Consider the following 47,312-nt stretch of genomic DNA (forward strand, 5'->3'; position numbering starts at 1 on the left):
TACGCGAAACTCAGCACAAGTCGAGCGTCCCTGTACACCTGCTGGAGATTCTGGTAAGGCAACACAGGGAAGGCGAGCGATTGAAGCAATCAATGATCCGGTTTTTTACGGTCTTTAAGCTGGATTCAGCGATCACCCGTTATCGCTTCGAGTCCCTCGATGCCTTTCAAAACAGCTACACTCGCCTGGCAAGAAAAGAGCGCCCGGATTTTCTGAACCTGGTGGAGGCAGCCGCTTTCGAAGAGATGTTAAACAGGCACCAAGGGGGCTGGCAGAGCTTTTTCAGGCATTTGCATTCGATTGAAGACACCTGCTTCATCGAGCATCAGCTGTTCAGCCTGATGACAAAAACTCCGCAGGAAATGGCCTGGTTTATGAACGTTTACAAGGACTCGCCTCTGATTACAAAGCTCTTTTTTGGACATGATATCAGGTTCAAGAGAAATTTAGAGAGGAATGGCGGTGTAGCGGAATTTCTGCGCCATTTCGAGGGCGATTTCCTGGGCCTGTTAAAGAGGACGCAAACCCCGCTTGGCTGGTTAAATCTAAGCGTTGGCAACGTATTTGAGGTGCACCAGCAGTTAAAAACGAACGTCGATGCCAACATCGTCTTGACGCGGTGGATTTTGAGAAACCCGGAATACCTGCACAGATATTATAATGCGGATGCTCTGTTCGACGTTCTGCGTCGCCTGCCTGAGGCCGTCCTGTTGGGCTATTTAACAACTTACCAATCCATTATCGTCAACCGGGAAACCCCTGAGCGCTCTTACGAGGGCATGCTTCACCACCTGCTGCTGATACGTGGATGCTCTCCATCCATCTCGCGCTGCCTGTATGACTGCTATTATCCCGATTTGCGTCATCCCTTCTGGAAACAAGACAATACCCGTCTGGCGTTGTTTGCTTTTCTGGAAACCCCAGAAATTATGAACCACTTCATTGCCCGGGTGGGCGACACAAGTAACCTGCTTGCTCTGGAAACGCTGATTAAGTCAACGCTGGCTCCCATCTGGCCTGCGCTGCAGGAGTATGATGAGCATGTGAAGGACGCTGAAAAAATGATTTTTTTCATGCAGTTACTCTTTGCACATGGAATGGGCATCAATGAAAAAGACTCCCGCGTCAGTCTCACTTTTTTGCTTTACCTCTTCCTTCTGATTCCTGCTGTCATGGGGAAGATCACGGCCGTTGGTCACGATTATCTTGTGCTGCTCCCACGTCGAACCAGTATCCGCACCCTGTTGCCAGCATACTTTCCTGACATCGCTCCCGATCAATTGCTGAGACAGGCGAGCCTGTTATTTGAGACCTGTCAGAAAATTCGTATGGCGCAGCAGCAGGTTCGGTTTTTTTCTACGCAGTCAGAGGCGGCCTCATCGGTTGAACCAGACATGGTTGCCCGCCCCTGAGCCTCCACGTACCGCGGTTTGTCAGCGGTACGTGAACATCAAAACCCCGGCTCCTAGGGATCCGTCGATAAATTACCAGTCAGCCCGCCTGGGCAGAATACAACCTCAAAATCCATTGAGACAGGTATGGATTGAGCCGCATCGCTGTAATTGCAATTGAATGAAGACGCTGGGTCGTCATATTGATAGGAGTAACAGGTTGGGCAGGCCAGCTTCAGCCATAAAATTGAGTCATAGGGTGTTATCGGCAGAGACGTGGTGCTCAGCCAGTCTGGGTTTTGCGCCGTAGAGTTTGAGCTTTGCGCGGTCAAATAAGGACTGAAGCCGTTAGTGGCATTCCAGTCATGCGCACCACAACACAGGCTTGCAGGGCTTGCCGTGCTTGGATAGCAGGTGTTCAGCGCCGTACCCTGAGGCGTACATGAATACAGATCAAACGCCGTAGTACCGCTGGGATAGCCTGCCTGAAAAGCGGGCGGCGTGAGCAGAGTATTGAACTGAAATACCGTAGCAGGATTATATGCCGGATTGCTGCCGGTGTAGTTAACGGTACCTAATTGAGTCAGGGACCAGTAACCCAGCAGTTTACCACAGGCCAGCACCGTATTATTGGCCTCAGCCGTTGTAGCATAGGCCAGTCCACACACATTAGGAGAGGCACAGCTGCTGCAATCACTGACGGTTGTATCATTCGAAACGAAATTATACAACGGTGAAGAGCCGGCAGGCGTGTTGGGTACCGTAAACGACCAGCCGGCGTTCCCTAAACTAATACCACTCAAATAGGGAGGATTATTAAAGGGAAGCGGAATGGGTGCGCCGGCCCCACTGCATACGAAAGAAGCGGCGGGAGACGCAACCTGATTACTGCTTGGCCCCAGGCCTTTAAATTCCGTGGGTACTGTTGGTCCGTTTTCCAGAGAAATGTCATAGATTCCCTGAGTCGTTGAACTGGGAAAGACTTCCTCAACCCGGGTAAAGGGTTCATATGCCGAACCGGAGCACTGCCCATTTACCCCGGAAACGCAGTCACCCGTCGCACAGGTGAAAGAAGAGCCGCTTAAAACACAGCCTGTTCTAGGCAGAAAGGTACCGAAATAGCTATTGGAACCAAATGAAATGGTTTTGCTTATTGGAGCCTGTCCCGGAGTCTGTGCAGCCAGAAGGTAGGCACTGGGTGAGGGTGAAGGTGTAGGATCAGGCGAGCCGCTTGGCGTCGTCACACCATACCAGACAGGAAATGGGCACTGGTTTACAAAGGTTACGTTGTGGGTATAGGCAGGCGCATTAACGGTTGTTGTAGAAGTTGCGTTCACGCCATCGACCGAAGCCGTTACGGTCAGGGTTCCTGGATTCTGCGGAACCACCGAGACAAGCACCGTGCAGCTGCTATGACCACTGATAGACCGGCCTGAGCAGTTATCGTAGTTAACATTATTTGGGCTGCCTAAAATTACAGGACCCGATGAGGTGCCAGTTGGGGTAAACGATACGGTTCCCAGCACAGGCGTAGGCGTTGCGCATGAATTTTTATAGGTAAACTGGAGAACATTATCTGCGTACTGAATGGTCGGGTTCTGAAAGGGTAAGGTAGCCTCACCGGACAGGCAGTCACCTGGAGGTGGCGGTGGCGAGTTGGTCACCAGACTGTTCTTCGACGGGTTTGATGTACTGGCGCCGTTATTATAGGTGAACAGACCGGACACGGTCACTGTTCCAGCGCTGACTGGCGTAATCTCGCCCTGAACGCTGCAGGATTTTCCGGGTTTTACCACAACCGGATCGCTTGAGGTTCCGCAGGAGTTGGTATTTGGAACAACCGTTACGGTCGCAACGCTCGAAGGCGATGTCGACAGTAGATTACTGCCGGCAGCATTGCCTGCAAAACCGGTTATATCAGCGGAGCTGGTATTGGTGTAGGTCACGGTAAAAACCGGCGTCTGCAGTGGGCTGATTGAAATGGTCGCGGGCAGGCCGGACAAAGTACCGACAATACCCTCGTTTACGCCTCCCCCCGACACACCCAGGGCAGGCAATGGAATCACATTGTTATCATACTGATAACTCATCTGAATACTTGCCCGGGGAGTACCTGACGCCGTATAGGAAATATGGACTGTGCAGGATGAGCCAGGCTTGACTGAATGATTATTGCATCCATCTGTTATGGCAAAATTGTTGCTGGATTTGACAAATTTTGTATGAAGAATAACCGATCCGGGAAATTTCGGATGCACGGTCAAGGTATAATCAACAGATGAAGACTCCCCCGGAATGACCTGGGGAAACCCGGTAGAGGGGCTTAGTGACCAGCTTACGGGGTCAACCGCCGCACAGGCGTTCATCAGCACTAACGATCCAAGAACTGCGAGACCACATCGGAAAGCAAACATATTCATTAATCCTTTCAATACGTTATTACAGTAAAAAGGTCAAACCAAGCAGCGCGGAATTTGCTGCTGAATGATTTAACTTCAAGCGGGATGAAGACCATGTGGATTGTCCGGGTCCTGATGCGAACTGACCAAAGGACTGGTAATCATATCCCAGCGACATAATGAACTTCGGGGTAAATTGAAAATCCAGCCCGGCGCCAACAGAATAAGTAAAGGCTGATTCTGTTCTGGAACCGAAGGCAGGATTAATACGGCTTGTTACCGGGGGCGTTATCGATGTTTCGGAGTATTGTCCTGCGCGATTGAACGCTACCCCAATACTGGCATCGATATAAGGCATCACCTGTCTGTATCGGGTTAAATCCATTTTGGAGTACAGTGAAAGCACATCCCGGCTGACGTCCCAGCTGTAGGTATAATTATTAAACTCAGGTATTGCGTATTGCGTGATATTCCCATTAATCGATCGGGAAAACATATGCTGGTAGCGGACAGCCAGTTCAGTGGCAGCCAGCCATTGCTGGTCACGCTGCCAGCGGTATCCAGCCAGCAGGTCAAGTCGGGGCTGATTTTTCATTGAGGTTGAGTAGTAATCAACATTGTTAGGTGGAGCATAGGCAGAACCATTCGCCACCGTCACATGATTGCTGAGACTGCTCCATGATAAGGCGGCTCCCGCACCAACAATCCAGTTGCCGGTGGATGCCTCAAGCGGCTCGTCTTTTAGTCTGGCAGGCTGGGATCCCGTTGTTTTTGGGTAAGGCGCTGGCAGGGACTGAACCGTATGCCGCACAGGAGCCGCACTGGTCTTTACCGGGGAGCCTGTCCTGTTAACAACGACACGGTAGTAGCCATTATCATGTACGATGCGCACGGGGTAATGGAACTGTTTTTCTATTCTGGCTTTGAGCTGGCTGGCGTTTTTCAGCGATCGGAAGGCTCCAGCCTGAACAGAGGTCAGGCGCGAATGAGGCTGGCTCAGTGCAGCAATCTTTTCTACACCATAGGCCATGGTCTGTGTATATCCGGGCTCTGAAGCTGTTACCAATACAGTTGGTGCCAGAAAGAGAACAACTGACTTAAAATCCATTTTTTTCATCATAATCCTTTAAATCCAGCTTTGAGTTAATTTTCAAGCGCAATCAATATATGGGTCAGGACAAAATATTGCAAGCCTGTTTTTTGACTGAAAGAAGCCATTGTAAGTTCGGAGCGATAATTCAATGGCTCATTCATCTTGCCCCCTGCCCAGGGCTGTCTCATCTTAATTTGAACTGAAGCTAATCATTTGGCACGATCTGCCCCCTGCCCCGAACCCCTGCCATCTGCCTGAAAACGTAGTATACTGATTATCTTCCCAACTCTATGAACACCATCACCATGAATACACTGCAGACACTGATCAACGACGGTTTTGAACAACGGGCACAAATAACACCTGACAATGCACCCGCAGCACTGCGTCAGGCCGTAGACGAAGTCATGTCCGGTCTGGATCAGGGGCAACTTCGCGTTGCTGAAAAAATCAATGGCGAATGGGTAACGCATCAATGGCTGAAAAAAGCCGTCCTGCTGTCTTTTCGCCTGAACCCTAATCAGCGCATCGACGCTGGATTCTGCGAGTTTTACGACAAGGTACCACTCAAATACCAAGGGTATACCGACAGCGACTGGCAGGCCACGGGCGTCCGCATCGTGCCGCACGCCATGATTCGCCGGGGTGCCTTCATAGGTAAAAACAGCGTGATCATGCCCTCTTATGTCAACGTGGGTGCCTACATCGACGAAGGCGTTATGGTCGACACCTGGGCTACCGTAGGCAGCTGCGCTCAGATTGGTAAAAACGTGCATTTATCCGGTGGCGCCGGCATTGGCGGCGTGCTTGAACCTCTGCAGGCCAACCCCACCATCATCGAAGACAACTGCTTTATTGGCGCGCGCTCCGAAGTGGTCGAAGGCGTGATTGTTGAGCGCGATTCCGTATTGTCCATGGGTGTGTTCCTTGGTCAAAGCACCAAAATCTATAATCGCCTGACCAAAACCGTCAGTTATGGCCGTATTCCAGCCGGCTCGGTCGTTGTTGCCGGAAGCATGCCCAGCGAAGATGGCAGCCACAGCCTGTACTGTGCCGTCATCGTCAAGCAGGTGGATGAAAAAACGCGCGCCAAGGTCAGCATCAACGAATTGCTGCGAGACATTAAATAATGGATATCCAAAACCTGTTGGCCGATTTGACCCGTTTTGAATCGGTCACGCCGGACGATGCCGCCTGCCAGGATTACATGATCAGCTATCTGGAAGCCGCCGGCTTTCAGTGTCAGCGATTCAACAGCCCTCCTGTCGCCAATTTTTTTGCCCGTTACGGCCATCAGGCTCCGTTGCTGGTTTTTGCCGGGCATACCGATGTGGTTCCCGCAGGCGATCGCAGTAAATGGCAGACAGACCCTTTTGAGCTGACCTGCATCGGCGATATGGCCTATGGGCGCGGGGTGGCCGATATGAAAGGCAGCCTCGCCGCCATGATGGACGCCGCCAGACGCTTTGTCAGCCAGCATCCTGACTTTTCCGGCAGCCTCGGCTTTTTGATCACCAGCGGCGAAGAAGGCGACCTCTATGATCTGGGCACGCCACATGTGATGAGCGAGCTGGAAAAACAGGGTATCAGCATTGATTACTGCATCGTTGGCGAACCATCCAGCACGCTCAGGGTTGGTGACCTGGTTAAAATCGGCAGGCGGGGCTCTCTGACCGGGCAACTGACCCTGCATGGCCGACAGGGTCATGTGGCCTATCCACACCTGGCTGAAAATCCCATCCACACGGTCAGTCGCCCCTTGATGGAGCTGACCAGTCGCGAATGGGATAATGGCAACGATTATTTTCCGCCAACCTCGTTTCAGGTTACGCACGTTCATGCGGGTGGCGAAGCGGGCAATATTATTCCCGGTAAGCTGGATTTGCATTTTAATTTCCGCTTCTCTACGGAGCAGACGGAAGATGGTCTGAAGTCAGCGGTTGAACGCTGCTTTGCTGAACACGGCCTGCATCCGGAGATCAGCTGGCGCCTAAGCGGCAATCCTTTTTTGACGGCCAGGGGTCGGCTGCTGAGCAGCTGCATTGAAAGCATTGTGTCCATCACCGGGCAGGAACCGGAATTATCCACCAGTGGCGGCACCTCCGATGGCCGGTTCATTGCGCCCTACGGAGTGGAGGTACTTGAGCTGGGGCCTGTCAACGCCACGATTCACCAGGTTAATGAGTGCGTGTCATTAAGCGAATTGAACACGCTGGGCGATATGTATTTTGAGATTTGCCGGAGTATTTTTCAGACTCGGTGAAATGGACCAACCAGAGAAAGGAAACAAGAGATCATGAAAAATCGAGATCGTTTCAAGCATCAAAAATGGGTTATTTTTGGCATCCTGTTGATAAGCCTGGCTCTGTTTCTGTTTAATTGAACTCTGACTGTTATAGAGAGAAAACACGCTCATCACGTCCCCTGGTCGTGATGATAGATGTTTTTATTATTTTATCGGCTAGAAGCCCAATGGAATCCTGCCAATTAATACGAGAATAAGATACACCACCAGTATAAGCCCGATAATTCCACTAGGCCCATACCCCCACCCCTTGCTATATCCCCAGCGAGGTAGTCCGCCAAGCAGGAAGAGAATCAGCAATACCAATATAATCGTGCCAAGCATAATATTTTCCTTAATCAGTTGGATCGCACTTTGAGTATAGTACATCCAGGGTAGACACCACTGAGACTAAGGGCGGAAACAGGCAGGGCTTCGATAAAACTATATAGTGTCTGGCGAGGAGTATAATCGCTCAATAGTTGGCCATAGATGATAAAAATGATGAACCGGGCCGTGGCCTTTGCCCACGCTGTTGTCTTTGGCCGCACGGATAGCATCCAGCAGGTACGATTTGGCCACACGACAGGACTCCGGCAGCGACAGACCAAGTCCCAGACAGGAAGCGATCGCAGCCGATAAGGTACATCCTGTGCCGTGCGTATTATTTGACTCAATGCGCTCGGCTTCCAGCCAGAACCGCGTGCCTTCCCTATCAACAAAATAATCATTCGACTGCAATCCACCCGAATGACCGCCTTTCAAAAACACAGCCTGTGGTCCAAGCTGCAGCAACGCGTCAGCCAGCGTCGGCATATCGTCTTCCGGCGCCAGCAGCTCAAAGGCTTCGGGCAAATTAGGCGTGATTACCGTGACCAGTGGAATTAAACGGTTTTTCAGACTCTGCACCGCTTCTGCCTGCAACAGCGGATCGCCGCTTTTAGCCACCATGACCGGGTCCAGCACGATGGGAATGCCCACAGCGTGCTGCTCAAGAAAATCAGCCACAAGCTTAATGATATCGCTCGAGAACAACATGCCTATTTTGATGCTGTCTGGCCGAATGTCATCAAAAATCGCCTCAAGCTGCTCCTGAATACAGTTCAGAGGGATGGCATGACAGGAACGTACGCCACAGGTATTCTGCACGGGTAAGGCGGTTAAGATTGTCATGCCATAGCAGCCAAAGGCCGAAAAGGTTTTCAAATCCGCCTGAATACCGGCACCCCCTGATCCGTCAAATCCAGCAATGGATAAACATTTGGCAAAATCACTCACAGGTATTTCCTCATGGCAGCGAAATCGGCTGCGTATAGTTGATCGATAAAGGTCGTGCGAAAACTGCCAGGCCTGTCGGTTATCTGGTGACTTAACTGACCGCACAGGCCAAACCAGGCCGTTGCCAGGCGGGCAGCTTCATAAGAATCGGGCAGCACAGCACGAAAGGCAGCAATGACAGCACTCAGGGTACAGCCCATGCCCGTTACCATGGGCATTAAGGGCGAACCAAAAGACAGCAGGTCCTGCTTCTCCGCGCTGCATACAAAATCATCTGCCCCGCTGACCACCACCGTACAATCCAGCCTGCTGGCAAGCTTAAGCGCAGCTGTCTGGGCATCCGCCACCGATTGCGTCGCATCGACACCGCGCGTCTCTATGTCATTATCGAGCAGCGCCATGATTTCACTGGCGTTACCGCGGATGATATCAGCGCCAGACATCAAATCCCGCGCCGTCTGTGTCCGCAAGACGCTGGCGCCAGCGCCAACCGGATCGAGAATCACGGGTTTGCCATAGCGTTCAGCCAGAGCCATGGCCTGGTGGCAGCGTTCGATAAAGGGCTCATCCAGAGTACCAATATTAAGGCTCAACGCATCACTGATCGACAGCAGCTCGTCCAGTTCGCGCCCATCCACCGACATAATCGGCGCACAGCCAGCGGCCAGCAGACTGTTGGCCATGAAATCCATGGTCACGTAGTTGGTCAGGCACAAGACAAGAGGCCTGGCCTGCCGCAAGCGCGTCAGGGTTGATTCGATAGTCGTCATCATCATGTATCAGTCCGGCACGTTTCGATTATCGCACGCAGATTCCGGGTGCATTGCTCCGGATCTTCGGCCGAATGAAATGCTTCAATTGCAGCGACTCCGCTGGCTCCTGCCAGCATGACCTCACGCGTGTTATTCTCATCAAGACCGCCAATGGCGATGATCGGATGCCGGGACAGGTCAGCCGCCTTCTGCAAACCATCAATCCCCCAGAAGCGGCTTACGTTGCTTTTGCTGTTCGTCGGAAAAATCGCGCCAACTCCCACATAATCCACCGGGAGTTCATTGGCCAGATGCAGATTGTCCATGCTGTCAATCGAGACGCCCAGCCACTTGTCTGGACCAAGCAAGGCGCGTGCTGCCACCGGATCACCATCGCTTTGTCCCAGGTGCAGGCCATCTGCATCCAGTTCGAGCGCCAGCTCCAGGTTGTCGTTTATGATCAGGGCAATGCCCAATGGCCGGGTGATCGCCAGGAGCGCCCGGCCCATCTGCCGTAAATCATCCTGGCTGGCCTGTTTTTCGCGCAATTGAATGGAGGTCAGGCCCGATGCCGCGCAACGGCGGATAAAGGCAAGATAATCGGTCAGAGGAATATCCTGTTTATGGGTGACCAGCATTAATCTGAGAAAGTCGGGGGACATGAGCGCAGCTCCAGTCGTTAGGAATCGCTGCGCAGTATATCATTTAACGCTCAACATCGTAACCGGCATCCAGCCAGCCCTGCAGGCCGTCACTCAGCGAAGAAACCTGTTGATAGCCCATTTTCTGCAGGGTGTCTGCAGCCAGGGCACAGCGAAAACCGCCGCTGCAATACAGGACAATGGCCTGATTCATGTCGGGAATCGCTTTCTCAATATCGCGCTCAAGCACGCCCTTGCCCATGTGAACCGCGGTGGGAATATGCCCTGTACTCTCCCATTCACTGTCTTCCCTCACGTCTATGAGGATCAGGTTTTCGTTTTTGTATAGTTTTTCTCTGAGCGTTTTGGAATTAATTTCGGCGATGCGCTTTTTTGCGTCGGTAACCAGAGATAAAAAACCAGGGGAATGCTGTTTCATGTCACGACTCCTTCGTTTCCAGAAAACAAATTGGATAATACTTGTATGAAATCTTAGCATACTTAAATAATAAAGCCATGGTGCCCCAGGGTGGGAGCATGAACGAGCGCCAGCGAAGCAATGATGTACTCAGGTCAGGATGGCCTCAATGGAACTTCACACAAAGTTCGCTGATTTTCTCTTTGATTTCGCTTTGTGCGCCTATCGACATACGATCACGGCCATGCGCCAGATGCATGCTGGCATCCCCGATTTTAGCGCGGGAACCCGAAGTCCTGCCCTTACTGGAAATCTCGATTCCGCCAGAATCACCCGTCAATATCTGATACGCCTTTTTAGCCTGAATGAAGTCTTTCAGGCTCAGATTTCTTACGGGTTTACTGTTCAGGTCTGTCAGTTTTCTCAGTGCCCGCGCTTTGGCTGCGTCAATCGTTGCTGCTTCTTTTTTGACGGGCTTAAACAGCCTGAAGCTGCTGGTAGAGACAGGCTCTTCTACGGGATCACTATGAGTTTCTGTGCTGCATGCCGCTATCGCTGTGCTGCTGACGTCACTGGCGTCAACAAGGGAAGTTTCATCGCTGTCCTGCTCAACGAAATACGTGGCAGTAAACAATTGTTTTCCGTCCCTTAGGGTCTTGCTCCATTTAATAATGTCCGTGTTCGTAATCCTTTGAAAAATTGTCATTACAATCAGGTTAATTAATAGTTTTTTGGGGACAGGCAGCTTCGCGTCAAAATCCGGCGATTCAAACAGCTGTTTCAGTCTTTCCAAATCCTCAACTGTACCCTGCCCTTTGATAACAAGTATTTTGTATAGATATTGAATGGAGTCTGCACACCTCTGCTGCGACGCCTCAAAGAACAAACGGATTTGCTGTGCCTGTTTTTTATTTTGTAAGGCAAGAATGTTGGCTAAATTAAACTGATGAACCGGATGATGCGGCTCCCTGGTATAAACCTGCCTGTACAGCCGCTCAGCCTGATGGTAGTCACGACGTGCTTCAAGGACTCTGGCCATCTCATTGATCATCATGGTGGAGCTTTCTGGTGGTAATCTACCATTATTCAACTTCCATGTAATACTAAGTATTTCTCCCGTTTTCTGTAACGGCTCCGCCAGATCCGCGAATTGATTGAGAAAAACTGCCTGAGGAAGTATATCGCTTTGCTCATGCAGCCCCAGATTCATTCTGTCCAGTGCATAACACAAAAAGAAAGCCTTGTATTTATTACCACCAATCACAGAATGATAATGAGTGACATACGACCCAATTTGCCTCCAGTATGCATGGAGGTCCTTCTGTGGCGCATGTTTTTCATACCAGTCAAACCACTTGACAGCCTCCGCCAGTCTGTCTCTGTCTGTAATTTTATCATACCATTGAGCTCCGTCTTCGAAGATGTATCTTTCCAGCATGAGTATCGCCAGATCGATCTGGCCATGGATGGCAGACTGAAATAACCATTGAGAAAAATATCGAGAGTTTTTATCTTTTTTATAGCGCGCCATCAATACACCGGGATCACCATTACTTTCGGCTAATAAATGCAGTTCCTCTTCTAATATCGCGTGTTTCTCTGAGCTTGAAGCACGCATACCGTTATTATCAAGAAACCTGACATATTCATACATGGCATACACATCAGGATAAAAGGCACACGCTTCCAGAGTTTCAGCACATAATTTATTCAGCTCAGCGCTAAATTTCCCTTTGCACAGCTGCTGTATAATCTGCACAGCCAAAACCCCACCGAGCGTACTCTCGGATTGCATTAAAGCAAGTGCCATGTCGTATAACTGTAGAATTGTCTTTTGTGATGACATTGGACTCATTTGAACCTTACTGACACTCGCATACAGGCTTAAGAAGGTCTGATAGTTCCTAACAAGGGTCCGGGCTTTGGATTTATGCTCTGGCACACGCGACAAATCAGGCAGCTGGAGTGAATCAACATAGCCCGGAAATGTATCTGCAACATAGTGAAGAAAAAAGGGAGCGATTACATCGCCTTTATCCAAGGCCGCGCAAAAATGAGCAACAACTTTATTGACAGCAAAAAAAGGTGAGCTCATGGCGCCACGGGTTTGCCCGGTTTCAAACTCAATTAACAGTTTAAGGCCTTGATAAAATTCGTTGAGGATATTTTCGCTGACAGGCATGATGCACACATATTACACAAAGATGGAAAGATTATAAAAGGTGAATATTAACGCAACCTTAAATGAGGGCGGGAAGATGCTTAGAAAAATCAGCACTGGACAAAACTCCGGTCTGTCAACTATCCTGGAGCTGGTTCCAATCCTGATTTGACTATAGATAGATCCCTGCCTGTGCGAGGAGGGCAAATGATGCACTGAAAGTAATGCAAAGATTAAAAAATTGTCCAGTACAAAGCCTGGAAAAAAGGAATAACGAGGAAACAGGTTGGCGGAGAGAGAGGGATTCGAACCCTCGATACGTTGCCGTATACACACTTTCCAGGCGTGCGCCTTCAGCCACTCGGCCACCTCTCCACGGGTGCAAAGAATAGCCTTTTGGTCGTATAAAATCAATCCCTATCTGGGCAGGTAGTCCAAAACCAGCAAAAAAAACATCAAAACCAGTCCGGATTTGAAGTACAGCGACCAGTCACCTGCCAGTATCAGGTGCTTTAGGTAGGCAATTGGATGTCGATATATTAGTTGCCTTAATATCTTTTTCGTCACCCGCACAACCGGGCCGCTGGCCGGGCATTCGTGAATGGTGATATCGGGCGAGGTGTTCAGTTCGAGAAGAATGAATTTGCCGGGTGTAAAGGGCTGGTTAATGTCCTCGCACAGTACATCAACGCCAACACAGCCCAGCCCTGTCGCTTCAATCACCTGGCACAGGCGTGTCGCGTTGTCAGGATGAATGCGCGTTCCCAGCGAAACGATGCTTCCTCCTCGTCCCGTATTGGCGGTATAGCACAGGCGGACACATTGTCCTCTGGCCAGCACGGATTGACGGGTCAGCTGCTGTTCTTCCAGACAGGCATCGTATTCCGCATCAAAGACCATGGGAGACATGGTCAATCGGCGCCCCTGACGCTCACGCTCAATGTTTTCTATTGCGACCAGCTCTTCAATGCTGTGTTCACCGTCCCCTGTTACGTGTGCGCCAAATCGCTGCACCACGCCAATGACCTGCTTTTTCAGGATTAAAATCCGATATTCGTTCAGATTAGGATGGAATTCTTCAATCTGAACAAGGGAATATTTATGAAACAAATGCTGTAAGTGAGCGGCCAGCTGCTCCTGGTTTTTGATATTACACAACACGTCAAGCCCACGCCCTGTATCCTGCATGGGTTTGGCGACGAGGGGAAAGTTTAAATCCTGAATCAAGGTGTCGAGCGGATCCTGCAGATACTGCTCTTTGCTCAAACCGATGGCATTGGGAACAGGGCACCCCAGACGTTTCATGATGCCATTCGTATAATGCTTATTGGTAGCAAGAAAAATACTGGCGCCTTCATTAAGATGAACCATGGCACCTGAGTAATAATAATTATGTTTGCCAAGCGCGATCCTGAGACAGCCAATGTCCTCGATAAACTCATGAGGCAGACCCAGCTCAAGAGCACCCTGGTAATAAAGCTGCAGATTTCTGTCATGATCCATGCGACTTATCCTCTGCAAAAGTCGTGAACAAAACCTTCAGTCGATGCCACAGATAATCCAGAGGCTGAGCGTAAATAAGCTGCTTTAAAACAGCCTGACTCACCTTCATTTTTTTGCCTTCATCCGGCAGCTCGTGAATACTGACGCCAGGCCCAAAATTCCCCTCCAGAATAATCCAGCGGGACTGTGAAAAAGGCCGGTTAATATCCTCACACAACAGATCAAAGCCCACCAGATCCGTCCCAAGCAGCCTGGCTGCCTTTATCAGGGTGCGGGCATTTTCAGCGTGAATTTTTTTTCCAAGAGAAATTGATTTCCCGCCCTGGGCGCGATTAGCCAGATGCGTCAGGCGAACAATCTCACCAGGCTCGGGAATACGGCCTTGCGCCTGCGAATCGTCGATGAGAGGTGAGGAGTCAAACGTGGGCCTTTGTTGATAATACTCTGTCATCAACTGTTCGATGCTGTGAACGCCATCCCCTGTTACCTGAGCAGCAATGCGCTCGACCACACCGAGGATTCTGTTTTTCAATACCAGCACACGGTATTCGCGCATCCCCTGATGAAACTCTTCAATGTGTACCTGATCGTATTTTTCGAATAAGGCGTCAACCTGCGTCGCGAGACTGTCAATATCGCGAATGTCACAGAGAACGTCGCGACCACTCCAGGTATCACGCGCCGGTTTGACCACCAAAGGAAAGCTCAAATGCCCCACCCAGTCAGACAGCGGATGTTTCTTAAAATCCTGCGCGCGAATCATGATCGAACTGGGAACCGAAAATCCGTGGCCTTTGAGCAGTCGATGAAATAAATATTTATTTTTTGCCAGATAAATACTGGCAATGTCGTTTAAGGGCGTGATGGTATCTTTGAAAAAAAAACGTTTTTTACCCAGACGAATCAGTAAAAAACCGATATCCGGCAGCCAGGTAACAGGCAGCTTCAGGCGAAGAGCGCTTTGATAATAAAGTTCGATATTTTTGTCCACAAAAACCTCGTCCTCTCGTTTTCTCTATTATACTCATAAACAGGCGGTAGATGTTGCTTTTTCAGATACAGAAACGGTACTCAGCTATAAAAACAGGCCACTCTATGCTAAATTTCAACGTATCATTCTGTCATACTGGTAAGGAATACGTCATGAAAAGCTGGCTTTCGGCCCTTTGCCTGTTATTCGCAAGCCTCGGTTTTGCCAATGCCGTACCCGATTTTTATGGCCCGCTCAGGCATGCCGAGGTGGGTAATGCCAATATCGCCTATTATCGTTTTGGTTTTGGAGCCCCGCTGCTGCTGATCACCGGCCATGGCGATGCCATGACCATGTGGCACCCCACCCTGCTGAAAAAACTGAGCAAAACGCGGGAAGTGATTATGTTTGACTACCCGGGCATCGGCGAGTCGACTATCAAGGGTGAATACCCCAACAGCATGGAAAAGCTTTCCAGCCTCGTTCAGGCTTTTATTGAGAGTCAGAAACTGGAGCGCCCCGATCTGCTTGGTTTTTCCATGGGAGGAAGTCTGGCACTCTATATGAGTACACAGAACGGCAGTAAATATCATCATGTGGTGCTGGTCGGCGCCAAGGCCGGCGGTAAAAAAACCGTGGTGCCCGATGCCCGCAGTTTCAACATGCTTAACGATACGAAGATATCACCTGCGACAGCCATCAAAACCCTGCTGTTTCCAGCCACGGCAGCTCCTCAGGCCGATGCCTACCTTAAAATCCTGAGTCAGATGCCCATACCAAAAATGAACCCGGATGCCCTGAAGGCGCAAAGTGAAGCCGTCAATGCTGAAAATCAGGGCGAAGGGGTCTGGGACAGACTGCCGCTTATTAAAAACCGCGTACTGGTGATAAATGGTACTGAAGATATTCTGACTCCCGTACAAAATGCCCCCATGATAGCAGCCGCTATTCCCGGCGCCTGGCTGGCACAAATCAAAGGTGCCGGTCATGGCGTCCTGTTTCAGGAGCCTGATTTTACCGGTGATTTAATCGAACTTTTTTTAAGTTATTAAGGAGGCCTGCATCATGACCCGCAAACTATTAGCCCTCGGCTGCCTGCTCCTGTCAGGACAGAGTCTGGCTTTTCCCTGCTTTATGACTGCGGTGAAGGACAGCTGCTGGGGAGATTACAATGTCACTGTTAACGTAAGTGATGCCGTCAGCGGCGAAACACTGGCTACGGCCATGATACCCAAAGGCCAGTTCTGGACACGGGTTCCGTTCACCTGCCAGGGTGGTCAGCGCCTTGGTTACAGCGCGAGCTTTGAGCCGGTTATCTGGGCGGGTACGGAAAACAGGATCTATGAGGGAACAAAATACACCCTGCTGCCGCTGGCACCTAAGCCCACGGAAAAAGCATGGGAAATTCCTGTCTGCTTTCCTCAGGCCTTCCCAGGAACCTCTGCCCCTCCCACCGCTACAGGCAACTGCAAGTGCGATATGACATCGATTCCGCCTGTTCCTCCCATGAAATAAACGATTCCAAAGCCCGCCTGGCTTGTGTATCATTTGACAATTTCGTGTGTTTGAAAAGGATTGAAATTGGCAACATTGAGACAACAAATCGGGCAGATGCTCATGATGGGCTTTGATGGCACCGATCTGACAGAAAACAGCCCCGTCCGTCAGTGGTTGTCCACTGATGGTCTGGGCGGCGTTCTGCTGTTTGACTTTGACGTGGCAAAGAATCAGCCCGGAAAAAACATCAGCACGCAGCAGCAGGTCAGTCAGTTAAATCAAAAGCTTCAGGCCTGCAACCAGGCTCATGGCCCAGATGATGATGAGCTGCCTTTGTTTATTGCCATCGATTACGAAGGCGGTGCCGTTGACCGTCTGAAACACGTCAGCGGCTGCCCGCCAACGATGACACCCGCGCAGCTTGCGCAGTTGTCCGATCAGGATTTAAGCAGAGAATGTCAGCAAATGGCGAAGACCCTGCGTTCGCTGGGCTTTAACCTGAATTTTGCGCCGGTGGTCGATTTGAATCTGAACCACGAGGCGGGGATCATCGGCAGACTGCAACGCAGCTTTTCTGATCAGACCGACGAGGTGGTACGGGTAGCTGATCGGTTTGTACAGATTTTCTCGGATTACGGCATCAGCTGCTGTTACAAGCACTTCCCTGGGCATGGCAGCGCTGCCGGCGATACTCATGAAGGTTTTGTCGATGTCACGGACAGCTTTCAGTCGAAAGAGCTGGAGCCATACGCGGCTCTGCTGCACAAAGACGAACACCCTGCCATGGTGATGACCGCGCACGTCATCAACCGCCAGCTCGATCCCAGTGGTCTGCCAGCAACCCTGTCCTCTGTGATTCTGAGCGGTCTGCTGCGGGAAAAGATGGCTTATGACGGGGTTATCATCAGCGACGATCTGCAAATGCATGCTATCAGCCATCACTTTTCGCTGGAAGAATCGCTGCGTCTGACGCTCAACGCCGGCGCCGACATGGTGATCATCGCCAATCAGCTGGGCTTTGCATCGGCCACCCAGGTGATTGATCTGATTGAGGGTCTGGTAAACAAAAAAGCGATTTCAGCCGCCCGCATTAACCAGGCCTGGCAGCGGATTGTACGATTGAAGCAGCTGCTGAAGGTTTGCGCCTGAGCCGAACCGCGACTGTGAAGGAGCGGAGCAGTCTGGTGTATCCCAGAATTTCCGCTCCCTCACAGTCGCGGTTCGGATTATTCACCCGTTCTTCCAGAATGCGTCCATTTCATCATTATCCTTGAATATCCGCCTGTCTTCGCAAAGGGGGCCGGCGAAGTTATCAAGCTGGCCATCAAACAGTCTGCCGTTCAAATGATCGGTTTCATGTTGAAATACGCGCGCTTCCCAGCCCTCAAGAATGCATTCCTTCTTTTCTCCGGCTGGAGTGTACCAGGTTGCAACAATCATCTGATAGCGGCTGACACAGCCCGTGGTTAATGGCACAGAGAAACATCCTTCGTAGGCCTGCGCTGTCTCCGGCTCTGTTCCCTCGGGGTCTGAAAAGGGAACATAGGATGGGTTTATCATGACGGCAAGCGGACTGTCTGCTTCCGATCCGTCCGGGGTAAACAGGAAAACGCGCTTTTTAATGCCCCATTGATTAGCCGCCATGCCAGCGGCACTTTTGTGCGCTCCCTTAGCCGCGGCGAGTTGCTCAGGCAGGATGGAATAGCACATATCTTCAATAAGCGCATGCAGCTCCGGATCGTTAAAATCCGTAACCTCTGGCATCGTTTCACGCAGAATAGGATCGCTTTTTTCTACAAACCGCAGTAACCTGGGCATCTGTTTTCCTCAATCGGTTATTTCCTGGCATAATAAGCCAGCTTTGCTGGAAATGCCAGGTTCATAGTCATCCGCGCAGGCTGGGCCTCGGCCCAACAAAGAATATCTCACCAGATCCATTGTTGGGCCAAGGCCCAACCTACTATGCTTTCAAACGGCTCCCTCATGCTCTCGCCCAGATAATCCTTGACCTGAATGTCATTTGTGATAAAATATAGCCTTATTTGGATATAATTTAATCAAAGAGTGATTATGAACACTGCAAACTACCTCGTTTATCTCCATACCGCCTCTGCCCAGCTCTCTCGTTGTTGTTGCTAATCCCACTTATATTTTACGTCGTCACCTCCTTTATTAATTCGCAGGTACTTTGTTATGTCAGCTCATCTCAGTAAAAAACGCCCTTTCTGGCTCAGCCCTTTTTTTCTGTACGCCCTGATGATCACGCTTGGCGTTGCCAGCGGCTATTCCGATATCAACTGGCTGCATTCACTCGGGCTGCTTATTTCAGACGTATTCATTCGTATTTTTAAATGCATCAGTCTGCCGATCATTGCTCTGTCCATCATCGTAACCTTGTCCAGTTTCAGTGCTGACGGTCTGATGCGTCGCGTGTGGCGGCGCTCGATGACCTACACTCTGGGTACCACGCTCATCGCCGCAACGATCAGCTGCCTGTTGTATATTCTCATTCACCCGGGCATGGCTGGCGTTACCATAGCCGATGGAGCGGGTCTGCGGGCAGAACAGTTCAGTTATTTTCAGCACATCAGCAACCTGATTCCAGCCACGTTTTTCTCCCCGTTCCTTGAACAACAGGTGATGGGCGTGCTGTTGATTGGTATTCTGGTTGGCGTGGGCATGCGTTTTATCCCTGATTACGATTCCCGTCACGCAATCATGGCTTTTTTCAAAGGCGCTCACGGGCTGTTGATGGTGATTACCGGATGGGTGATTACTATCATCCCGCTGGGTCTGTTTGGCTTTATCACGGCCACGGTGGTGCAGATTCGCTCCGGTCAGTCAATTAAAGGAATAGGCGAATACCTGCTGATTGTCGTCCTCGCCAATCTTGTGCAGGGTTTTCTGGTGCTGCCTCTGTGGTTAAAATATCATGGCATTCGCCCCTTCGACAGCATGCGCCGTATGCTTCCTGCCCTGTCGCTTGCCTTTTTCTCCAAATCATCCGTTGGCACGCTGCCCGTCACCATGGACACGGCCGAAAAAAATCTGGCTGTCCGTCCTGAAATCAGCCGCTTCGTGCTGCCCCTGTGCACCAGCCTGAACATGAATGGCTGCGCCGCCTTTATTTTTGCGACGGTGATTTATCTGATGCAAAATCACGGCATCGTTGTGTCCATTCCCATGATGGGCGTGTGGGTTCTGATTGCCACCATCGCCGCGATTGGCAACGCCGGTGTGCCCATGGGCTGCTTCTTTCTCAGTGCCAGTCTGCTGGCCAGCATGAACGTTCCGATTACCCTGATGGGCGTGATTCTACCCTTCTACAGCCTGATTGACATGCTGGAAACGTCGCTGAATGTATGGTCTGACACCTGTGTCGCCAAAGTGGTGAATGACACCCTGCCTGCCGATTCCGACTAGTGCCTTATCAATATTCAATCTTGGGGTAGGGTGGGCAAAGGCCCAGCCTACTGCATATCCGGATCATTCCGCATTAGTAACACATGCATTGTTTTAAATCATTCAGCGCTCCAGGAGCGAATGCATTCTCGAACGTCAGCCTGTCACATCCCTGAAACGCTGTAGAAAAGGTACAAAGGGTGGGATTTCACGATAATCGAGCGTGATGGATAACAGAACCGGCAAAGGGTAATCCGCTGATTGCGCCAGATGCTGGTGTAATTCCTCCAGTGAATGAACATCATGACTGTACAATCCCGGAAACATATGCGCCATCCCGCTTCCATACAAACTTTTTTCAAATACGTTGTCCTTTGTTTTTCCGCTTAGATACAGGCGATCACGGTCGTAGCACATGGCGTGGGCGTTGTTGTTGAATACGATAAACCGGATCGGCAGGCCATACTGTATGGCTGTGTGTATTTCCATGCCATGCATCAGCAAGGCACCGTCACCGAGAATGCACCAGGTTCGCTGATCACGCTTTAGGCATGCTCCGATGCTGGCACCAAGGGCATACCCCATGCCTCCCATGCCAAGCGCTATCCCAAAATATGATGCACCCTTGAGGTAATGAATCGCCGCACCCCCAGTGTTTCCGGCGTCGGCAAACACCAGATCAGCGTCACTTATTGCCTGATTGAGCGTTGTAAAAATCGATTCAAAACACAGCTCAGGCGTTTCTATAGCATCAAAATAACAGGGCTTTTCGAAGATAACAGGGGTGTCGGCTGCTGCCTGTCTGTCGCTGACGTGCAATTGCTGGACGAGCGCGTGCAGATCGGCTTTCAGACATCCTGTCAGGATGTGTACAGGCTCTCGGTTATTAGTAAAATCATAGCATGGGGCACTGGTATTCAGATAAATAATCGGCCGCGAATCAAGATAAGGCTCGAGACCCAGACGGCTCATCAACTGCAAACGGGTTCCTGCAGCGATAATTGTTTTCGAGGCACGCGCCGCATCGATGACTGAGTCGTGACCAGCAATCCCGCTGACACCTGTAAATAGCGCTGACCTGTTATCCCAGGCCGACTTTGCCTCAGGCGTCACCGCTACGCGCGCATTAAGACGCTCAACCAGCTCACGCAGTTCTTCCTCGAGATTCTGTCGGTGTATTTCTTCCCCGATCAGCACCAGAGTTTCTCCCGGATTCATCGGCAATATTGACGTCAGCCTTCCTGGTTTGCGGGCAAGTCCAGGCACGGCAGCCGGCAACAGGTTTTTGGGGGAAACGGTCAGTTCCTGTGTCTGGATGTTTTTCGGTATCAGCAAAACAGAGGTACCAAAAGGCGGCGTCAGCGCCTGCTGGATCGCCTGCTGTAACTGACCAGGAAAATTTTCCGCTGACCGAACCTCAGCAAAATATTTGGATGCCACGCTTGAAAACAACGCAGCTGCCGATAAACTGCCATTCAAACCACTGGCATCCTGAAACGCCCCCTTACCCTCAAGGCTCATGGGCGGCATTCCCACAACGGCCAGAACCGGCTGCTCTGATGCCAGAGACTCCGCAAGAGCCGGTACCAGATTCAACGCGCCACCACCGGAGGTACTCATCACGACCCCAAGCGTTCGCGACACGCGACTGTATGCGTCAGCCATGCAGCCGGCAGAAAATTCATGCCTGGCCAGAATAAAGCGCAGGGGCGACTCAAGCCTTACGATGGCGTCCAGAATGTCTTCGATATTAGCGCCGCTCACGCCGAACACATGGCTAACACCGGATTTATGGAGTGAATGAGCCAGATAATCGGCGAGTGTCATCATGGATGAACCTTATCGTGGCTACGAAAGAGTAAACGCCGTGCCCAGGCCCTGCTTCATGGCGTTCGTATACACCTGCGATGCCACGCTCATGTCCTGAATGGCCAGTCCCACGGACTTAAAGACGCTCAGTTTATTTTTGAAATCATCGTGTTTTTGTAATAAAAACGGCCCCAGCTCCACGATAGCGTTCTTTTTCAGCAGGCCCTGCTCCACTGCGCTGATGATTTCACCCGACTCCGCCAGCACGGCTTCGCGCTGGTCTGCAATCACCACCGCTTCATGCAACAGATCATTGGCGATTTCCCGCATGACACGCGTATGCGAACCAATGGCATTGATGTGGGCGTGCTTCTGTACATCCTGCCGGTGAATCAAGGGTTCTGTGCTGCTGGTTGCGGTGCAGATGACGTCGGCTTCGGCAACAGCCTGAGCAACGGAATCCGACACCTCGATATTGTATTGGTGCTCGAATTTTTTCGCCATTTGCCGGGCATTTTCACTCGTACGCGACCATAACGAAACCCGTTTGATATCCCGTACCGCCGCTACGGCCTGAAGCTGAGTTTCTGCCTGTACACCAGAACCGATGATCGCCACATGCGTGGCAGACTCAGAGGCAAAATACCGGGTTGCCAGTCCGGATATCGCGCCGGTGCGCAGGGCGGTGAGGTATCCCGCGTCCATCAAGGCTTTCGGTTCACCGGTTTCAGCATCCAGCAGCATGATGAATCCGTTGATCACAGGTTTTTGTCTGGCCACATTATCCGGAAAAACGGACACAACCTTCAGACCCAGCACCTTCTCCCCGGCGAGGTAGGCCGGCATGCTCAGAGTCAGAGCGTGGGCCTCATTCACGGGAATACTGGTACGAAGAGGCAGCTGCACCTGATGACGTGCGAGCTGGATAAAGGCTCGCTCCATGGCATCAATAGCCTGATTCATATCAATACTCTGTTTGACATCATTCAGCGAAAACAAGTGCAGACTCATGGCATCCTCCTTAAATTAATGCCGCCAGACGACAGGCCTGATCGATGGCATGCCGCGCGTCCAGCTCCATGGCCTTGAATGCGCCGCCTATCACGTGCACCGACAGCCCAGCCTGTCTGAGCGGCTCAACCAGATCGCGCAGCTCGGTCTGTCCGGCACATACCACGACGGTATTCACCGGCAATACCTGTACCTCACCGTTGATGCGGATATGCAGGCCCTGATCATCAATGCGCAGGTATTCAACACCCGAGAGCATGACCACTTTTTTATGCTTCAGGCTGAGCCTATGTACCCACCCGGTTGTTTTGCCGAGGTTTTTGCCGAGCTTTTCTTTCTTTCTCTGCAACAGATACACCTGGCGCGGACTGGGTTCGGTTACGGCCGGTTTCAGACCGCCGCGGTGTTCGGCGTGCATATCAATGCCCCACTCGTTATAAAATTCTGAACGCTCATTTTCTCCGCGCGAATGAGTCAGCCATTCTGCTACGTCAAAACCTATCCCGCCAGCCCCGATGACAGCTACCTTGTCTCCCGGTGTTTTTATTTTTTCAATAAGCTCAATGTAGCTCATTACCATCGGATGCTGAATGCCTTCAATGTCGGGGGTACGCGGTTTGATGCCGGTAGCCAGAACCACGTCGTCGTAACCCTGCAGCGCGCTGATATCGGCGCTGGTGTTCAGGCGGATATCGACCTGATATTTTTCCAGCTGCCAGGAAAAATAATTAATGGTGTGCTGGAACTCTTCTTTTCCTGGAATATTTTTAGCCAGATTAAACTGCCCGCCCAGGCGTCCGCTTTGTTCAAAAAGGGTAACCTGATGACCCCGTTCGGCCGCAACGGTCGCAAAGGCAAGGCCGGCCGGACCTGCGCCCACCACAGCAATACGCTTGGGGCGATGCACGGTCTGATACACCAGTTCGGTTTCATTGCAGGCACGGGGATTAACCAGACACGAGGCCGATTTATTGACAAAAACCTGATCGAGACAGGCTTGATTACAGGCAATACAGACATTAATCGCTTCGCGTTCGCCAAGGCGCGCTTTTTCTGCAAACTGAGGATCGGCAAGGAAAGGCCTTGCCATCGATACCATGTCGGCCTTCCCTTCTTCCAGCAGACGGTTGGCAAGCTCTGGCGTGTTAATGCGGTTGGAGGTAATCACCGGTATGGACAGCTCCGGTCGCAGTCGTTTGGTGATGTCAGTGAAGGCCGCTTCCGGCACCATGGTCGCAATGGTGGGGATGCGCGCTTCATGCCAGCCAATTCCGGTGTTGATCAGGGTCGCTCCGGCCTGCTCAATAGCCTTGCCCAGCTCAACCACCTCCTCCCAGGAACTGCCATCGGCAATCAGATCGAGCATGGACAGGCGGTAAATAATAATGAAATTCTCACCCACGGCTTCGCGGGTCTGTCGTACGATTTCAATCGGAAAACGGATGCGGTTTTGGAATGAACCACCCCATTCGTCCTGGCGTTTATTGGTATGCGTCACAATAAACTGATTGATGAGATAGCCTTCGCTGCCCATGATTTCCACACCATCATAGCCGGCGGCCTGCGCCAGCCTGGCACAGCGCACAAAATGCTGAATGGTTTTTGCCACGCGGCGGCGACTCATGGCCCAGGGCTTGTAAGGGCTGATGGGCGACTTGATGGCACTGGGTGCCACTACAAAAGGGTGATAACCATAACGACCGGCGTGCAGAATCTGCATGGCAATTTTACCACCGGCATCATGAACGGCCTGGGTAACCAGCTCGTGACGATGCTGCTCGCTGGAGTTAGTCATTTTGGCGGCAAACGGAGCGAGACGACCAGCGCGGTTTGGTGCGATCCCCCCCGTTACAATCAGGCCGGCGCCACCAAGGGCGCGTTCGCGATAAAAGGCAGCCAGACGCTGCAGGCCTTCCTTATCTTCCTCAAGGCCGGTGTGCATCGACCCCATCAGAATACGGTTTTTTAGCTGAGTAAATCCCAAATCAAGCGGCTGAAACAGAGCCTTGAATGGCGTATTATCAATTCTTAATTCCATGAACCGTCCTTATTTGAACAATTATTCAACGTGACCAGGATACTTTTCTGGTTGCTATCATCGCACCAAGCAGCGTTAAAAATCCACCCACCAGAGAGAACAGCGCTGGTTGTTCACTCAACAGAGCATAGCCCATTATGGTCGATAAAACCGGCATGCCATACAGATAAAGAGATGCCTCCGAGGCTGGCATATGATTCAGCACCTGGCTCCAGGCAATATAAGCCAGCGCTCCAGGGAAAACGCCCATATAAATGGCTGCGGCATTTGCGGCCAGACCGGCATGAGTAATTTCCCGACTCAGGCCCGGTAAAAACCACGACAGGAAGAGGGTTCCGCCCCACAAGACCCAGGCAGTAACCACAATGGGATGATACTCACGTAGATAAGGGCGCTGCATCAGGGTATAAAAACTACCCATTAAAGCCGAGATAAAAATCAGCACAACACCTCGACTGAACAGCCCTTCCGTGCTTTCAGCTGACATGAGCATGAAGAGGCCGATGACGCTGATGGTCACCCCCAGCCAGACCAGAATTCCGGGACGTTCTTTTAAAAATATGACAGACAGGAGAATGGTGATCACCGGCATCATCCCGATCACAAAGCTGGCAACGCCGGCCGAAACCGTCATTTCCCCCACGTTCAGGCAGATGTTGTATATGCCAATACCTGCCACGCCAATAAGCAGGAGCTGAATACGGACAGACCAGGGCACATGCGGCCGCGCCGGCAGGCGCACGTACAGGAATAACATGCAGACAGACGCGACCAGAAACCGATAGAGAGCCAGTTCGCCAGGAGAAAACTCAGGCAGGCCTATGCGAATAGCGACAAAGGCTGACGCCCAGACCAGTATGGTAAAAGCCAGTGTTATTTTTACCGTCCATGTGTTCACAATTGTTCCCGTATCCATGCCTGAATGAGAAATAAGGGATTATACCACTCAAAAATGAACTAATCTCGTGACCTGAAGAAAAAACAGAGACGAGAACATGAGCGGGCGATTTTAATGCACATCTTCGTGATTACGAACGGAGTTAAGCAGGCCATGGTTCCGTGCTCCGTACGTGGATTGACTATTTAAAGGTTGATATTAAACCCATTTGATGTTGAAATTCATCATTCTGTATAATTATTTCAGGATATAAACATGACTACTGCAGAAAAAATCAGTCGAATTGTATGTTTTATTACAAATAACAAGAACTTAAAAACCAGCTGCTGCCGCTTTCATTGATGCCCGTCAGTCTGGAACAGATACGAGCCTGGCCCGACAGCGATGTAGCAGATTACTTCTGCCACCATAATCCGGGTTACAGTAAGGCAGAAGCCCAGCAGTTATTCAAGGATCTGCGCGCCTGGATGTGGCTGAGCTTTCGGCGCAGACAGCAACAGAAAGACACCTGGCTGTTTGGCCCTTTGCTTGAGCTTGATAAACTCTGGCATGCCTTTATTCTGCATACCCGTGAATACAGTGCATTTTGTCAGACCCATTTTGGCCAGTATTTCCATCACGATATCGAAACGATTGGTGCGGAACATCAGCAAGACCCGGAAGAGCTCAGCGACTTTCTGCATGATTGCTACGAGTATCTCGGCGAAGACTGGGTCAATCGATATTTTGCCGAGGCACTGGCGTAGACTCATGCTCAGTCTGCGTCTGGTGAGCGTTGTTCAGGGCCCTGCCGGGTATATCGACAAGCTCAGACGGATAACGTATTATCATTACGTTCTTTGCCTTCATGGAAAGCAAACCCTAACCGGATTGAACCAATTTTGGAGTTAATCATGGCTGCCGAGCCCTTGCTGGCTTCGCTGGTCAAACGCCTGCCCTTGCCGGGCAATCAACCAGCACCACAGAGCTATTATCGTTCCAGGCTGTTTATCGTTCCGTTCACAACCAACCCTCTGGTTGCAGCGGCCGGTCCCCTGTTTTCGTTACTTGAACGACTCTGTGTCAGCCCGACTCTTCCGGACATCAACAGCATTCGCGACAACATCGAACACGAACTGCACGCATTTAACAGCCGCCTGTGCGGAAAAACCACCGCCGATGATCTCGATGCCATGGGAACCTATCTTCTCTGCGCCACCATCGACGAACTGCTGGGCAAAAGCTATTTACGATTGTATGGCAGCCCTGCTGAGTTTCGCGCGTTTACTCCCCTGTCTTACGACAACGTAGGCCCGGAAGAGCGCTTTTTTGACATCGTGAATCACATCAAGGAACGCCCTAATCAGTACCTGGATTTAATCGAACTGGCTTATTATTGTCTGATTGCCGGATTTGAAGGCAAGCAGCACCAGCGGGCCGATGGACGCATGAATCTGGACAACCTGATTGAAGAGTTATTTCAGCTCATTCAGCAGTATCGCGTCAACAAATCACATCAGCTGTTCCGCAGCCATAAAAAAATTGAGGTACCATCCAACAGCCACAGGCGTGTTCTGATTCTGGCTGGCCTCTGCGTGGCCTTGCTGGTATCAAGCATCACAGCCAGCTACGTACTGCTTGAAAACAAGGCAAAAGCCGTACAGCTCGGTCATACTGTCATTGCCAGGCTGGACGATTAATGGATATTACGCTGCAGACACTGTGCGATGCGCTGACTAAGGTCATGACGCTGCTTAAGCCCCAGTCAAACCCGCTGTCCTTTGTTTTGCTGACGGGTAAAATCAATCAGGGAAAAACAGCCCTGCTGCGACAAAGCGGCCTGCAGTCCTGGCCTATGGATACTGTCAACGGCGCCCACATCTTTTATAACGATCACGGTATTATCCTGGAGTTGGGTGAGGACTGGCTTAATCAAAGCGACAGCCTGCTCGCCTATACCTGCAAACACCTCAACCGTTGTCACAAAAACGTTAAAATCAGCGGTCTTATCCTCTGCGTTGACAGCCGTGAACTGCTGCAGGTGGAGCCCGCGGAGCTTGACGAATACAGCCAGGCGCACGGCCAATTGCTGCAGCGTTTTGGCGAGGCGCTGGGCTATTACGTTGATCTTGCGCTGATTTTTACCAAACTCGATTCTCTGGCCGGTTTTTGCGAATTTTTTCAATCCGAACACAGCAGCAACCTGGCCGAGCCACTGGGCTTTTCGCTGCATTGCTCCAAACCACGGGAAAAACTGCTGGCCAGCTTTCGCCTGCAATACGATCATATGATAGAGCTGCTGGGGCAAAAAATTATCGCCAGACTGCACCCCGCCCGTTCTGGAGCCAAACGCACGCTGATTCGTGAATTTCCTCTGCAACTGGCGAGTTTCAGTATTCCCGTGCAGACCATATTACTTAAGGTTCCCAGTAATTATTTTCGTATCCAGGCTGTTTATTTCACCAGCAGCGAACAGGGTGGACAAAGTATTGATCGCCTGAATCAAAAAATTCAGCATGAATACGCTCTGACCGTTCAGGATAAAATTCCGCAATCCAATAACTACCGCACCTATTTTATCGAAGGCGCTCTGCGTTCGTTTCAGCTGCAGACACAGCGGCATACGCCACGCATTAATAAAAGCCAGAAATGGTATATCGGCCTGACTGCTTCGGCAGCCGCACTGCTCCTGTCTCTGGTGGGCTACCAGTATGTCACGGCGTCGAGGCTGCTCGACGAAACGAGCAAGGAACTGTTGACCTACGAAACCCTGATCAGTCAGACCAATGACAAAACGGCAGCTCTGTATCATCTGTCTCTGGCCGAGGCCAGACTGGGTGCGATTCCTTCAGGACTGCTCAGTTCGTCGCTCTTGAAACAGCTGAAAGTTCAGCTGCATGAAAACACCGATAAGACCATCAAGCAGCAATACGTTCCTGATCTGCTGGCCACAATTGAAGGCGTGCTCAGCAATCCGGGCACCTCTCAGCCAGAGCGCTATAAAGCGCTGAAGGTGTACCTGATGCTGTCAGATACCCAGCATTTCTCCGAGGCCGAGGTGTTGAACTGGTTCACTGAGTATTGGAAGAAAAACAATCAGGGGCAGTTAAACAGCAGGCAGCGCCTGTTACTGGCTACCGTTCTGAAACAGCCGGTGCAGGCTTTGCCTGTTAACCAACAGGCCATCAGCGATGCACGTAATTACATGAACGCCCTGCCGGCGCCTTATCTGTATTATTCGCTGGTCAAGGAACAGCTACCGCAACAGAGAATCCCCATCAGCGTAGATGGTTTTGATTTAACAACGCGTGAGTTGCCCGGGTATTTCACCAAGGCCGGCTTCAATCAGGTGGTCGCTCAGTTGCCGGACATTTCGTCCAGACTGTTGAAGGAAAACTGGGTGTTACAGCGACAGGATCTGGATAATCTGTACGACAAGTTACTCGAAGCCTATTGTTTTGAATACATCACCTGGTGGAAAAATTTCATCGAACGCACCCGGCCACAGCATTTTCAGGGTTATCAGCAGGCCCGCCTGCTGACTCAGGTTCTGTATCAGAAAAAATCGATTGCTACGCTGATTGACCTCATCCAGCAGGAAACCAGTCCGGATATGAGCGACGAGTCAGAACTGTTCAATCATAAAATCGCCAGCCAGTTCACTACCCTGAGTCTGATGAGTCATTCATCCACCATGGAATTGGCCCGTAATGTAAACGAGCTGGAAAAATACCTGACCACGCTGTCGCTGGTAAACGACGATGGCCGTACAGTGTTTGAACTCACCCGCGCGCGTTTTCAGAGCGATACCCAATCAGATCCCCTGAGTTCCCTGTATAATAAATCGCATCAATTACCAGAGCCGGTAGCGACCTGGGCCAAACAGATTGCTGATGATACCTGGTTTATTTTCATCAATGAGAGCAAGAGTTATCTGAATGCGCAGTGGAAAAAGCACGTGTACAGCAGTTACGAAACCCAGATTGCCAATCGTTTCCCCATGGATGCGACACAGAAAAATGATATTGCCCTGGAAGATTTCGATCGTTTTTTCCAGCCCAACGGCACCTTGAATTCGTTCGTAACACAATATCTGCAACCCTTTATTGATACAAGCAACCCGCAGTGGCAGCCTAAGGATCGTAATGGTTACGTTTTACCGATCTCAGCGGAACTGATAAATGAGCTGATTCGCGCCAACGTGATCAGCAACATGTTTTTCCCGGAAAAAAGTGCGTCCAGCCGCATTGAATTCAGTCTACAGAAAATCAGCCTGGATCCGATTGTAGCCAGCTTTCAGTTAAGTCTCGGTAATACGGCGCTGACGGACAATCAGGAAAGCGAGTCGTTCACCTATTTCAAATGGCCTGAATCGAACGCCAGACTGCGCCTGGATTCCATCGAAGGCAATCATTTTGAGCTGGAAGAATCAGGCACCTGGGCATTTTTCAGAATGCTGCAGAAAGTCAACGTCCTTGTTGACAGCAACGATAGTTCCAGCCTGGAAATTCTGTTCGAAGTAAATGGTAATTCCGGACGGTATATTCTAAAAACCCAGAATCAGATCAATCCGTTCAGCCCGGGCATTTTGACTGGATTCAATCTGCCCCCATCGGTTGCATAAGCCAAAGAATCAAAAGCAGCATCCAGGCACGATCCCAACCTCAGGAAGAATAATGGACAACAAAAAATCAATAATGCGAAACCACGCCCTGAATTTAAGAAAAAACATGACCGATGCGGAAAGCCGGATATGGTATTACCTGAGAAACAGACGTCTGGCTGGGTATAAATTTGTGCGTGAGTATGTCATTGGCAGTTATATCGCTGATTTTGTCTGTAGAGAGAAAAAATTAATTATCGAAATAGACGGGGGTCAGCACATGTCTGCAGTGACGTATGATCTGCAACGGACCCGGGCTTTGGAGACTATTGGCTATCAGGTGCTGCGCGTCTGGAATAATGAAGTTTATGAAAACATTCAGGGCGTGATGGAAGGAATCCTGAACGCTCTTGAAGCAAGATCGTCAGAATAAAAGAACCACTGTGTGCAGGCGGTTATTCTGGTGATATTGCCCCAATAAAATCCAGGCACCCATCTCCCTGGTTAAGGGAGATGGGTGCCTGTTTGTGCCAGACCGTAGCCCTGATGCCCAATGTTATCCGCTCCCTTCTCCCTGGTTAAGGGAGAAGGGTCGGGGATGAGGGTTATTTCATCAGGTAAACCATTACCTGATGCAGAGCCTGTAAAATTTATTCTGGGGTTTCAGGTATATAGCTCCCATCGTTTGACGAACTTACCCTCATCCCCAGCCCTTCTCCCTTAACCAGGGAGAAGGGAGCATGTTTGTGCCAGACCGTAGCCCTGATGCCCAATGTTATCCGCTCCCTTCTCCCTGGTTAAGGGAGAAGGGTCGGGGATGAGGGTTATTTCATCAGGTAAACCATTACCTGATGCAGAGCCTGTAACATTTATTCTGGGGTTTCAGGTATATAGCTCCCATCGTTTGACGAGCTTACCCTCATCCCCAGCCCTTCTCCCTTAACCAGGGAGAAGGGAGCCTGTTTGTGCCAGACCGTAGCCCTGATGCCCAATGTTACCGATGTGACCGGGCATCTTTTTTACCTATGTGCCGGTCACACAGCTTGCGGTTAAATAATCACCGCCGTACCATAACACAACACTTCCGCGCCGATTTGCCCCAGATCCGTCGCGTCGTAGCGCATTCCTACCACCGCGGTTGCTCCTGACTGCAGGGCGTGTTGAACCATCAACTCATACGCCTCACCACGCGCGTGTTCACACATTTCCGTGTATGAACCGATTTTTCCGCCCACGATGGATTTCAATCCACCCATAATACCCTGCGAAATCGTCGGCGAACGAACAACTATGCCGCGTACAACTCCCAGATACTGCTTAATGTCCCTGCCTTCAAATGAATTAGTCGTAGTAACGGGAATAGACATGATAATTTTCCTTAACGGTCAGCCTTGAATATACGCAATAAACACTCTACATTGTAGTTTGACAATCTACATTACTCAAAGGACGAGCATCATGTCAGACAGAAAACTCCTCGTAAGCTCCGCAATGACCGCGTTTCTCACCCTTGCCGCAGCCCAGGCTGTTGCCGCCGATGCGCCAACGGAAAAATGCTATGGCCTGGTCAAGGCCGGTATGAACGACTGCGCCACGGCCACCGCATCCTGCGCCGGCTCAGCCACCAAAGACAATCAGCCTGATGCCTTTGTGTTTATGCCGACCGGCTTATGCGAGAAACTGGTGGGTGGCAGTTTAAAACCCCTTGAAACCAATACCAAATAACATGGAGTAACTCATGATTCACTCAATTACCCGCTTTCTGCTGGCAGCCGTCTTTACTCTGAGTGCCATCCTGCCGGCTCAGGCTGCAGAAAAACTCATCCTTGATGACCAGCACAGCTACGTGTTATGGCACATCAATCACCTGGGTTTTACAACTCAGTCCGGTAAATGGTATGTCAAAGGCTTTGTTCTGCTCGATAAAGATCATCCACAAAACAGCAAGGTAGAAGCCACCATCGACCTCAACAACTTTGTAACCGGCCTGCCGGAACTGGACAAGCACCTGAAAAGCCCCCTGTTCTTCGACACAGCCAAATACCCCACAGCAACCTTTATCAGCAGCAAAGTGGACGTTATCAACGATCACAGCGCAAGGGTAGAAGGCTCGCTGACCCTGCATGGCATCACAAAGCCAGTCACCCTGGATGTTACCCTCAACAAAACAGGAAAAAACCCCATTACCGACAAAATGACCGTCGGTTTCAGCGCCAAAACAGAACTCAAACGCTCAGATTTTGGTATGAAAGCCCTGCTCCCCAACCTGGGCGATGAGGTCACGATTGAAATTGGTGCCGAGGCTTACCAGCCCGCAGCCTAAAAGGAACGCGACATGCGACTGAAAAACAGTGACGATCATTTTGGTCTTGTGGCCATCCTGCTGCACTGGACAATGGCCATTTTAATCATAGGCCTGCTGGCACTGGGCCTGTATATGGTGTCCTTACCCATCAGCCTGCAAAAGCTGAAACTGTATGGCTGGCACAAGGAGTATGGGTTTCTCGCGCTGGCACTGGTCATTATCCGGCTGTTCTGGCGATTGCTCAACACCACACCGCGCCTGACGCTGCCCTGGTTTGAACGGATAGCGGCACGCGCGGTGCACTGGGCTTTTTACCTGATGATGCTGGCCATGCCCATATCCGGCTGGCTGGTCACATCAGCCGCTGGTTTACCGGCCTCCTTTTTCGGCCTGTTTACCCTGCCCAACCTGATAGCACCCAACGAAGCCCTGCGCCCTGTCTTCGAAACAGCCCACGAATGGATTGGCTACCTGCTGATTCTGACCATTATTCTTCATGCTTCGGCAGCGCTGAAACACCATTTTATCAATAAAGACGACATTTTGCGGAGGATGATTTCATGATCAAACGTCAAGCGCTGTATCTGGTACTGGCCTTGCTGCTGCCCATGCTGGTTCATGCGGCTCCAGTAGCCTGGCAGATGATTCCTGAAGAAAGCCAGCTCAGTTTCACGGCCACTCAAAATAACGCTCCGGTTTCAGGGCAGTTCAAATCATTCACTACCGATCTGCTGGTTGATCTTGAGCAGCTGAACAACAGCCACGTTGAGATTGTGGTGGACATCAATTCGCTCAGCGCCTCCTACGCCGATTTAAAAGATACCTTGATGACAGCAGACTGGTTTAATACCAGCCTGTTTCCCAAAGCCGTATTCAAAGCCAGTGAGTTTGAAAAAACCGGTGATCATGCCTGGCTGGCGAAAGGTACTCTGACGATTCGTGATAAATCCGTACCCGTCACCCTGACCTTTACGTCCAGGGATATTACGCCAAATAAATGCATCGTTACCGGCAGCACTGTCATCAAGCGCTCGGCTTTTGGCGTGGGACAGGGAGACTGGGCCAGCACGGATGAAATCAAAGATGATGTGACGGTAAATTTCACCATCACCGCCGTTACCTCAGCCTGAACGCACAACGGGCAAATCCGACCAGCGGGTGGTATAACAGGGCGAGCGCATGTTCGACTGCATGGCCCAGGCCCGGTTATAACCCTCCGCAGCCAGCTTGATGGTATGGCTGCCAAAGCGACGGTTAATCGCATCCAGAACACCCATTAACTGCCCTTGCTTCAGCAACTCGCCGGGCTCCGGCTGGTAAAACAAATTGAGTTGCTGCTGCGATTGATCAATCAAATCCTCCAGCATAACCCCCACTTTTTTATAAAATACCCCGGCTTTAAACAAACGCTTCAGACACTCTTTCGCAGCCCGGGTGATCACCCGGGTGTCATTACTGGCGATCAGCAGGCCGCAGTCCATGCTGTTGGTGTATTGCGCCAAATCCCCGCGATGCGGATTGCTACGCACAAACACATACACGCGCCGTGCAAGCAGCCCGTGCTGGCGTGCCTTTTCACAGGCGCGGGCACAATGACTGCTGACCGCCTCGGCAAGAGACGAAAAATGCGTCTGCATGCTGCCAAAACTTCTGGACGACATAATGCTGTGTCTGGGCGCCGCCTCATCCGAACGGTCACAGTTAATCCCCTGGAGCTCCATGGCGGTGCGCATCAGAACCACATTGAATTTCTTTCTGATCATGGGTGCATTGACTGCCGCCAGATCACCCGCACTGTAAATACCCTCTGCCATCAGTTTTTTCTGCCAGCGGCGTCCCACGCCCCAGACCTCCCCTACCTCAATTCTGTCCAGCCACTGCCGCTGATGATCGATATTAAAGGTGGGTATTTTCAACTCTTTTTTGCAGATATGATTAGCCAGCTTGGCCAGCGTTTTAGTCGGGCCAATGCCAATGGAAGTCGGGATGCCGGTAAATTTCAAAATGCGCTGGCGCAGATCCTGACAAAACTCATCGTGTCGATGAGCTGGCATGGAGCGCAAATCCAGAAAGGCCTCGTCAATCGAATATACCTCAACCTGAGGCCAGGCCGCCTCAATCACGCTCATCACGCGCTGGGACATGTCGCCATATAGAGTATAGTTAGACGAAAACACCTGTATCCCATGCTGTCGACACAGGCTCTTGACCTTGAAAAAAGGCTCTCCCATGGCAATACCCAGCGCCTTTGCTTCGTTGGATCGGGCAATCACACAGCCATCGTTATTGGACAGCACCACTATGGGTTTATCGCGCAGATCCGGACGAAACAGGCGCTCGCAGGAGGCGTAAAAATTATTGCAGTCGACCAGGGCAAACATGATCAGGTCGCCGGGTGAATAACGTGCGTCACCACCCCCCAGATCACCAGGTCTTCATCATCGCCGATTTCAACAGGTGGGTAACGATCATTCTCCGGTAACAGACGTATCCGCCCGCCTTCCCGCGACAGGCGCTTCACTGTTAACTCGCCATTCACCGCAGCAATCACAATTTTTCCGTGCACGGCCTCCAGACTGCGATCCACCACCAGCATATCACCGGACATAATACCGGCGCCGCTCATGGAGTCTCCCGAGGCGGTTACAAAAAACGTAGCCGCCGGATGCCTGACCAGATGATGGTTCAAATCCAGATGTTGCTCGATGTAATCATCCGCCGGAGAAGGGAAACCGGCGCGTACCGAACAGGCATAAAGCGGCAGCTGGTACGTGCTGGTCTCAAGAAAGCCTTTTACGTCTTCTACCCGGGACAGAGGTACACGCAGCAGCTTGGTCGCCTCACCGTATTTGCCCTGTCCTCTGGGTCGCCCGGCGTTCTCTCTTCTACCGCCATGACTCATATTGTTCACCACTTGAATTGTGTTACATAAATCAATAATAGAGAGAAACCCAATGTTTGTAAACCTGATCACGAAACCCTGGCACTCAATACAGACTGATTTAAGGCAGGGGAATGAAAAAAAAGCTGTCACTATCAAACAAATAGATTATAATTTAGACAACAATATATTTTTTCGGACCAAAAATAAATGAATCCAGAACAAATCCAGAAACTCAGCCTTGAGCTCGGATTGTGTTATGAACAAAGTATTCACGAAGAACAGCTGGTTAAGGAATACACTGGAAGGCTCGACATAACGGCTGCCTCGGAGCGTGCAGAGGCCTGCTGGATCATGGAGGACATCGTATCCATTCAGGTCAAAAAAACGCTGCTTTTAAGTACCTGGTATTTTGAATACGTTGACGATACAGAAAGAGAAACGCTTATCCATTTTTTTTATCAGCTGCTTCGCGCCGGCCATCGCCTCAGCATCAACACGGCAAATGGGCTCGAAACCATCGACAACAGTACACAGCTGCACAGCCGCTTATCGCGTTTTGTTCCTTTGCGTGCAACAGAAGCGTTCCAGCGCAGCGATACCGTTATTATCGATGCCCGTATGCTCCAGCGCATCCTCAGCACGCTGCTTCGCAAGTATGATGGAGATACACACATCCCGGTGAAATTATCGCAGCAGCTGGAAGACAATATCGCCGCACAGGACAGCCTGGCTGTGACGTTTAACTCCCCTGCAGACAGGGAGTTCTGGCATTCACCCACACTCTGTGACAAGGTACGGCATATCACCCTGTCTTCCTTCGAGCCGGATAATGAATACCTCGAACATATGGTGCATACATTCCGATACCTGGAACATATCCGTTTCAACCGATTAACGCTCAGCATACCGCTGCTGGCATTGCTGCTGCAGATGCCCGGACTCAGAAAACTGAGCATCGTCCGCTGTCGCCTCATTCATCAACATCCACTGGACATGGAGTCCCTGGAACTGACCGATATCCTCATCAAAAATTCCGACATGAATACCGGAGCCATGTTCAATCTAATCAGGCATAGTCCTCGCCTGGTTCGCCTGAGTATCATAAACTGCCGAGAGCTGGACGACGCGCCGCTGGATCTTGCCCCGGGTTATCTGCCGCATCTCGAACACTTGAATCTCGACGAAACCGCACTGAGCCAGCAGCAACAGGATGCGCTCGTTAGTGCCGCCCCTAATATCCGTACATTAAGCCCTGGCCTTAGAAAATCAGCCCGGCCAGAACTGCACCCTGGCGCGAGGCCGGTCGTGCTTAGACCTGGTGGACTACGCAAAGACATCAGAATGGAATGGGGAAATAACACCACCAACCCAAATGCCGGGAGCGTCCCGTCTTCACTAGACGCTGACTGGCCCTTTGAACGTCTCACCAGCGTATGCGTGGCGGACATGCGCCTGCATGAATCGCGAGTGCGACGAATCCTGTCAAGCCCCGTTCTTACAAGCCTGGATCTGAATAACAGTCAATCTACCAACGAGAGCCTGCTGGCGGTTCAGGATCTGTGTGTGCCGTCATTACAGACTGGCCTGCTGAATAACACCCTTATTGATGGTCAGGGGCTTCAGGCGCTGTTCAACATGGCACCGAAACTGGAGTGCCTGTCAATTCGTCACTGCAGTCAGCTGCATGTTGACGCCGCACCCCTGATTTTAAAAGGCAGGCGCGGACATCTGGACAGACTGTACGCCAGCAACTCCTCACTGACTACCGATCAATTAAGCAGCATTCTGCAGGCGGAGACCAATCTGTCAACGCTTGATTTAAGTCGGTGCAAAAAAGTCGATCTGGATAAGTTAAGACTCAAGCCCGGTCAGTTACCTCATCTGATAAGCCTGGGTCTCAACGATATGAACATCAGCGCCGCCGCATTTGAATCCCTGTGGCAGGCAGCACCTAATCTGCTCAATCTCACCCTAAAAAAAAGCACGATAGCACTGCCAGAAAGATTAAAAACAGGCCGATTGATGAACCTGAGTGCGGCTGGAAGCACGCTCAGTGCCAGGAGTATTGACACCCTGTTCAAGGCTAACCCGTCTCTGGTCACGATGGATATATCAAACAGCCCCCTGGGCTGCCAGCTTCCCAATGCCTCAGAGACCATGCTGAAAGATTTGACCTGCCTTATCATGAATGGTATTCAGATGACGGATCGGCAACTAGACAGCATCATTTGCAGGGCACCCGGCCTGCGCGATCTCGGCATCAATAACCGTTTTGAGAGCACGCTGCCCAGCCTGTCAGCCCAGCAGTTATGTCATTTGAGAATCATGGAAGTCGGAATTCCTGCCCCAGAAGGACAGTCCTATATTTTCAAGCTGCTCGAAGGAGCATCCCATCTCGAAATGCTGGATTTGCACGTTTACAACGACCCTGGCGACAATCCAGTGGAAGGATCATTACCGGGCGTGCACTCGCTTACCATCTGTTTCAAAGAGGATTTCCGCATAGGTTCAAGCCTGGTCTCTCAGATTATCAAGGCCGCGCCCAATGCCCGCTCTATCCGGATTGATATGGCTCATTTTCGGGATAGTCTGCCTTTTTCAGTCCAGCCCCGGCACCTGAAACAACTCCGCCAGCTTTCGATCATGGGCTCCGACATGACCGCAGAGCAACTGCTGTCTCTTATTCAGGCGGCCACGTCCCTGAAGAAGCTCAAGCTTGAGTATTGTTCCCGGTTGTCGCAGTGGGACGTTAATTGCATCCAAAGCATCTATCCCGATATCAGGATATCCAGAAAAAGCACGGCTTCCACGTCTCAGCCCCCTGAACCCGGCCCGCAGGCTCAATCCTCAGCCAGTTCATCACTCATGCACAATGCCAGTTCTTCATTTATGAGCGGGCTCCATTACACAGTGAAGGCAGACAGTGATTTTCAGGCCATACCAGGAATAGAACTCACCACCCGGAAAATTTTTAGCGGGCATAAAGGAGCCCCCATCATCAGTACAAATAAGTATCATCTGTCCACGATGCGCTGGGATCAGCAGCGGCGATGCTTTACTCCTTACCAGCCAGACGAGAAGAATATCGTCCCGATAGCTCCCACTATCCTGCCCCTTGCCGCCATCCCTGAGCATTTCCAGCAGTCTGATCCAAAACATTATCGCGCTCAGAAGGAAATACACGGCCTGGTCGCCAATGTATGGCATCAATTACCGGCCGTCAGCACCAAAGACCGTATCAAGGCATTTTCCTGCAACCTCATCCCACAGGACTACGAACTGATAAAGGACAAAGAAACCGGTTATCATTTTTTCCGGGTCAAAACCACACAAAGCCGGCCTCTGCTTTTTCGCTGCATTATCCAATCCGGTTTCGGGCGGGATACCTTCCGGGCAGAAAAAAGCAGTCGCAGACTGCAGCGCTGCCTGAGCAGACTCCGTTTTGATTCAAACTGTCACCTTATCAAAAGCGAAGCGCTGGATACGCTGATGCACAAAAGTGAGAGAACTCGCCTCGCTGCCCTGGAAAAATTCTGCACGTTCAAAAAAGAATCCGGAAAAAACTGGCGGGGAAAACATACGTATCAGCTTTTTAATCACATGATAAGGCATCGGGAAGGAGCCTGTCGTCATCGTGTCCAGCTGTTTACCGTACTGGCTGCTGAACTCAATCTGAGAGCATACAGGGGAAGCAACGAGTGTCATGGCTTTGTCATAACACGACAGCGCAGCGGCAAGGTTCGTCATATCGATCTGGGAGGTGCTTCCTATGGCACGCTGATCGAGCAGGATGAAAACACCAGCGCTCTGGATGACTACCTCGATCCCATGGCAGACACACCTGCCACGCCTGTTTCGACAGCGCCATCCCGCATATCAGAGCCCGCACCCTCTAACCGTTACCGAACCTGGAATAATCGTCCGCTGCGAGCCCGGGATGCGCAATCGCTGACCATGGAGATTCTGGAGCATAGCCAGAGCATGAGAGAGCAACTGGTGATCTTCGAAGACGAAGACAGCATCGAGGCTGTGCAGCAGGCGTTGCTGCGCCATCATTACCCAATGGGGCGGTGCCTCTACAGCCAGAATCTGGACGCTATCTCCCTGACCAGCGGTCGCATTACCAGCGGAACGTACCACAAGGTCCCAAGTCCCATCGCGCAGTTCATCAGCGAAGCCGAACAGAATCCAGATCAGCAATACAACTGGTTTATTAACTGGTCAGACGCGCGCAGCCGGCATAAAGGCCTGAACAGACTGGTGTCCAGCACACGCCGGCAACTGGGCAACCATAATCTGCCAGATAATCTCCATCTGGTGGTGTTGATGGACAGAGAGTCGCTCACCAACATAGATGATGAATTTAAACGTGATCTGCGTAATCGAAGCTGTGCACCCAGACTGCTGCCCACAGAACGCCCCATACCCGCTGAGAAGGTTATTGATGAGCAGGACGTCGTCATCGTCAACCCCCTTGACTGGAAAAAACAGCTGTTCGGTCATGTGAACGCACAGGGCCGGCAGCTCGTTCTGGAAGCAGGCGCTCTGCTGAAAGCCATTGAACAGAATGCCGATGCCATAGCGATTCAAAATCCTCCCCTGCACCTGGCTGAATTCCGCGAATTCCTAAACGAACTGGAAGAAACCGGGAAATTTTATGTCAATGGTGAATGGCACAGACTGCCCTCAGGCTGTTGTATTAACCTGTACAAACCTGTGATTAGCTACGCTATACAGGCCTTTGACCAGCCCACAGCGTCGTCAGCAGCAGTCAATCTGGTCATTAATCAGTCCAACTACGCAACGTTCTTTGAACGCACCCGGCTCGATGAGCAGGGCATGCATTCCGTACCCGGTTTGCTAGAGGCGTATCAACAGCACCTGATCAGGCTCACGATTACTCAGAGTCTGAATAAACTTCAGTGGGTTCAGCTGATGAAGGAAGCAACCCGGCTGGGAATTCGCCTGATTCCTGAACCCGTGGCAGGCGTCATCATCCCGGACGAGCTTCGCAGGTATGCCCAGCCGTTGGACGAACTGAAGGCCGGGGAGACGGTACGGATTTACACGGGCAACGATATGGATTACAGCCAAAAACAGGCTGGCGATACCCAGCACACCATTCCAATCAGTAAGGATACACGTTTTGAATCCCTGTTTATCGCGGTCCAACCTGATGCCGACAAACATTTCATTGGTCATGACAGCGATTTGCTGGCAGCCCTGAAGCGTGGCGACAGTGTTACCCTGAAGGGGAGATTTTCCGAGCTGCTCGTACGCAAAATGCATTCTCTGTTCACGGGGGAGCCATCGTTATTGATCAACGGTGAACGGGTTGTCATTCGTGGCCGCCTGATTCTCATCACGGAAGATGAGCAGCCCTTCGCAGGAATAAGCTGTCAGCAGCTTGATTACGATCCGGAATACGATCTCGCCCGTCTGCACGAAAGCGCTCAGAAAATACTGCGGGAGTGTTACCATAACCTGTCCATTTCTCCCTGTTACGCGCATTTCAGCTATTGTCCAAAAGGCGCCCACGAGCAAGTGATATGGGCCAGAAATCTGGAAAAATCCCTGTATCTGGCCGCCGGAGTACCGCTGCCGCCGGAGCCGGCGAGCAGCTCCAGTCAGACGTCGGTGATGACTCATCAGGTGAGCACGCCGGAAGCGTTAATCGACTATATGAGCACCCGCCCCTTCGGGTTTCTAATCAGCGAATCCGGCGCTGGAAAAAGTCATCTAATGCAGACGGCCCTGCCTGAACACAGTAAAAAAACGGGTAATCCCATCACTGTTTATAACAACCTGTCAGACCTTAAAAAATGGGCGATGCACCGCGAGGGAAGAACCTGCCTGTTCCTTGATGAGGCCAATATTTCGACTCAGGACTACATGATGTTTGATAACCTGGCCCGAGGTGAGGGTGTTATCTGGATAGATGGGCAGCGTTATGAGCTGTCACCTGATCAAAAAGTGGTGTTTGCCGGCAATCCTTATACCTATGGCGGCCGGGTGCAGGCGGATCTGTTTCGGCGCTTTCCGAATTATCTCGAATTCAGACCACAGCCTCTGCGCCAGATGCTGCAGCCCTTGCTGACAGATCTTGAAAACGAAAACGCCGTTTTTGAACAGATTCAAAACAGCATGAAACTCGCACAGGAAGACGGGCTGACGATGACAGTCCGTAACGCATTCATGATTTGTCAGCGTATCAAAGCCATGAAACTGCATCCTGAGTTACGCCACTTTCCAGAAAATATTCTGTTACACCGGGCGATACTGGATGAATTGAAAGGCCTGCGGGTTGACAGATCGAAAGTCGAGATGCTTCGTCGCAGAATCAAAGACGATAACCTGCAGAACGATCCACTGTGGCAGGCGAACAGCAGCGAATTGAAAACCATCCTGCGCCAACGCCTGCCAAAAACCAGTGATAACACCTGGCACTGGACCAAATCACGCGAAAAAACTGCCATTGCCTTGCTGGGTTTTCTTGCCGTTCGCGAGCAGCGCAGGCTGGCAGAAGAGCCTTGCCAGGGCATCAACGGGTTCATGCTGGAGGGCCGAGGCCTGGGACGTGGCCGTTTGCTGAAACTCATTCTTAAGGAAACCAACACAGATTTTATTACCCTCTCGCTGGACAACCCAGCGGAGGCGAAACGACTGTTAATTCATGCCTTCCATCATGGACCAATGGTCTACATTCCTGCCTTCGATAACCGCGCGGATGAAAAACTGCTGAATGATCTGCTGTCTGGAATTGATCCGGATAAAAAAAACCGGCCGCACCCAGACTTTGCCATCCTTGCCACACACGATGGCAGCGTACTGTCTCCTGCCCTGAGCAACCGTTTTACCTGTCTGAACCTCAAGGAAGACAGTATTGAAGAGTTACAGAGTATCATCAAAAAAGCCCTGAACGCGCCCGACCCACTCATCAGCCAGCATCTGACTGAATATCAGCACGCCAGAGACTGGGCCAGACAGGAAGGCATCCATTTACAACCCAAGGCAGTAAGCGTATTGGAAGAAATAAAAAAGGAACGGGATACCGATGATACCGCGACCAGTTCTGCAGGGCCAGGATAAGCCTGGCCATATCCGGTCAACCAGGTAATAATAGGCGATTCTCAATAGCATGATCAGGACAGGAGCCTCTATGCTGTCGGACATCAAACACTACGAACCATCCAATCCAGACCTCTGGCACGGGCGAAAGGACAGCCTCGCTGGCGAGCGCTTTTTCCAGCAGGTAGACGCCAGGGATATCCGCGATTACCAGTTCGTTTCCTCAACACATCAACGCGCCCTGGTCGGATTCTGCAGCGACGAAGGCATTCGCCGCAACGAAGGCCGCACGGGTGCCAAAAGTGGTCCGCTGGCCCTGCGCGAACAACTGGCGAAGCTGTCCTGCCTCAGCGGTGAGCGCTATCTCGACCTCGGCAATATCGTCTGCGAACTCGATTTGGAATCGGCCCAGGAACAACTGGCCCGCATGATTTCCCACTGCCATGAACATGACCACCGCACCTTTGCTTTTGGCGGCGGCCATGAAATTGCCTGGGGCCATTTTCTGGGCCTGAAAGATCACTACCCCGAGCTCGGAATCATTAACTTTGATGCGCACTTTGACCTGCGGCCGGTACCGAAACCTGGCTACGGTACATCAGGTACGCCCTTCTGGCAGATAGCCAGATACTGTCAGCAGCAAAATCGATCGTTTGACTATTGCTGCCTCGGCATACAGCCACATGCCAACACACAAAGCTTGTTTACTTGTGCCGATACGTTTAAAGTCTCCTATCTGACAACGGAGCAAATCAACGAGCGCAGCCTTGATCAGCAAATCGCGTTTCTTGATGCGTTCCTTTTACACAAACAACATATCTGGTTAAGTATTTGCATGGATGTATTTGCTGAAAGCCACGCGCCAGGTGTCAGCGCCCCGCAGGCACTGGGCCTCACGCCCTGGCAGGCGCTGCCTTTGTTGAAATACCTCATGCAAACTGGCAAAGTAGTGAGTGTCGATATTGCCGAGCTCTCTCCGCCACTGGACCACAACAGTAAAACAGCACGACTGGCCGCCACGCTGGCCGCTGAATTACTGGACATTAATTAATGCAAGGAGTATTGCAGATGAAAAAATCCCTGCTGTTTTGTGGGTTACTGTCTTTATTGAGCGGTTTCGCCTTCGCCGTAACGCCCACGGCGCCGGCCAGCAAAGCCTCTGCTCCCACAACAAACGACACCAAACCGCCCATCTCTGCGGCCGATTTGAAACCCGTCGTTCTGATTGCAAAACCCGAACAACCTATTAACTGCCTGTATAAAATGCCACCGAAAACAGCGCATGTTGATCCTGATCTGGTACAGAAATGGTCTGAAAAAGCAGCTCAGCAGTCTTTTGATTTTGATCCGGCCAAAATGACCGAGCAGTTATCTGCCCTCAAAGCCTGCTACACCGAGCAGGGCTGGCAGAGTTTTTACGATGCCCTGCAAAAATCCGGGAACATCAAAGCCATCCAGAGCCAGCATCTGATGGTAAGCAGTCTGGTCGATGGCCAGATAAAAGTCACCGAAGCCAAAGATAACCAATGGAAGGTCAGTATGCCTCTACAGGTTGTCTACCAGAATGAAAATGAAAAGCTGACGCAGAACCTGACGGTTGACCTGCTGGTTGGACGTAAACCAACAGGCGATCTGGGTATCATGCAGATCATCGCCTCCCCTCGTCAGGAGATTGAAGCAGACATAAAAGCAGATTCTGTACCCGCTGCCAGCAAAAAGCCGTAATTTATAAAACACGTGCGCCCAATGGAAGCGCACTTTTTTCAGGATGAACAATGCATTACCGAATCAGCACTTTATTATGCCTGGCAGCCATTAACGCACACGCCAACGTCATTCAGTACATCGCCGGGATCAGCTACAGCAACCCGGCAGAATTGTTTAAGGTACAGAAAAACGAATTTATCATTGGTGGAACCGGGTTTTACACGAACGGAAAATTCGAAGGCACGGCAATAAACTTTAATACCTTTCAATACGAAGACGGCGTCAGTAACACTAACCGCTTCAGCTTTTTACCCTATGGACGCATCGCCACCCGCTTATCGGACAAGGTGGTATTTGGTGTTGACGTCACCCAGCCGATTCATTCCAACCTGGTCTGGGGAGCCAACTCTTTCTCTCGTTACGCCGCAACCGACACGCTGGCAACCGATGTGGATATCAGCCCCCGTCTGTCGTTCAGCGTGACCCGACAATTGTATATTGGCGCAGGATTAAACTTTAACTTCCTGCAGAACAACGAATCCAACTGGGCCATGCCGATCAGTCAGACAGAATATGCCAAACTGATCAACCGCACCTACGGTTTTAACGTAGGCTATGATCTCGGCATGTATTACGCCTTCAATCAGACGAACTTCTTTGGCGCGGCATTTTTCTCAGCCATCAAACAAAACACACGCGGAACCAGCTGGCTGGCCAATCAGGTAAACAACAATCTGCGCTTTGATTTCAGCATACCGGCTACATCCACCTTTAGCTTCGTACATATTTTCAACCCCAAATGGCTGATAAGTCTGCAGGCTTTACGCACAGACTGGAGTGTTAACCAATACGTACGCTTCAAAAATACGGCTGCCACCCCAAAGAACTTCAGCTTTGAAATGAAATTTAAAAACTCCTGGGCCTACATAGGTGCCCTGCGCCGGCAACTCAATGAAAAGATGGGGTTAACCCTGGTAGGCGTTATAGATAATGGTCCAGAGCAGGATCATCTGCGCACCATTAACTTCCCATCTGACACGCAGTATTTCCTGGCTCTGTCAGCAGATTATCATTTCAACAAGAGTAACAGCATTGAACTGTTATATGGGCACGGTTACTCCAAAACTCTGATTGCGAAGCAGTTCAATTTCAATGGCCAACTCATGCCATTAACGACAGGCCGTGTACGCATAAACGCTGATGTGGTAGATTTGAAATACAAAATTCAGATGTAGGTTAAACCCGTTATGACTCATTGCCCCTGTGGATCAGCGCTAACCTATCAGAACTGCTGCGGGCGCTTTATTGATCAGCTGCAGGCGGCCGGCTCACCGGAACAATTAATGCGATCGCGCTACACGGCCTACAGCCTTACCCGCATGGACTACATCAAAAAAACCATGCGCGGCAGGCCACTCGAAGGCTTTGATGAGGACGAGGCCGCGCGTTGGGCGAACAGGATAATCTGGCTGTCACTGACCATTCTGAGCACATCAATGGCCACAGGTGACAAGGGATATGTCGAATTTAAAGCCCGCTACCTCGAAAACGACCGTGTACATTATTTACAGGAAGTCAGTGAGTTTCATCGTGAACAGGATAAGTGGTTTTATATTGACGGCGAATTAAAACCACAGGAAGCGGAAAAGAAAGCCATCTCACGCAACAGCCCCTGCCCCTGTGGCAGCCAGAAAAAATTCAAAAACTGTCACGGAAAAACGCCCATGTGATGTACCCATGCTGGGCCTTGGCCCTACATGGGTTGCATCATACGAGCACTGTTGGATACATATCAAAGCGCACGGTCTTCCCCTCAATACTGCTGCCGGGCTTTAATACCGCGGCGCTGTGCTGCGGCCATTTCACCACGACTTTTTTTAACACGCGCTGCCTGGCCAGCTGAATCAGCTCCAGAACCTGCTCATCCGCCCCAATCATTTGCTGCAAGGCCTGCAGGTCTTTTTTAACAAGCGCGGCTTTTTGTCGCGTGGGGTGCATGGGATCAAGATAAATAATGTCGGGGTAAGACGACGCAGGCAAGGCCTGTAGCCAGGATATGGCATCCGCATGCACCAGAGACAGACGCAGCGCCTGTTTCGACGCTTCATCCTGACGCGCCAGCGCATCTTCTAAAAGAGCGGCCATCACAGGATGCCGTTCCAGCATCAAAACGTCCGCACCAAAACTGGCCAGAACTGCCGCATCCCGACCCCAGCCGGCGGTTGCATCAACGATGCGCATACCTGGCACGGGCCTGCAGGCGCGAACCAGCCCCTGTTTTTTTCCTTCAGCACGCCGTTTTTGCCAGTAATCGAGTTGAAAATCGGCCTGCATGGGTAAAAAAGGCGAAAGACACAGTTGCAGACCATGTTCCGTCAGCAGCAGGCGATCGGGCACCTGATTATCAAAAGGCAGGCCATAACGCTGCGCCAGAACTCTGGCCTTATTCTCCAGCTCTGGGCTGGCACAGGCGACAGCAAGCGCTCTCACAGGAACGAATCCACCCAGGCAGACAGTGAGCGAAACACAGGCACATCAGGATAGGCCAACAGGGCGGGCTGTTCTGTCATGGGCGATAAAATCATGTAAGGTTTCGCACCTGCGGAACGGGCAGCCAGGATATCTGAAACCCGGTCGCCAACAAAGGGTACATCGTCCAGAGCACAGCCCAGGCGCTCAGCCAGGCGCAGCAGCATGCCAGGCGCTGGTTTTCGGCATTCACAACGCCAGTCAGGAAGATGCGGGCAATACTCCACCGCGTCAATCCGCCCTCCTGCAGCGCGAACCAGGTTCTGCATTTTTTCGTGGATAGCATGCAACTGCTCTTCCGTGTAATAACCACGGCCGACGCCAGACTGGTTGGTTGCCACACCAATCAGATAACCCGCCGCTGTGAGGCGGGCAATGGCTTCCATGCTGCCGGGAATAGGCTGAAAATCATCGACTGAGCGAATGTAATGCTGTGAGTCCTGATTGATCACGCCATCTCGATCAAGGAGAACCAGTTTTTTCATGATGACACTCCATACAGTGTTACAGACATACACCCTTCTCTCTGGTTAAGGGCTTTGTTTAATAAATATCAGCCGAACATAAAGCCTGCGCACAGAGTGGCACTCTGATGCCCAATTTTCTCACCGAACCGCTCCCTTCTCCCTGGTTTAGGGAGAAGGGAGTCTGTTTCGTGCCAGACCGTAACCCTGATGCTCAATTTTTTCAGT

At 51.1% G+C, this 47,312-nt stretch carries 40 protein-coding genes and 1 tRNA gene (1 of these 41 cut by a window edge); 20 read left to right on the forward strand and 21 right to left on the reverse strand.

Annotation, left to right across the window (positions count from 1 at the left end):
• Nucleotides 1-1,412 carry the 3' portion of a hypothetical protein gene (locus ACQUTA_RS04985; protein ID WP_444987106.1) on the forward strand. The gene continues 829 nt to the left of window position 1, outside the view, so 1,412 of the gene's 2,241 nt are visible here — the last part of the coding sequence; its start codon lies off the left edge, out of view; it ends in the stop codon at nt 1,410-1,412.
• Nucleotides 1,413-1,465: 53 nt separating this feature from the next.
• On the opposite strand, the gene ACQUTA_RS04990 is transcribed toward ACQUTA_RS04985, so the two are convergent.
• Together ACQUTA_RS04990 and ACQUTA_RS04995 are read right to left on the reverse strand one after the other, a co-directional pair.
• Nucleotides 1,466-3,805 (reverse strand): thaumatin family protein, encoded by a 2,340-nt coding sequence (locus tag ACQUTA_RS04990; protein ID WP_444987107.1) that lies wholly within the window; start codon nt 3,803-3,805, stop codon nt 1,466-1,468.
• A 25-nt stretch (nt 3,806-3,830) separates the two neighbouring features.
• Nucleotides 3,831-4,910: an SPOR domain-containing protein gene (locus ACQUTA_RS04995; RefSeq protein WP_444987108.1), complete on the reverse strand. Its 1,080-nt coding sequence runs from the start codon at nt 4,908-4,910 to the stop codon at nt 3,831-3,833.
• 278 nt (nt 4,911-5,188) lie between these two features.
• Here ACQUTA_RS04995 and dapD point away from each other — a divergent pair, with 278 nt between their 5' ends.
• Together dapD and dapE are read left to right on the forward strand one after the other, a co-directional pair.
• Entirely contained in the window at nt 5,189-6,013 is an 825-nt protein-coding gene (gene dapD / locus ACQUTA_RS05000; RefSeq protein ID WP_444987109.1) for a 2,3,4,5-tetrahydropyridine-2,6-dicarboxylate N-succinyltransferase, read from the forward strand.
• Complete coding sequence (gene dapE, locus ACQUTA_RS05005) at nt 6,013-7,146, forward strand: succinyl-diaminopimelate desuccinylase (protein WP_444987111.1); 1,134 nt, start codon at nt 6,013-6,015, stop codon at nt 7,144-7,146. The genes dapD and dapE overlap by 1 nt, the downstream gene beginning before the upstream one ends.
• Nucleotides 7,147-7,344: 198 nt before the next feature.
• Here dapE and ACQUTA_RS05010 read toward each other — a convergent pair whose 3' ends face one another.
• The 9 genes from ACQUTA_RS05010 to ACQUTA_RS05050 form a co-directional block, all read right to left on the reverse strand.
• Nucleotides 7,345-7,557, reverse strand: coding sequence for a DUF3309 domain-containing protein (locus ACQUTA_RS05010; protein ID WP_444987112.1), 213 nt, complete (start codon nt 7,555-7,557; stop codon nt 7,345-7,347).
• 54 nt (nt 7,558-7,611) lie between these two features.
• Nucleotides 7,612-8,445, reverse strand: a complete 834-nt coding sequence (gene thiD / locus ACQUTA_RS05015; RefSeq protein ID WP_444987113.1) for a bifunctional hydroxymethylpyrimidine kinase/phosphomethylpyrimidine kinase — start codon at nt 8,443-8,445, stop codon at nt 7,612-7,614.
• Complete coding sequence (thiM, locus tag ACQUTA_RS05020) at nt 8,442-9,221, reverse strand: hydroxyethylthiazole kinase (RefSeq protein WP_444987114.1); 780 nt, start codon at nt 9,219-9,221, stop codon at nt 8,442-8,444. The genes thiD and thiM overlap by 4 nt, the downstream gene beginning before the upstream one ends.
• A complete protein-coding gene (gene thiE / locus ACQUTA_RS05025) occupies nt 9,218-9,859 on the reverse strand; it encodes a thiamine phosphate synthase (RefSeq protein WP_444987115.1) in 642 nt (213 codons plus the stop codon). The genes thiM and thiE overlap by 4 nt, the downstream gene beginning before the upstream one ends.
• A 43-nt stretch (nt 9,860-9,902) precedes the next feature.
• Nucleotides 9,903-10,277, reverse strand: coding sequence for a rhodanese-like domain-containing protein (locus ACQUTA_RS05030; RefSeq protein WP_444987116.1), 375 nt, complete (start codon nt 10,275-10,277; stop codon nt 9,903-9,905).
• 145 nt (nt 10,278-10,422) lie between these two features.
• On the reverse strand, nt 10,423-12,438 hold the full coding sequence (locus tag ACQUTA_RS05035; RefSeq protein WP_444987117.1) for a hypothetical protein: 2,016 nt from the start codon (nt 12,436-12,438) through the stop codon (nt 10,423-10,425).
• Between the two features lie 266 nt (nt 12,439-12,704).
• Nucleotides 12,705-12,792 (reverse strand) — tRNA-Ser (locus ACQUTA_RS05040).
• A gap of 42 nt (nt 12,793-12,834) precedes the next feature.
• Nucleotides 12,835-13,920, reverse strand: a complete 1,086-nt coding sequence (locus ACQUTA_RS05045) for a UDP-N-acetylmuramyl peptide synthase (protein WP_444987118.1) — start codon at nt 13,918-13,920, stop codon at nt 12,835-12,837.
• Nucleotides 13,910-14,911, reverse strand: coding sequence for a hypothetical protein (locus ACQUTA_RS05050; RefSeq protein ID WP_444987119.1), 1,002 nt, complete (start codon nt 14,909-14,911; stop codon nt 13,910-13,912). The genes ACQUTA_RS05045 and ACQUTA_RS05050 overlap by 11 nt, the downstream gene beginning before the upstream one ends.
• A gap of 152 nt (nt 14,912-15,063) precedes the next feature.
• On the opposite strand from ACQUTA_RS05050, the gene ACQUTA_RS05055 reads away from it, so the two are divergent.
• From ACQUTA_RS05055 to ACQUTA_RS05065, 3 genes are all read left to right on the forward strand, one after another.
• Nucleotides 15,064-15,942: an alpha/beta fold hydrolase gene (locus ACQUTA_RS05055; RefSeq protein WP_444987120.1), complete on the forward strand. Its 879-nt coding sequence runs from the start codon at nt 15,064-15,066 to the stop codon at nt 15,940-15,942.
• A 13-nt stretch (nt 15,943-15,955) separates the two neighbouring features.
• The gene (locus ACQUTA_RS05060) at nt 15,956-16,405 is read left to right on the forward strand and encodes a hypothetical protein (protein WP_444987121.1); all 450 of its coding nucleotides are present in this window, start codon (nt 15,956-15,958) and stop codon (nt 16,403-16,405) included.
• Nucleotides 16,406-16,471: 66 nt separating this feature from the next.
• Complete coding sequence (locus ACQUTA_RS05065; RefSeq protein WP_444987122.1) at nt 16,472-17,536, forward strand: glycoside hydrolase family 3 protein; 1,065 nt, start codon at nt 16,472-16,474, stop codon at nt 17,534-17,536.
• Between the two features lie 81 nt (nt 17,537-17,617).
• Here the strand turns inward: ACQUTA_RS05065 and ACQUTA_RS05070 are convergent, their stop codons facing one another.
• Nucleotides 17,618-18,205, reverse strand: coding sequence for a peptide deformylase (locus ACQUTA_RS05070; protein WP_444987123.1), 588 nt, complete (start codon nt 18,203-18,205; stop codon nt 17,618-17,620).
• Nucleotides 18,206-18,580: 375 nt separating this feature from the next.
• Here ACQUTA_RS05070 and ACQUTA_RS05075 point away from each other — a divergent pair, with 375 nt between their 5' ends.
• Nucleotides 18,581-19,810 (forward strand): dicarboxylate/amino acid:cation symporter, encoded by a 1,230-nt coding sequence (locus ACQUTA_RS05075; RefSeq protein ID WP_444987124.1) that lies wholly within the window; start codon nt 18,581-18,583, stop codon nt 19,808-19,810.
• A gap of 135 nt (nt 19,811-19,945) precedes the next feature.
• Here ACQUTA_RS05075 and ACQUTA_RS05080 read toward each other — a convergent pair whose 3' ends face one another.
• Genes ACQUTA_RS05080 through ACQUTA_RS05095 form a run of 4 tightly spaced genes read right to left on the reverse strand, consistent with a single transcriptional unit; the run spans nt 19,946 to nt 25,545 of the window.
• Nucleotides 19,946-21,619, reverse strand: a complete 1,674-nt coding sequence (locus tag ACQUTA_RS05080) for a thiamine pyrophosphate-binding protein (RefSeq protein WP_444987125.1) — start codon at nt 21,617-21,619, stop codon at nt 19,946-19,948.
• 18 nt (nt 21,620-21,637) lie between these two features.
• Entirely contained in the window at nt 21,638-22,609 is a 972-nt protein-coding gene (locus tag ACQUTA_RS05085; RefSeq protein ID WP_444987126.1) for an ornithine cyclodeaminase family protein, read from the reverse strand.
• A gap of 10 nt (nt 22,610-22,619) precedes the next feature.
• Nucleotides 22,620-24,647, reverse strand: coding sequence for an NADPH-dependent 2,4-dienoyl-CoA reductase (locus tag ACQUTA_RS05090; protein WP_444987127.1), 2,028 nt, complete (start codon nt 24,645-24,647; stop codon nt 22,620-22,622).
• A 25-nt stretch (nt 24,648-24,672) separates the two neighbouring features.
• The gene (locus ACQUTA_RS05095; RefSeq protein WP_444987128.1) at nt 24,673-25,545 is read right to left on the reverse strand and encodes a DMT family transporter; all 873 of its coding nucleotides are present in this window, start codon (nt 25,543-25,545) and stop codon (nt 24,673-24,675) included.
• 341 nt (nt 25,546-25,886) lie between these two features.
• On the opposite strand from ACQUTA_RS05095, the gene ACQUTA_RS05100 reads away from it, so the two are divergent.
• The 4 genes from ACQUTA_RS05100 to ACQUTA_RS05115 all read left to right on the forward strand — a co-directional run bounded on the left by ACQUTA_RS05100 (nt 25,887) and on the right by ACQUTA_RS05115 (nt 30,560).
• The gene (locus ACQUTA_RS05100; protein WP_444987129.1) at nt 25,887-26,291 is read left to right on the forward strand and encodes a UCP032817 domain-containing protein; all 405 of its coding nucleotides are present in this window, start codon (nt 25,887-25,889) and stop codon (nt 26,289-26,291) included.
• Between the two features lie 147 nt (nt 26,292-26,438).
• Entirely contained in the window at nt 26,439-27,224 is a 786-nt protein-coding gene (gene icmH / locus ACQUTA_RS05105) for a type IVB secretion system protein IcmH/DotU (RefSeq protein WP_444987130.1), read from the forward strand.
• Nucleotides 27,224-30,148: a type IVB secretion system protein IcmF gene (icmF, locus tag ACQUTA_RS05110; protein ID WP_444987131.1), complete on the forward strand. Its 2,925-nt coding sequence runs from the start codon at nt 27,224-27,226 to the stop codon at nt 30,146-30,148. Before icmH ends, icmF begins: the two co-directional genes overlap by 1 nt.
• Before the next feature lie 52 nt (nt 30,149-30,200).
• On the forward strand, nt 30,201-30,560 hold the full coding sequence (locus ACQUTA_RS05115) for an endonuclease domain-containing protein (RefSeq protein ID WP_444987132.1): 360 nt from the start codon (nt 30,201-30,203) through the stop codon (nt 30,558-30,560).
• 616 nt (nt 30,561-31,176) lie between these two features.
• Here ACQUTA_RS05115 and ACQUTA_RS05120 read toward each other — a convergent pair.
• Nucleotides 31,177-31,494 carry a YbjQ family protein gene (locus ACQUTA_RS05120; RefSeq protein ID WP_444987133.1) on the reverse strand — a complete coding sequence of 106 codons (318 nt, stop codon included), beginning with the start codon at nt 31,492-31,494 and terminating at the stop codon, nt 31,177-31,179.
• 91 nt (nt 31,495-31,585) lie between these two features.
• Here ACQUTA_RS05120 and ACQUTA_RS05125 point away from each other — a divergent pair, with 91 nt between their 5' ends.
• From ACQUTA_RS05125 to ACQUTA_RS05140, 4 genes are read left to right on the forward strand one after another with little or no spacing between them, the layout of a single operon-like run.
• Nucleotides 31,586-31,852 carry a BufA1 family periplasmic bufferin-type metallophore gene (locus ACQUTA_RS05125; RefSeq protein WP_444987134.1) on the forward strand — a complete coding sequence of 89 codons (267 nt, stop codon included), beginning with the start codon at nt 31,586-31,588 and terminating at the stop codon, nt 31,850-31,852.
• 13 nt (nt 31,853-31,865) lie between these two features.
• A complete protein-coding gene (locus tag ACQUTA_RS05130; RefSeq protein ID WP_444987135.1) occupies nt 31,866-32,450 on the forward strand; it encodes a YceI family protein in 585 nt (194 codons plus the stop codon).
• A 12-nt stretch (nt 32,451-32,462) separates the two neighbouring features.
• Nucleotides 32,463-32,996, forward strand: a complete 534-nt coding sequence (locus ACQUTA_RS05135) for a cytochrome b (RefSeq protein ID WP_444987136.1) — start codon at nt 32,463-32,465, stop codon at nt 32,994-32,996.
• On the forward strand, nt 32,993-33,562 hold the full coding sequence (locus tag ACQUTA_RS05140) for a YceI family protein (protein ID WP_444987137.1): 570 nt from the start codon (nt 32,993-32,995) through the stop codon (nt 33,560-33,562). The genes ACQUTA_RS05135 and ACQUTA_RS05140 overlap by 4 nt, the downstream gene beginning before the upstream one ends.
• Here the strand turns inward: ACQUTA_RS05140 and ACQUTA_RS05145 are convergent.
• Together ACQUTA_RS05145 and ACQUTA_RS05150 are read right to left on the reverse strand one after the other, a co-directional pair.
• Nucleotides 33,554-34,813 (reverse strand): Y-family DNA polymerase, encoded by a 1,260-nt coding sequence (locus ACQUTA_RS05145; RefSeq protein WP_444987138.1) that lies wholly within the window; start codon nt 34,811-34,813, stop codon nt 33,554-33,556. The genes ACQUTA_RS05140 and ACQUTA_RS05145 overlap by 9 nt on opposite strands.
• Before the next feature lie 2 nt (nt 34,814-34,815).
• The gene (locus ACQUTA_RS05150; RefSeq protein WP_444987139.1) at nt 34,816-35,334 is read right to left on the reverse strand and encodes a LexA family protein; all 519 of its coding nucleotides are present in this window, start codon (nt 35,332-35,334) and stop codon (nt 34,816-34,818) included.
• Between the two features lie 189 nt (nt 35,335-35,523).
• On the opposite strand from ACQUTA_RS05150, the gene ACQUTA_RS05155 reads away from it, so the two are divergent.
• The 5 genes from ACQUTA_RS05155 (at nt 35,524) to ACQUTA_RS05175 (ending at nt 45,821) form a co-directional block, all read left to right on the forward strand.
• On the forward strand, nt 35,524-42,405 hold the full coding sequence (locus tag ACQUTA_RS05155) for a leucine-rich repeat domain-containing protein (protein WP_444987140.1): 6,882 nt from the start codon (nt 35,524-35,526) through the stop codon (nt 42,403-42,405).
• Nucleotides 42,406-42,475: 70 nt separating this feature from the next.
• Nucleotides 42,476-43,435 (forward strand): formimidoylglutamase, encoded by a 960-nt coding sequence (hutG, locus tag ACQUTA_RS05160; protein ID WP_444987141.1) that lies wholly within the window; start codon nt 42,476-42,478, stop codon nt 43,433-43,435.
• A gap of 17 nt (nt 43,436-43,452) precedes the next feature.
• Nucleotides 43,453-44,109, forward strand: a complete 657-nt coding sequence (locus ACQUTA_RS05165; RefSeq protein WP_444987142.1) for a DotI/IcmL family type IV secretion protein — start codon at nt 43,453-43,455, stop codon at nt 44,107-44,109.
• A 50-nt stretch (nt 44,110-44,159) separates the two neighbouring features.
• Nucleotides 44,160-45,326: an OmpP1/FadL family transporter gene (locus ACQUTA_RS05170; protein ID WP_444987143.1), complete on the forward strand. Its 1,167-nt coding sequence runs from the start codon at nt 44,160-44,162 to the stop codon at nt 45,324-45,326.
• 12 nt (nt 45,327-45,338) lie between these two features.
• Complete coding sequence (locus tag ACQUTA_RS05175) at nt 45,339-45,821, forward strand: YchJ family protein (RefSeq protein WP_444987144.1); 483 nt, start codon at nt 45,339-45,341, stop codon at nt 45,819-45,821.
• Between the two features lie 37 nt (nt 45,822-45,858).
• On the opposite strand, the gene ACQUTA_RS05180 is transcribed toward ACQUTA_RS05175, so the two are convergent.
• Both ACQUTA_RS05180 and gmhB read right to left on the reverse strand, forming a co-directional pair.
• The gene (locus ACQUTA_RS05180) at nt 45,859-46,581 is read right to left on the reverse strand and encodes a class I SAM-dependent methyltransferase (RefSeq protein WP_444987145.1); all 723 of its coding nucleotides are present in this window, start codon (nt 46,579-46,581) and stop codon (nt 45,859-45,861) included.
• Entirely contained in the window at nt 46,578-47,105 is a 528-nt protein-coding gene (gmhB, locus tag ACQUTA_RS05185) for a D-glycero-beta-D-manno-heptose 1,7-bisphosphate 7-phosphatase (protein WP_444987146.1), read from the reverse strand. Before gmhB ends, ACQUTA_RS05180 begins: the two co-directional genes overlap by 4 nt.
• Nucleotides 47,106-47,312 lie beyond the last annotated feature (207 nt).

Source organism: Legionella navarrensis, from assembly GCF_052527415.1.

Excerpts from the sequence above, each read along its gene's own strand:
- ACQUTA_RS04990 (WP_444987107.1), bottom strand. The coding sequence starts at position 3,805 with ATGTTTGCTTTCCGATGTGGTCTCGCAGTTCTTGGATCGTTAGTGCTG.
- ACQUTA_RS04995 (WP_444987108.1), bottom strand. The coding sequence starts at position 4,910 with ATGATGAAAAAAATGGATTTTAAGTCAGTTGTTCTCTTTCTGGCACCA.
- dapD (WP_444987109.1), top strand. The coding sequence starts at position 5,189 with ATGAATACACTGCAGACACTGATCAACGACGGTTTTGAACAACGGGCA.
- dapE (WP_444987111.1), top strand. The coding sequence starts at position 6,013 with ATGGATATCCAAAACCTGTTGGCCGATTTGACCCGTTTTGAATCGGTC.
- ACQUTA_RS05010 (WP_444987112.1), bottom strand. The coding sequence starts at position 7,557 with ATGTACTATACTCAAAGTGCGATCCAACTGATTAAGGAAAATATTATG.
- thiM (WP_444987114.1), bottom strand. The coding sequence starts at position 9,221 with ATGATGATGACGACTATCGAATCAACCCTGACGCGCTTGCGGCAGGCC.
- thiE (WP_444987115.1), bottom strand. The coding sequence starts at position 9,859 with ATGTCCCCCGACTTTCTCAGATTAATGCTGGTCACCCATAAACAGGAT.
- ACQUTA_RS05030 (WP_444987116.1), bottom strand. The coding sequence starts at position 10,277 with ATGAAACAGCATTCCCCTGGTTTTTTATCTCTGGTTACCGACGCAAAA.
- ACQUTA_RS05035 (WP_444987117.1), bottom strand. The coding sequence starts at position 12,438 with ATGCCTGTCAGCGAAAATATCCTCAACGAATTTTATCAAGGCCTTAAA.
- ACQUTA_RS05045 (WP_444987118.1), bottom strand. The coding sequence starts at position 13,920 with ATGGATCATGACAGAAATCTGCAGCTTTATTACCAGGGTGCTCTTGAG.
- ACQUTA_RS05055 (WP_444987120.1), top strand. The coding sequence starts at position 15,064 with ATGAAAAGCTGGCTTTCGGCCCTTTGCCTGTTATTCGCAAGCCTCGGT.
- ACQUTA_RS05060 (WP_444987121.1), top strand. The coding sequence starts at position 15,956 with ATGACCCGCAAACTATTAGCCCTCGGCTGCCTGCTCCTGTCAGGACAG.
- ACQUTA_RS05070 (WP_444987123.1), bottom strand. The coding sequence starts at position 18,205 with ATGCCCAGGTTACTGCGGTTTGTAGAAAAAAGCGATCCTATTCTGCGT.
- ACQUTA_RS05075 (WP_444987124.1), top strand. The coding sequence starts at position 18,581 with ATGTCAGCTCATCTCAGTAAAAAACGCCCTTTCTGGCTCAGCCCTTTT.
- ACQUTA_RS05080 (WP_444987125.1), bottom strand. The coding sequence starts at position 21,619 with ATGATGACACTCGCCGATTATCTGGCTCATTCACTCCATAAATCCGGT.
- ACQUTA_RS05085 (WP_444987126.1), bottom strand. The coding sequence starts at position 22,609 with ATGAGTCTGCACTTGTTTTCGCTGAATGATGTCAAACAGAGTATTGAT.
- ACQUTA_RS05090 (WP_444987127.1), bottom strand. The coding sequence starts at position 24,647 with ATGGAATTAAGAATTGATAATACGCCATTCAAGGCTCTGTTTCAGCCG.
- ACQUTA_RS05100 (WP_444987129.1), top strand. The coding sequence starts at position 25,887 with ATGCCCGTCAGTCTGGAACAGATACGAGCCTGGCCCGACAGCGATGTA.
- icmH (WP_444987130.1), top strand. The coding sequence starts at position 26,439 with ATGGCTGCCGAGCCCTTGCTGGCTTCGCTGGTCAAACGCCTGCCCTTG.
- icmF (WP_444987131.1), top strand. The coding sequence starts at position 27,224 with ATGGATATTACGCTGCAGACACTGTGCGATGCGCTGACTAAGGTCATG.
- ACQUTA_RS05115 (WP_444987132.1), top strand. The coding sequence starts at position 30,201 with ATGGACAACAAAAAATCAATAATGCGAAACCACGCCCTGAATTTAAGA.
- ACQUTA_RS05120 (WP_444987133.1), bottom strand. The coding sequence starts at position 31,494 with ATGTCTATTCCCGTTACTACGACTAATTCATTTGAAGGCAGGGACATT.
- ACQUTA_RS05125 (WP_444987134.1), top strand. The coding sequence starts at position 31,586 with ATGTCAGACAGAAAACTCCTCGTAAGCTCCGCAATGACCGCGTTTCTC.
- ACQUTA_RS05130 (WP_444987135.1), top strand. The coding sequence starts at position 31,866 with ATGATTCACTCAATTACCCGCTTTCTGCTGGCAGCCGTCTTTACTCTG.
- ACQUTA_RS05135 (WP_444987136.1), top strand. The coding sequence starts at position 32,463 with ATGCGACTGAAAAACAGTGACGATCATTTTGGTCTTGTGGCCATCCTG.
- ACQUTA_RS05140 (WP_444987137.1), top strand. The coding sequence starts at position 32,993 with ATGATCAAACGTCAAGCGCTGTATCTGGTACTGGCCTTGCTGCTGCCC.
- ACQUTA_RS05145 (WP_444987138.1), bottom strand. The coding sequence starts at position 34,813 with ATGTTTGCCCTGGTCGACTGCAATAATTTTTACGCCTCCTGCGAGCGC.
- ACQUTA_RS05150 (WP_444987139.1), bottom strand. The coding sequence starts at position 35,334 with ATGAGTCATGGCGGTAGAAGAGAGAACGCCGGGCGACCCAGAGGACAG.
- ACQUTA_RS05155 (WP_444987140.1), top strand. The coding sequence starts at position 35,524 with ATGAATCCAGAACAAATCCAGAAACTCAGCCTTGAGCTCGGATTGTGT.
- hutG (WP_444987141.1), top strand. The coding sequence starts at position 42,476 with ATGCTGTCGGACATCAAACACTACGAACCATCCAATCCAGACCTCTGG.
- ACQUTA_RS05165 (WP_444987142.1), top strand. The coding sequence starts at position 43,453 with ATGAAAAAATCCCTGCTGTTTTGTGGGTTACTGTCTTTATTGAGCGGT.
- ACQUTA_RS05170 (WP_444987143.1), top strand. The coding sequence starts at position 44,160 with ATGCATTACCGAATCAGCACTTTATTATGCCTGGCAGCCATTAACGCA.
- ACQUTA_RS05175 (WP_444987144.1), top strand. The coding sequence starts at position 45,339 with ATGACTCATTGCCCCTGTGGATCAGCGCTAACCTATCAGAACTGCTGC.
- gmhB (WP_444987146.1), bottom strand. The coding sequence starts at position 47,105 with ATGAAAAAACTGGTTCTCCTTGATCGAGATGGCGTGATCAATCAGGAC.